Source organism: Deinococcus sp. Arct2-2 (assembly GCF_004801315.1).
GTDB lineage: Bacteria > Deinococcota > Deinococci > Deinococcales > Deinococcaceae > Deinococcus.
The window spans coordinates 1-53,121 of record NZ_SSNW01000034.1 but is presented as its reverse complement, the minus strand read 5'-3'; the positions used below and the strand labels follow the sequence as shown (position 1 = coordinate 53,121).

Genomic DNA, 53,121 nt, shown 5'->3' with positions numbered 1-53,121 from the left:
GCGAGGGAATGATTGCGGTCAGCGATGAACCGTCTTTCCCGGCCCGACAACGCCACCAAACGGCGGGTCGCGGAACGGGTGCCTTGACGCTGCAACGAGGACTTGACACGGGCGAAGCTGTCTTTGATCTGGTTGTTCTGCTTCCCGGAGAAAAACTGGGTGCGGTTGCGGGTATCGGTCACGACGGCATGAAAGCGCTGCCCGACATCCACACCGACGACGTTGGTGTGATCTCCCGGTTGGGGATCAGGCAGGTCGACTTCGACGCTCACCAGCAAGAAATACTGTTTCTTCGATTTCTGGTAGTACAGCTTGGCCGCGCCGACTTCGCTCCCCGAACGAATGAGATCAAGGTGTTTGGCGTAGCCCTCATAGGTCATGACCTGACGGCCTTTAAGGGTCAAGACGCTGACTCTGCCGTCTTTCTTCCAACTGTAATCCTTGCCGTACTGGTATTCCAGAGTGCGGGAGACGAATTTGGCAGGACGTTCGAATCCCCGAAAAGGACGTGGGGCGTAACCGGGCTTCACACCCTGAATGACCTTCTGACGGGCATGGTGATCTTTGCACTTCGTCCACAGCCCCTTGTAGGAGGCCGCGACAAGTCGCGGGGCGCTGCACGCCATCTGGGACGGCAGCCCGATGACCTCACGGAGGTGGGTATACACCTCGCTCTGAATCTTGGCTGCCCCAGAACACTTGTTCATCTCAAACGCCCGCACGGAGGTGTAGTTCAGCGCGTCACGAAACGCCAGCGTCGCTCCATCAAGGGCGGCTTTCTGCGCCCCCGTATGGTTCAGCTTGAGTTTGGCCGTGAGCGTCATCTTCACCAAAAGGAAAATATTATTATGTCTTTGAAAGAACAAGACGCTTTGGCTTCAATTTCGGCTTCAGCGCCCCGCCCTTCGGGCGGCTGGGCTCTCCCTCCCATGACTAAAGTCGCGTGCTTCCCGCCCAGACCCAGTGAATCGCCGCTTCTCTTCAGAAGCAATCGGCCCACCAGATTCTTCCTGTCCAAGCCCAAAAAGCGTCGAGCACGCAAAAATGGTCACTTGGCTTGCTGTCGCGCCGCTCGTCACAGGCCGAAACCGGCACCGACAGGGGAAAGCCAAGGTCTGGCGGACACAGACCTGAACTCCCTAGGTCGGGCAGGCGTCGCGATGGGGGGTCGGCCTTACCGGCACCAGACCTCTTTCAATACCCGCATAACGTTGCCTCCCACGGCTTTGGCGATATCGTCGTCGCTGTATCCGTGGGTGACCAACCAGCGCACGATATTCGGGAACGCCTCGGCGGGGCTCTCAAGTCCGTCCACAAACGGCACCTTCTCGTACTCCAGGTGACCGCGCGACGCACCTATGGACAAGGCGTCACTCAGGGCAGTATGCAGGCCCACATGGTCTCCAAACAACACGTCCGGCCCGAAGGCCACATGATCAATACCAACCAGATTCACGCAGTACTCGTAGTGCTCCATAAATGACTCAATGGTGTGGCGTGGGTTTTGCACGGAGATGGTCGTGTGTGGGGCCGCCTCGATCCCGATGACGCCGCCTTTCTCGGCACAGGCGCGGATCACGTCGTCGGGTTTCAGGCGGTTGGAGTTCCACAGTTGACGGGCACCGGCATGGGTAATGAAGATGGGATGATCACTGGCCTCGATGGTATCGAGAGAGGTCTGGTCGCCGGAGTGGCTCACGTCGATTGCCATGCCCAAGCGGTTCATCCTCCTGACAGCCTGCCGTCCGAAGGTGGTGAGCCCACCATCACGCGGTTCCTTAAGCCCGCCTCCCAGTTGGTTGCCCTCGCTGTAGGCGATGCCCAGGCACCGCACGCCCAAGCCGTAGAGGACATCGATGCGGTCGAGTTCGTTCTCGATCATTGCCGCACCTTCGAGCGAGACGATGAAGGCAATCTGCCCGTTGGCCTTGGCATTGACAATGTCTTCGGTGGTGCGGCACAGCACCACCATGTCTTGATGGTCGATGTCGGACAGCCGGATCCCGAGGTCGTGGATGATGTCCGTCCACTTCCATCCGCCGCGCGAGGTAATCATCGCCGTGCCGTTCATCAGGTTGTCGAAGACCGCGTCCAGCCCGGAGACACTCAGGCCCTCGTATCCGGTGAAATCACGCCCCCAGCGCCGGAATTCCATGAATTCGTCCAAGTTCTCAGGCGCGATGAAACAGTGATCGTGAAGCGAGATGATCAGCTGCTCCTGGAAGATCCGTTTGACTCGCCGCTCCTGTTCCTCAGTCACCGCCACCGGACGGCTGTCCACCCGCTGAAGCTCAGGGCTGAGCCGGAACTCTTTGTAATCTTCCCCAGGCTTGAGGTAGGAAAACGACTGATAACCGCTGTAGCGTTTCGGTTGCATAGGGCCTCCTTGAAAATTGTTCAGTCGGTCGGGTCGGTGGCGTCCCGGACGGCGTCGCCCAACAGGTTCGTGGCAAGCACTGTGATGAGGATCAGGACGCCGGGGTACAGGGCCAGGCGGGGCGCCGTGTAGAAGTAGTTTTGGGCGCCGCTGAGCATGTTGCCCCAACTGGCACTGGGCGGCTGGATGCCCAGGCCCAGGAACGACAGGGCCGACTCCGCCAGAATCGCGGTGCTGATCCCCACACTGGCATTGACGATCAGGGTGGGCAGGATCTGGGGAAGCACGTGCCGGAAGAGTACCCGGCTGTCATGACTGCCCAGGGCGCGGGCCGCCTCGACGTATTGTTCCTCACGAAACTTCAGCACTTCCCCGCGCACGAGCCGGGCCAGACCCATCCAAGACGTGAGGCCGATCACCAGCACCAAGGGGACGAGTCCAGGGCCAAAGAACGTGAGGGTCAAGACGCTCAGGAAGAAGGCGGGGAGGGCCAAAATGCCGTCTGTGACCCGCATCAGCAGGCCAGCCAGCCAGCCCCCATAAAAGCCTGCCAGCGCGCCCACCAGCGTCCCGACACTGACGGAGACGAGCACGGCGAACAGGCCGACCATCAAACTGATTCTCCCCCCCAGCATCAACCGCACCAAGACGTCCCGGCCGCTCTCATCGGTGCCGAGGGGCTGGGCCAAGGTGCTGGGTGCCAACTGGCGGGCGAGATCAAGAACGTCTGGGTCAACGGGCCGCACCACCGGTCCTAGAAAAGCGAAGACCACCACGAGGACCAGGGTGGCGGCCGAACCAAGGGCCACTGGATCGCGCCGCAGCCGCCGCCAGGAGCGCTGCGCAGGAGCCTGGGCCAGGTAAGCGCGCGTGGTCGCCAGCTCAGCCATCGGTGCGGATCCGGGGATCAATCAGGGGATAGACGAGGTCAATGAGCAGATTGAAGAGCACGACTGCGGCGGCGACCACCAGGGTCACGCCCAGGATCAGCGGGTAATCCCGCCCCAGCGCGGCCTCGACGCTTAGGCGGCCCATGCCGGGCCAGGCGAAGATCGTTTCCGTGACGGCCGCTCCCCCGACCAGACGCGGGAGTTGAAGGCCGATGACAGTGACAACAGGAATCAGGGCGTTTTTGAGGACGTGGCGCACATGAACAGTGCGCTGGGGAAGCCCCTTGGCCCGGGCCGTCCGGACGTGATCCAACTTGGCGGCGCTGCGGACGCTGGACCGGGTGTAGCGCAGCAGTTCTGCGATGGACGCGCTCGCCAGCACGACCGCTGGCAGCAGGAGATGCCGCAGCAGATCAACTAGGTTGCCCTCCATGCCCGTGGTGTACATGCCCCCCGCGGGCAGCACTGGGCGCAGGACAGCGAGGGCGATGATCAGGATCAGTCCCAACCAGAACACGGGAACGGCCAGCACGACCACACTGATGAAACTGACGAGTCGGTCGAGCCAGGAATGGGGCCGAAGACCGCTCAGCGTGCCGAGGGGAACGGCGACGAGCAGCGTGAGCGTCAGGGCAGCACCTGCCAGGATCAGCGTATTGCCGAGGCGCGAGGCGATGACTTGGGTGGTGGGGGTCCCGAACAAGAAGCTCTGGCCGAGGTCGCCGCGGACGGCGTTGCCCACGAATTTGAGGAACTGAACCGGTAGGGGGTCATTGAGGCCTAGCCGCGCTTCGATGACCGCCCGTTCGGCGTCCCGCAGGGCCGGGTCAGCCAGCGCCGCTGGCCCACCAGGAGCGAGCCGGACGATGAAAAACGTCACGACTGCCACCACCGCGAGAACGACCAGCGCGTGGAGGACGCGGCGGGCAACGTACCCGGGGCTGAGCATCAGCGCAGCTGGAAGCGCTCGGTGTACCGCAGGGCGTCGCGGATACCCAGATCTGGAACGCCGGTCAAGTCCTTGCTGATCGCCTGAAGTTCCTTGGGATAGTACAAGACGAGAACCGGCGGATCCTGCATGGTGAGGCGCTGGTAGGCGTTGTAGATGTTCTTGCGGGCCACCGGATCCACTGTTTCACGCCCGCGCTTGAGCAGCGAGTCGGCCCGCGCATTGCTCCAAGACGCTTCATTGTTGTCCTGTCCAGTGGCGTAGAACGAATATTGATCAGGATCGGGCGGCGTCGTCCACCAGATCAGGTTGGCGTCGTATTTGCCGGGAATCAGGTAATCGCGCACCAGGGTGCCGAATTCCAGGGTTTGCAGGGTCACGTCCATGCCGATCTTCTTGAGATCTTGCTGCACGGCCAGCGCGGATTGTTCCCGGGTCGCGTTGCCCTTGTCCACGATCAGGGTGAATTTGAAGGGTTCACCTTTGGCGTTCACCAGGGTGCCCCGCGCATTGGGCTTCCAGCCGGCCTGAGCGAGCAGCTTGAGGGCCTGCGCCGGATTGTAGGTGATGGGCTTGATGGATTTGTCGTAGTAGGTGCGCAGCGCGGTGGGAATGGTTCCCGTGGGGTAATCCGCGTACCCCTTCAAGATGCCGTCGATGATGGCCTTGCGGTTAACCGCGTACTGCATGGCCTCACGCACCTTGGGAGCCGTGAACAGGGGATTTTTCAGGTTGAAGAACACCAAGTAGTGCTGGACGGCGTTGGCCTGCTTGATGGCAATATTCGGAACGTTCTGGACGCTGGCCAGGTTGCTCGGCTCCAAGGTGACCCAGTCCAGCTGACCCGAGCGGAGCTGGGCCACCTGCGTGTTCAGATCCGGGACGACCTTGAAGGTGATGCCGGCGAGCTTCGGGGCGGCCCCGTAGTAGTCCTTGTTCGCCTCGAGCGTCACGCTGGCGCCCGGAACGACGCGCGAGACCTTGAACGGCCCGGTACCGATAGGCAACTGACGGTTGAAGGCCGTATTGGAACTGAGATCTTTGCCCTCCAGCAGGTGTTTCGGCAAAATCCCGGCATTGTGTCCCAGCAGGATCAGAAACGGCGCGAAGGGGCGGGAGAGGGTAAACCTGACAGTGTACTTGCCCCGGGCTTCCACAGATTTGATGCTGCTGAAGTCGGACGCCAGCCGTGAACCGCTCTTGGGATCGGCGGCCGTCTTGAAGGTGTAGACGACGTCATCGGCCGTGAACGGCTTGCCGTCGTGCCAGCGAACGTCGTCCCGCAGGGCGAAGGTATAGACCAAGCCGCCGTTCGTGACCGTCCAACTCTTGGCCAGATCCGGCACCGGTTGGAGGTTCTCGTCGGGCCGAACCAGTCCAGGGAAGAGCACCTTGTTGACCAGGATGCTGCCCAGATCCGGCGCGATCAACGGGTTCAGGATCGGGTCGTTGATCAGCGGCAGTTGCAAGATGTTGCTCTGCGCGCCGGCCAGCCCAGCGGCGAGGGCGAGGCCGAGCGTCATCAGCGTACGTTTCATGATGTTCCTCCTTTGACCGAAAGCTCAAGGTGGTTCAGGGCGTCCCGGACGGCGACCCGGGCGTCACCGAGGTGCGCGAGCAGCCGGTTGAGTCCCCGGGTGGCGTGGGTCAGGATGAAGCCGCGCTGAGAGACGTCTGCGCCCGGCAGGGTCTGGAGGACGGCAAGATCGGGCAGTGGGGGCACATGCTCAGCCGGGTCGTGGAAGAAGGCCGGTGACTGCGTGTAGTTGACCTGAACGAGGTGACGGGCCAGGGTGATCAGCGCAGCATTCACGCGGCGTACCTGCGGGGAGGTGAGAGACTCGCCCGTGAGGCTTCCTGCCGCCCGCATCAATTCACGCAGATCGGACCTCAGCGCCTCGACGGCGTCCTGCGCCCGGCTGAGGTTGAAGGCCGTCCCGGTCCCCTCACCGTACTCCGCGAGCGTCTGATCGAACTCGTCGAGAATCTGGACGTAATCGAAAGGAATGATGGTCTGGTTCGCCGTGCGGTAAGCCGACAGCAAGTAGATTTTGATGTCTTTGAGGAGGATGCCCCGGTCAGCGACGTCCAGGGTGTCGTCCTCGGTGTGCCAGGCGATGTTGCCGCCACAGCCACCGACCGCGTAGTAGCCCTTTTCAGCACGCAGGTCATCCGGCATGGTGGAGAGCAGCATGAAGAACCCGCTGAGGCCGATGTTGTTAAACGAATAGTCACCCGCCCGCACGGGCCGCTCGGCCTGCATCTCCTGGCCGGTCACGTCGCGGATGATATTGGCCGCCCAGGCGGTGGCCTCGGCCATCACGCTGACGTCCTTGTACTCGGTGGCCCAGCGGCAGCCCGGCGAGTCGCAGTTGATCTGGGCGACGCAGTTTCGGTACAGCTCCAGGGCGAAGTGATCGGCATACCAGGTGCTGCCGGCGTAGCGGCCGGTCGAGTGCCCAGGCCACCAGGCGATGCGTACAGATCGGCGCAGCCCGGCGCGGTTGTTCCACAGGTTCCGGGCCACCTCCAGCAGGGTGGCGTCGCCCACCGCGTTGTCTCCGACACCGTAATCCCAGGAGTCGTAGTGGCCATGCAGCAGCACGAAGGCCTCGGGATCCTCGCTTCCGGGAATGGTCACCACCGGCACCGGCGACGGGAACCAGCCCTCCTCAAGTTCGGTGACCATCACTGCCGGTGCGCCCGAGCGGGCCAACTCGATCAGTTGGTCGCCATCGGCCCGGTTGACATTGGCGACGGCTACCCGAGGTTTACGCGGCAGATCGTGCAGGTCAGGTGTGCCCCAAATGCTGGTGCAGATGCCCCAGTGCGCGCGGGCGCCGGGATTGATGGCGATCACCCCGAGCGCGCCGCGCCGTTCCAACTCCCGAATCTTACCAGGCATGCCAAAACCCTCGGTAACCACAATCTTGCCGGCGACATCGACCTCGCCGTCCAGCAGGGCGCTGGAAAACATGTCGTCGGCATTCGCCGCGTACTGGCTGGGCTGATACACCAGCGGGGCCGTCAATCCCTGCGGGAAGACCGCGCTCATGGCCATGGGTTTGGCCGCGAAGGTGAGGCCGCCGGCCGACACGCTGGCCTGACCCGGCAGGCTCAGGAACAATTCCGGGACATGCACCTCGACGGGAATGCCCAATTCACGCAGGTGACGTTCAATGTGCGCTGCGGCGCGCCGCACGTCGTTCGGATGTTCCCGCTTGAGCGTGGAGAACGTCGTGATCAGTTCCCAGGGTCGGTCGAGTGTGACGGCATCGAGCAGCTGACGTTCTTCAGCGAGCAGCATACCTTTCTCCCTATGATTCACCAGATGAATTATCGGTTCACTCAATGGAATTTAGTTAGCGTATAGTGTGAGGTCAGCGTATGGGAAAGTCAAGTCCAACACCCGATTCACCGCCCGAGTACACCATTTCCGCCTTGGAGGACGGCCTCCGGGTGCTGGAACTGGTCGGACAGGTTCCGGAACTTAAAATTCCGCAGCTCGCCGCCCAGGCTGGCATGACCAAAAGTAAGGTCTACCGTATTCTCCAGACACTGGTTCATCTGGGCTACGTCAGGCTCGACGACGACCACGCCGCCCACCTGGGCTCTGCCGCGTTGATCCTGGGCCAGCAGGCTCAGGAGCAGCACTCGCTGACCCAAACCGCGCGGCCGGTACTGGATGACTTGGCGCAACAGACGGGGGAGAACATCCACCTCGTGGTCCGCGAGGGGCAGCACTCCCTGGTGATCGATGTCCGCACCTCCCCTCATCCTGTGCGGATGTTCGCCCGGGTCGGCCGAATTGGACCCCTGCACGCTGGGGGCTCGTCCAAGGTGCTGCTGGCGTATGCACCAAGCGAGGTGCTCGCTGCCCTGCTCCGTACACCGCTGGAGCGGTTTACGGCCAGCACCATCACGGATCCAACGGCCCTGGAACAGGAACTGCGGCAGATCCGGGAGGACGGCGCCCACGTCGCCATCTCCGATCTCGAAGAGGAGACCTTCTCGATCGCCGCCCCGATCTTCGATTTCCAGGGCCAGGTGGTCGCCTCACTGAGCGTGGCTGGCCCCCTGATGCGGCTCAACACAGAAAAACAGAGGCGGTATCTGGACGGCGTGCAGGAGGCCAGCAGGCAGCTCTCCATGAAGCTGGGGATGACTCCAGACAAGCGTGACCGTTTCTAAGCCGGCGCCCACGTCGTGGGTCCTTCTTTCCACCACTGCTGGCGGTTGCGTTGCTTTCACCGGAGAGGGGGAGGCGGACTCGCCGTAGCCGAGCCGAAACCTTTTTCCCGTTTCCCGATGGTCATTCTCCAGCCGCCCAACAGACAGAGGAGGTTCGCGTTCTGTACCCAGAGAGTTCAGTTGCCGATCACGTGGGGCATCCCCATGGCCCAGCACCCTTATACCCCCGAACTCAAGCGAGATGCTGGGCTAACCCCCTTGAACAGGTTGCCTGTCCCTTCTGATGATTGCCTGCGAACCACTGCGCCGAGTCGATAGGCCTCTTGCAAAAGTCATGAGTGGCAGGCTTGGGTGAGGGTGCACAGCGCCGCGGTGCGCTGAACCCGGAGCGCGAAGCGACGCCGACGTCTCTCCACGTCCTTCAACCCGCGCAAGATCTTCAGGCGACGGATGATCGGCTCGGTGCCCTGCCGGGTCTGGTTCAGCACGCGACTCTCCTGACGCTGTTCGGCACAGCGCGGCGACGTCGACGTCGCCTGATAGGGGTACTGACGCCATGCCTTCTGGGCCCCGGCCTCCCCGCTCAGCGCCGTCGCGTTGAGCCACCGAAACCCAGCGTGACGCAACAACTTCAGATCGTGGACGGCATTCGCACGGATAACCGTGTCTAGGAGGCACGGCATCAGCATGCAGATCAGCCGCCGGAACGTCAAACTACGCCTCTTTTTCTTCCCGCTGTCGCAGCCGCGCCGCTTTTTTGGGCCGTTCGCACGGAACCTCCGAGGCATCAACCGCCACGAGGCTGTCAACCGTAGGCGCCTCCTGGAAGACGCGCTTTGGGGGCATCTGGAACGGCTGAGAGGCGGCGAGGGCGGCCTTGACACGTTCCACCATACGGTGCACGCCCTGGTCGTGAATCTCCAGTCGTCGCCCAAGTGCGCCAAGGTGTGGGACTCGCGCCAGACTTCCAGCCACATCTGCAGGTGTTGAGCCACGCTGGGCGGCCCCGTGTCGTCTGACGTTCTCCCCGGTGTGCCAGCACCGCGTCCATCTCGGCAAGCGGTTTACGAACAGGAAAATCAGTTTCATCACCCCCCATTGAGCGTTTAGGATTTTGGCCTGAGCACGGCTCCTTCTTGTTGAACACTGTAATCATCGCCGGCGTCGACCAACCCCTTTCTATCCAACACCATGGACTCTTGACCGGCGATCAACAAAGATGGGGCGCCGGCACTCTGAATTCACTGCACCTGAAGACGCGTCCCCAGAGAGAAGCCCATGAACCGCCGGTGGTATGAAAAGAGATGACGAAGCTCGGCAAGAGCGCCTGTTGTCATGACTGGCCTGGAGTTGATCCTGCCGCCGCTGTCCTAGGCCGTCCGCGCGGAGCGCATCGGCCGACTTGAGCCGGAAAACCTCCGTAAGCGGGCGATGGTGGCCCGCCGCAACCGGGATATCTCAGCCCTGCAGGAGATCGCCGAAGCGTTACACCCGCGGCCATTGAAGGGCAGGGCAGCCGCCCCGGCTCTCCTCACATCAGCGTCACCTCCGAACCAGCGTCCTTTAACCGGCCCAATTGACGGCTCTTCCAGTCGCTGACCGCTTTGCTCACCCGGCTGAGCCCGCACACTGAGGTCATGGCCCGTCAGCCAAACTTGCTGTGACCCGCGAACAAAAGGGTCTCGGCGCTTGCCTCGATCGCCAGCCGTTTGACCAGGGCTTCCTCAATCACTGCATTGCTGCGCACCCAGCCTCCCAGCACCAGCACCTCTGTCGCGCCGACCGCCACCGCTTGAGCGGCAGGCAGATCGAGCGTGATCGCCGTCAGGGATCGCCCGGTTAGGCAGGGGTATACGGAGACTGGACCAAAAGTTCTGATCGTGTTGCCTTGGAACACTCGTCGGACAAGCAGCGGCGGGTGGGTGTGCTTGAACCCGTCCCTATTTTCAGAGGAAATTGCGTCCAGAGCGGGCGCAATGTTACCAGCCAGGTGCTGAATGCTCACCACTGGGAGGCGGTAGGGTTTCGGGTCAGTCACGGCGGGTCAGCTGACCCCGATCCGGTTCAATCGACACGGCCTTAGCTCCCCCACCTCAGTCATCCCACCCTCAACCCGGTCTCAGCGGCGCTGCTGGGCGTCGGCAATGAAATCATGTGGATACGGCGCCGGCTGGGCACTGGCCGTGTTCAGACGGGCCAGTTGCTCCCCACTCAGCGTCCAGCCACTGGCTCCCAGATTATCTTCCAATTGCGCCATGGTTCGGACGCCCAAAATCGGCGCCGTCACACCGGGCTGGCCCAGCAGCCAGTTCAGCGCCACCTGCGACGGCGTTTTGCCGCTGTCCTCGGCCACCTCAAACAGGGCGTCCAGCACACCCCAAGTGTGTTCGTTGTTGTAGTTGCTCCACGACTCGCCCCAGCCTTCTTGCTCGGCTTTCTCGATGCGGGAACCGGACACCGGCTGATCCATGCCCCGGCGAAACTTGCCGCTCAGCCAGCCGCCCCGCAGCGGACTCCACGGAATCACGCCCAGCCCTTCGTTCTCGCACACCGGCAGCAGATCCCATTCGGTGCTGCGGCACAGCAAGTTGTACTGGGGTTGCAGGGAGCTGAAGACTTCCCAGCCATGCTGACGGCTCAGGTCGATGGCCTTTTGCAGCTGCCAGCCGGTAAAGTTGCTGACGCCCACATAGCGCACCACCCCGCGTTTCACTAAAGTGTCCAAGGTGGACAGCGTTTCTTCCAGAGGGGTCTTTGCGTCCCAGCAGTGCACCTGATACAAGTCGAGGTAGTCGGTCTGCAGGCGCTTGAGGCTGGCTTCCACCCCGGCAAGGATGTGCTTGCGCGACAGGCCGACCTCGTTGGCTCCCTCCCCCATCGGGAAACGCACTTTGGTGGCGATCACCAGATCGTCGCGCTGCTGGGTACTCAGCCAACGGCCAATGGTGGCTTCCGACGCGCCCGTGCTGTATACGTCTGCGGTGTCGATGAAGGTGCCGCCAGCCTCGACGAAGCGGTCAAGCATCGCGTGGCTGGTGGCTTCGTCGGCCTCCCGGGCAAAGGTCATGGTGCCCAAGCACAGTGCGCTGACCTTCAGGCCGGTCTTTCCCAAAAAGCGTTGTTCCATGGCCCGAGTCTCCCGGCAAGGCTGGCCGTCCGCGCTCCAGTTTGGTGACGCCTCCTTAAGATTCGAACGGCAGGTACGGAGATGACCAACAGTCAAGAGGGTGTGCGCGCCAGCAGCACCGGGAGGAGCTTTACTAACAGGTGCGGCAGATGGCGTTATTGCATCCGACCTCTGGCTACCGCTTGCTGTATCAGGAATTCAAAGCTCAAGGCCAAGCCATTGGCTTACACAAGATCCGAGTGGCGCTCGGTGAACTGCGGCTGCATCCCCCACAGCCTCGGAAAACAAGACACCCTTCTCCCAAAGTATCCAGTCCTCAGGACTGGCCCGAAGGACGCCGGGGACACATCGATGCCACACGCCTGTCCCTCCCGGATGGCGTTTGCTGGATTTACTTTGTGCTGGACGTCATTTCACGGGTGGTCTTAGCGAGCCGGGTGGTGCGGAGCCTGTCCATGCACCTCGCCAAGCTCACGCTTGACGAGGCCGTGGCCGTCCTGCGGGCCGAGGGCCACCCGGACACCATCCTCGTGCACAGTGACGGCGGCAGCGACTTCACGGGTGAGGTCTTTCAACAGAGCTGTTTGAAGTACGGCCTCTGGGTGCGCTCAACAGTATCCCAACCAGGCGGCACCGGAATCCTGGAAAGACTCAACAGAACTTACAAACCTCGGGTGCTAGGGGGTAGGCAGTGGGACATAAGAAAGCGGAAGCTCAGGTATGCCTACCAAAGAACTCCCGCTGGCTCAGGGTAGCGTCGAAGATCTGTTCACGCTCATCTCCGTGTATGTTGATGATGATCTGCAAGCCGCTGCACACATCGGCTTGTTTGTCTTGCCCCACGAGGTCAATCAGAAGGGCAGGTACAGCGAGCTGATGACCATTGCGCTGGTGGGCGAATTGCTCGGTGAGGTCTCTGAACACAAGTGGTTGGCTCAGGTACGTTGAACGTACCGGGCACTGTTTCCGTGCTTGCCAGATCGAACCCGGTCTCTCCGGATTCAGTCGAATGTGGAGACGATTTACGCCGACCTCGCTCTAAGACTGTCCCACTTCGACGACGACACCGTGGGCGTGATTGACAGCACACCGTTGGTGCTGTGCAAGGGGACGCGCTACGCGCGACCCCGAGCGATCACCGAGGCGGGCAGTGGACGCGGTGGGCACGGAGGCTACAGTGTCAAAGGCCGGTTTTACGGGTTCAAGCTGCACGCCATGATTGACGATCATGGCATGATCGTCCGCTGTGCCCTCGCTGCTGGGAATGAGAGTGATCCGCCGCTTGCACGCACGTTGTTGGACGAGGGTGAGGGGACGTTGGCCCTCGGTGATTGGGGCGACCAAGGCTGTGGGGTCTATGCACAGCCCAAGAGCACTATGAAGCAGTCGCGCCCCTGCTGGGGCGCGACGGCGGAGCCTCAGAAAGACGAGAGAAACGGTCTTTTCTCGTCTCGATCGCTCATTTCACCTCATGCTTCCACAGCTCAATTCTTTTCGATCCATTCGCGCCCAGGTGTGCCGCAAGATTGCTGCCCACAATCTGGCCTTGTTCTTTGGTGGCCTTTGACCCCCTAGCACTCGAGGTTACAAAGATCAATTCGCTTTCCGTCACAACTGGCAGACGATGGCCGAGGTTCGCGCGGCTATGCCTGGCTTTCACCGCTGGTACAACCATGAGCGCCGCCACTCGGCGCTCTACTACGCCACGCCTTGGTCGACACTCACCTCATCGGCGAACGCTCGCAACGCCGCTTGAAGACTTTCCTAGAGCACTCCCGCTGGAGTCAGTCACGGCAGATCCGTTTAGACTGGTGAAGGCCACACAACTTACACAGTAATCCTGTACCTTCTGAACTTACTCACGTTGGTGTTCACGTGCCAGAGCAGCAGCGGCATTGAAGTGTACAGTGAAGATTGTCCCTCTGTGCAGTTGAGTTTGCACGTCGATGCGTCCACCAAAATGTCCTTGAACGATGTCATGAATGATTGCCAACCCTAAGCCAGTGCCTTTGCCGACGGCTTTGGTTGTGAACATCGGATCAAAAATCTTAGGCAACACCTCTGCCGGAATGCCCGCACCGTTGTCTTCCACCTGGAGCCGAAGTTCACTCCCTTGAAGACCGAAGCGCATATCGACCCGGCGTTGTCTGGTTACCGTCTCACAGGCGTGAATGGCATTGATGACCAGATTGGTCAGGACCTGAGTGAAGCGGCCCGGTTCACCTTTAAGCATGAGGTGGCTCCGCGCCGATTCCAAGTGCAGTTCCACTTGTGCGGCGCGCGCTTCGTGAGCCAACATGGCCAGCGTATCTCCAGCCAGTTTCACTGGATCGAATTCACTAACGCCCTGCACAGTGTCACGGGTATGGCTGCGCATCTGCCGGATGAACTCCCCAATTCGCGCCGTGGTCTTACCCGCGTCGTCTAAGGCCGTGAGGGTTTCGGCAGCGATTTCTCGGTGATCATCGGCCGTGACCCGTGGGTTACTGATGGAATTTTGGTACTCCTGCACCAGATTGCGCGCCACATGCAGGTAATTCATGGTCGCGGCCAGTGGCGTATTGATCTCATGCGCCAAGCCGGCGGTCAAGCGCCCTAGACTGGCGAGCTTCTCACTGGACAGCAACTGCCGCTGACTGACCTTAAGGGCACTCTCGGCTTGCTGGCGGTCAGTGATGTCATGGGAGTTGATCACAATCCCGCCCACATGTGGGTCACCAAGCAGGTTGGTCATCAGCCCTTCCAGCGCGCGCCACTCACCGTTGGCATGCCGGAAGCGGAACGTCGGCCGGACGGTGGTGCCGGCGCCCCCCGTGACCAGTGCGGCCACTATTCTGAGCACTTCGTCATGGGTCTCTGCCGGAAGGTACTCAAGGACGCTGTGTCCGATCAGATCTTCAGGAGCGTACCCTAGAACGGCGTTCACCGAAGGGCTTTCGTACAGAATGACACCACGCTCATCAAGGACGGTGATGAGGTCCGAAGCGTTTTGAACCAAGGATCGGAAGCGGCCTTCGCTCCGCTCCAGGGCTTCTTCCGCATGTTTGCGGTCGGTGATGTCGCGGGCGTTGGTCACGATCCCCCGGACGTGTGGATCGCTCAGCATGTTGGTGATGGTGATTTCTGTCCAGCCCCAGCTGCCGTCTATTCGGCGTTGTCGGTACATACCGACGGTTTTGGTCTCCGGCGCGGCCAACACTTGCTGAAAGTCTGCCTGTGCTTGGCCAAGGTCGTCCCGGTGCATGTGGGCAGCGAAATGCCAACCGAGGACCTCGTCGGGTGCGACACCATGTTGCCTCTTGACAGCGGGGCTGACGTAAGTGAAGCGCCCTTCAGCATTGAGCACCGAAAAGACATCTGTACTGTGCTGAACCAGTGAGTACGCCCGCGCTTGCCGGAGTTTCACCTGCAAATCGGCATTTTTTTGGGCCGTGACGTCAATCGTCACGCCGCTGAGGGCCCTGAGCACTCCGCTTTCCACCACTGGTGTGGTGAAGTCGCGTAACCACACGACCATCCGCTCCGTGGTAATGGCGCGGTATTCAACGTGGTACGGCTTGCCACGCAGGTTGGCCGTTTCAGTTTCACTCAGCACCCGTTCTTGGTCGTCGGGGTGAATGCAGGCTTCCCAGAGGTGCGGGGTACTCATCCACTCTTCCGGCGTGTAACCAAGGAGCGTTTTGATTTTGTGGTTCACAAAAAGGGTGCGCTGCGAACGGGGATCGATTTCCCAGACTACGCCGTCAACGACCCCCAAGAGCGCCTCATAGCGCTGCACCGTCCGGCGCAGCGCTTCGTTCTCCGTGGCTAAGTCGTCCGTACGGCGTCTCATAGGGCTGGAGCACCCTCCGTATCCTGTACGGCACGGTTGCGGCCTTGACGCTTGGCCTCATACAGGGCCTGATCCGCCCGCGCGAAAACGTCTACGGCCAGTTCTTCTGGCGCGTGCACCGCGGTACTTGGTAAGCTGGCGACACCAATACTGACCGTGAGTGACAATGCGTGACCCTTCCAGCGCAGCGGCAAGCGTTCAATGGCGCCCCGGAGGCGCTCAGCAATGATCAGCGCCCCCGCCGCTGGCGTGTGCGGCAACAGCACCGCCAGTTCTTCGCCCCCATACCGCCCGGCCACATCCGAACGGCGCAGGTGCTGCTGGACACAGCCGCCCAACGTGGCCAGGACATGATCGCCTGCCAAGTGGCCATAGGTGTCGTTAACCGCTTTAAAATGATCGAGATCCAGCAGCAACACACTGGTCGGCACCGCGTGCCGGGCGGCCAGCTGAATCGTTTCTTCCAGCCGCATCAACCACGCCCGTTTGTTGACCAACCCCGTCAAATCATCGATCGTCGCCAAACTATACAAGCGGGTGTTCTCAATGGCGACCGCCGCCTGAGCCGCAAAAATTTCCAAGAGATGCAGGTCGCCGTTGCCCGGCCCGGGATTGTCGACCATCACCACCCCCAGCGTGCGCTCACCGGCTTTCAGCGGCAAGATGATTTGCGGGCCGAGATAGGCTTGGCCGCTCTTGACCGCTGTGCAGATCAGTGTTTGTTCCGCAGGTGTCAACACGGCCCACTCCGTGTGGTTGAAGCGGCCCGTTCCGATTCGAAGCGTGAACTCCTGCAACTCAGTGGTGAGCACCGCGCCGCTGGGGGCCAGTGCGGCCCGTTCCGGAGTCAAGGTGGCTAGCACCGCGCTGGGAAAGCCCAGTAGTCCCTGAATCTGCAGCAAAATGCCCAGCAGCAGGTCATCCAGGGGTTGCAGGCGGTGCAACTCTGGGGCGGCTTTCAGGATGTACTCCAAGCCGCTGCGCGACGCGTGCAGGGCCCGGACATGCTGAAAGGTCTTCAGGGCGGCGTCCACCCACACCAACAGCTTGTCCGGTCCTTCAGATTTGTCGTGGTAGCCCTGGATGTCCAGCTCACGCAACATTTGCCGGGGGGGCTTTTCCGAAGCGTAGCCGGTTTGCAAGACAATTTGGACTTGGGGGTCGAAGGTGCGCACGTGCTTGACGACCTCTTGACCGGTCATGCCCGGCATGAAGTAGTCAAGCAAGATCAGGTGGACGTCTTGCCCCCGACACAACCGAAGGGCTTCTTCACCACTGGCGGCTGACAGCACCTCATGCCCATCGACTTCGAGCAAACGGCAGAGGGTGATCCGCAGATCGTCGTCGTCGTCAACGACCAACACGGTGTATCCGGAAGATGGAGCGGTGGTGCGTAGTCTGGCCATGAGCGTCTCCGTAGACGGATACACTAGGGTGCCGATCCTGACAAAGACATGAACGCCCCAGCAACGTCAAACATTAACAGGCTCCCTGGGAGGCAGGGCGACACAGAAAAGTCTCTCATGAAAGAAGATCTGCCGACCAGGAAATCTTTTTAGAACTCGACACTTCAGCTGAAAATCCAAGCAATGCGTCTGAGATACCCCGTGTTTATCAGAGGCGGGCGTTTCCAGTTCAGCTCAACATTCGAAGACAAGAGAATTTCCAGCCCTGCCCAGCCTCGGGGTCCTGGCCAGGTGTCCCAGTAGGGTGGTCAGGTGGGGACCCCCCACAAGCTGCCCGGCTACCGATCTGCGTTCGCGGTCATCGGCCACACGGGCTGGCTCCACCAATTCACGCTGAAGCACCGCAATGTCGAGAAACGTTTTTTCGCGCAAGGCGTCGAGCTTTCCCGCGACGCTCCTTCTGGTCTCGGGTTCACCACAGCTGGAGGGATACAGCCGCTGATATCGGCGGCGCTGGAGAGATGACCAGAGGCTGACCCCGAGGCGCCCAGCGGCGCTTCAAGACGGGCTTATTGGTAGTCCGTTGAGTTGTCTTGGTGATCCCAGAAACACGTTGTTTTTCGCGGCGTGGTTTGGTCGACCTCAGCGACGGACACGGCCTCTGGCTCGTTCATCAGGCTCAGTCAACGGACTACCATTATTGACCTCGGCTGAGGTTGGCAACGCGCCGCGCTGTTCGCTCGTTGAACAAGAAGCCAAATTCCGCACTGAAACGACGCTCTTGCGCTCATCGTGTTGCCGACGTATGCGGAGATCCATAAGGCCAAATCGTCCCTCATCCTGCACCCACAGCTGCACCTGTTTTCCGCGAGAGGCCGCGCATGCCGTTCTAAAGACCGTTTGGACTTTTTGATCAAGCCCGCCTGTTGTGCGGCCGCCACGTAAACATGAACCGGACCCGGCACTTATCCTGTGCATCCGAGCTTTCTCAAGAAGCTTCCCGCAGAGGGAGACGTCCCCTCTCCCCCCATTTGCTCGTGCACGGAGGCTTGCATTGGTTGGCTTGTTCACAGGACCCTCGTTGCGGGCGGCCTCTAAAGCACTTAAACCAGCCGCTGCTCCGGGTTCAGGGCCGCAGCAGCTCTATTCCAGCGCCGTCGGTCTACGGCTGCCGCTGCTCCACCTTCGTTGTAGGCCCGAATCAACGTGCTGATCGTCGTGCGCAAAAAATCCGTTACCGCCTTGATCTCCGGAATCGATACCCTCTTGCTGTGAAGCCACAGGATCTGCCCGCGGGATCGCTGCACCGGACACTCGGCCTGTGGATCAGCGAGTTCCACCTCGTCGGCCGTGTGGGGCGGCCTCAGCGAAGCAGCTCTTGGAGTTGGAACTCATCTGAGTCCCGTATGAACCAGGAGGCGCTGAAAGATGTTTGACAGGGTCAGCCCAGTACATTGACTGGATGACCGCTGCTTCTCCCGTCCGGGCCACCCGGGTACTGCTGAACGTGCTGCTAGAAAACGGTGTTCCGGTAGATACTGTTATCGGTGGCAAGGCCGCCGCCTACTTGCGGCGTCAGCCAGGCGTCATCCGGGCCGACTCCAGTTCGTCGGGGAACATGGAACTTCACTATGACGCTGAGCAGGTGACACTGGTAGAGCTGGGCCGAGCGCTGGGGCGAGCCAGGTTGCGCATGGGCATTGTGTAATACAGACGGAAATGCGCTATGAAGGACTTTCAGGACCTGACCCCCTAGAAACGGGGAACGAGCTCACGGGGCAGCATCATGAGGAAGCAATAAAACACCTGAATGACCGACCTCAAGGAAGCCCTCGGCCTGAGCGTCTCACGTAGAGAGTCGGGCAGGACAGAAGCGGCCTGACAGCATGATGGTAACGAAAGTTTGATCCACCAGTGGAAAGCCCCGTTTCTGAAGACGGGCCGGGTCCGCTTGGCTGGAGAGCGTCCGGATCAGGGCGTCAGGCTGCTCAAACGCGAGCACGGCCATCTGAAGTGGATCCTGGCAAATAGCAGCTGAAGTTGGATGGTGCGCGAACAGTGCGGCAGCTCTTGGCAGAGCCATCCCCAGCTCAGCTTGCGGCGCTTTCATCAGTACACCGGCGCCGCGTCGTGGCGATTTTGAGACCCACTGCACAGCGCGTGGACGCAGCCACGAGATCGTCGGTACGAACGGCCGCGCCAGGCGACGTTGCGGCACCCCACCTCTGGCCAAGGGTGCTGGATCAGGAATGAAAAGCTCAAGGCAACGCCATTGGAGTGCACCGAATTCAAGCGGCACTGGGTAAACTGCAGTTGCGTCCCCAGAGCTTCAGAAGACCAGGACACCTTCACCATAGGGCTGCAGCCCTCAAGACTGGCCAGCAAGACGCCAGGTGCAGATTGAGGCCACACGCCTCCGACTTTTGGATGGCGCCCGCTAAGTGGACTTCGTGCCAGACGTGCTTTCACGCGTGGTCTTGGCCGGCCAGACTGAAGGTTGACGGTGGTGAGAACCAGCAGCACAAGCGTTCCGCACACAGCTGTGGTTCCCACCTGAGAGTGCACCGAGTGCGCGAATGTCAGGCGGGCAGCGGCGACGCCTGCCGGAGCAAGGAGGGTGCCGCCCACGTCCGTCGCCACACCCAAGTGAGTCCGTACCGCTGCGCATAGGCCAGATTTTGGGGACGGTCCATTCGGGGTGCCGAATGAGGAATGGGTGGTGACGCGTTCACTGCCTGTACTCACGCGGCAAGAAAAGCCGCTTTTGAGGGGGCAGCGCTTCTAAGGCAGGCAGAGGCCGGGCGATCAGGTAGCCTTGGCCTTGGTGGCAACCCAATTCCCGGAGGAGGTCGCACTCCTGCTGCGTTTCGATTCCTTCCGCAATGGTGGTGAGGCCCAAGTTGTGGGCCAGACTTATAATGGCCCGAACCACTGGCAAGGCGGACGAATCCTGATGAAGATGGGTCACAAAAGAACGGTCGATCTTCAAGACGTTGAGAGGAAGGCGCGAGAGGTAACTCAGGCTGGAATACCCCGTACCAAAATCATCGACGGCCAAGGAGACACCCAGGGACCGCAACTGCTTCATCCGCCGCGCCGATTCCTCTACGTTCCGCATGACGGCGCTTTCCGTCAGCTCTAGTTCGAGCGCTTGAGGGTACAGTCCAGTGTCCTCAAGCACTTGGGCGACCATCTGAACGAAGCCGTCCCGTTCGAACTGCAGCACGGAAACATTCACCGCCATGCGCAGAGTCTCGTACCCCTGACCTCTCCAAACGGCGGCTTGCCTACAGGCTTCCCGGAGCACCCATTCCCCTATGGGAACGATGAGCCCCGTTTCTTCCGCCACCGGAATGAAGCGGAGCGGTGCAACGGGACCCAACAGGGGATGCCGCCAGCGCAGCAGGGCTTCCATACCGCTTAACGTGCCGTCGACCAAATTGACCTGCGGCTGATAGTGAAGTTCGAGTTCACCGAGTTCAACCGCGCGGCGCAGGTACTGCGCGAGGTGCATACGCTCCGCCGCTTGACGGTTCATTTTTGGCTGATAGAACGCAATACCTGCCTTGTGGGTTTTGGCTGACTGCATCGCCAGATCCGCGTGACGTTGCAGGTGCGTCACGTCGCCTGCGCCATTCGTGAGCATAGAGATGCCGATTGAGGCACTGATCAGCAGTTCCTGTTCACCCACCAGGATCGGTGCCGTGATGCTCTGCAGCATCTGCCGCAAGATCGTTTCGGCTTCTTCCTGGTGGGTGTGGGGCAAGACGACCGTAAACTCGTCCCCCCCCACCCGCGCCAGGGTATCGCTCCAGCGGGTGAGCCGCAGGAGGCGGCGCGTGATCTCCTGCAAAACCTCGTCCCCCACTTGGTTCCCGTGGACGTCGTTGATGACTTTGAAGTCGTCGAGATCGATGAGCGCCAGAGCAGCGGGGATGTGGGTGTCCTCCGCCTGTTGTACGGCACGTTCGAGCCGCGTATTGAAGAGGATGCGGTTGGGCAGACCCGTGAGGGCGTCATGCTGCGCCTGGTACGCGAGGCTGTCCTTGAGGCGATGATGCTCAATGGCGACCGCCGCGAGGTGGCGGGCCTGCTGAAGCAGGTCGGCCGTCACCTCCGAAAATGCACCTGCGGCACGGCTGTACGCGCACAACGTTCCTAAAACTGGACTGACCCCATCTGACAGGACCACAGGCCAAGACACTTTGCCCCAGTCAGCGGGTACGCTGACTGCACCGCGAAGGAGATCAGATGCCCGGACGAAATCACAGCCGCGACTTCAAACTTGAGGTGGTCAGCCAGATCAACACCGGCCAGCACACCACGGCCCATCTCAGTCGCCTACATTCACTGGCTCCGAGCCTGATTCATCGCTGGCGCAAAGAGGTTGAGGCGCGTGGGGAAGCCGCTTTTACCGATGGTGCCACGACGGATCGTAGCGACGAACTTCGCATTGCCGAGTTAGAACGGTACTGCGGTCAACTGGCTCTGGAGAACACGATTTTGAAAAAATCGTTGGCGACGTACCGCTCGAAACACGGCACCAAATGATTACGGATGCGCGCAGCACGCATCCCACGGTGTCGGTACGTCGCTTGTGTGAGCTGCATGCGGTCAGCCGGTCGTGGTATCTGGGTCAGCAGACTCGGACACCGGTCAACCCGGATCTTGGGCTGGCCCAAGAGATTGAGGCTATCGCGCTGAAGTGGACTGGCTACGGGTATCGTCGCGTGACCCATGAACTGGCGCGTCGGGGGCGTCCAACCAACCACAAGCGCGTCTTACGCGTGATGCGAGCCGGGGGGTTGTTATGCCGTCCCAAACGGCGATTTCAGGCCACCACGGACTCAACGCACAGCGAACGTCGTTTTCCGAATCTGTTGCCCACGGTGGTGCCGACTCAACCCAACCAAGTCTGGCACGTCGATCTGACCTACGTCTGGGTCAAGAGTGGCTTTGTGTACCTCGCCTGCGTCCTCGACAGCTTCACCCGAGAAATCGTGGGCTGGGCCATGTCCAGGTGTATTGACGCGGTGCTGGCCTTGAAGGCACTCAACAACGCGCTTGCAGCACGTTGTCCGGGCCCAGGCTTGCTCCACCATTCTGACCAGGGGTCAGGGTACGCGAGTCACGTCTACGTCAATCGGCTTCGGGAGGCCGGTCTCATTCCCAGCATGTCCAGAAAAGGCAACCCCTACGACAACGCCCGCATGGAAAGCTTTTACAAGACCCTGAAAACGGAGGAGGTTGATCTACAGGACTATCTCGACTTCAACGACGCACAGCGCCATATCAACCACTTCATCGGTCAGCTGTATAACCAGGAACGGCTGCATTCCAGTTTGGGGTATGTCCCACCGGCCGAATTCGCCACCCAGTATCATTGCACCTAGAAGTGACTTGCTTGCTGGCCCGGTACTTTGGGTTCACTCTAAACGGGGGTGCGAACTACTCAGCGGTGCAAGATCAAGCGGGTGCGGGACTTCCCTCAACACTGAACCGTATGGGCAAAGACGAAGGCCTGCTTCACCCTGAGTGGTCTGGTTGGAACGTGAGGAGACGTCATTACCCACGGGCAGTCCTGCGGGTTCAGTGCTGCCTTCCACAACCAACAGTGCCAGGGGGACAGGGACTAACGGTGGTGGCGCGAAACAGTTTCCATCATGGACGGTTTGATGAAGCCGTGATCCACACTGTGCCGCCGCGCCTGAGGACGTTTGCCCAGTGAGAGTGGCCTGCTTGTCAGCGCTGCGGGCCCAGACAAGTTGAGCTCGCCGTTGCCGCTGAGCGGCATCGCTCCTGGCACCAGCATTCAGGCGGACTCCAAGACAGCGGTTCCACCGAAGCAGTCCGTGACTGGCCTCCTACGAACTTGGACGTCAGCCGCGACGTGTCTTCCACCGGGGGAGCAACGGATTCCCGATACACGCTCTGTGCACCCTGGGGGCGCAGGGGCAGATCTGGGAACAGGGCAGCAGGTTAAGACGCAGCAGGCGCGGGATTCAGGCGCGCCTCTGAAACGCGCAGCAGGCCTGCCAGTCCAGCCAAGGCCGGAAAACCCAGGTTCATAGCGGCGTATTTCCACTGTCCGTTGTAGCGGTAAAAGCGCCCAAACACCCCACAGGTGTTGCCGGACCCAAGTTCAGCGAGGTCAAACTGGACGGCGCCGATTTGTACGGTGCCCGACAAAACGCGTGGGCTGTGGGCAATCATCGTCAGGTCATCCACCACGGCTGGGATGTCTACCAGGTTGACGAGACACTGCAGCTCACCGGTGAGTCCACCACCGACGTCCTGACTGTTGTAGATGCTGAACAGTTCCTCGACAGTGCTGCCGACCCGAACCGCGATGATCAGGGCGGCACTGTCGCAGTACACCGGGATGGGCAGGGGCCCCAGATCTGCGAGGTTGGCGCGTTGGCCAGGGTGCAGCCTCATGGGCATCCTAAGGTCCACGGACAGCCCAACCCATATCCCTCAGTACAGGCGAGGCGTGCGCGTGGTTCATGTTGTTCGGGCGTATTGGTATTGACGCTGAGCGGGGGGTTCAAAGCAAAGTCTCCTCAGCGAAAAAATCGTCGCTGCCAAACAATTGTGGTGTGTTTTTTATTGTGAAGGAGGTCAGCTGGACGGGCTCCTATGCATCTCACGTACTTAGAATGAACTTGTCCGTTGTACAGCAGACGGTCTTTATAGCGGCTTACAAATTGGTGGATGGAGACCTGAAGGGCTCGTCGGCGCCGCCCGCTCAAGCGAGGCCAAGAGTGGCCCAAGTTCAGCCTCTGCCAGCGAATTCAGTGAACCTTCATCAGACAGTGAACCGCAGGTGGGACAAGGTGAGCTGAACCCTGTGGACAGGTGATACGTCACTGACGGACTTCAAGAACTGGGTATCAACGTGATACAGACAAGGAAAACCACTTTCACCGTCTCCCCTGCAGCGTTCAGGATGTTGCCTCCATCCCGTCTCTTGCAGACTCAAGACACCGGAAGGATCGTCAGCCTCGCCTGATTGGGCAGCCTGTGCTCAAGGCTGTTCTGACAGCCACCCTCAGCAGTGCCGCAGAGCCTGTCTGAGGGATTCAGTCCACACCGCTGAGCCACACTCTCCGGTACAGTCGGGTATGACCCTTCAAGTGTTCAACCTGCATCTGGCCGCCCCCGGCCTGTACCCTCCGCTGTGACCGAACCCCTGAGGGTGCTGCTGATTGATGACGATCCCCTCGATCGTCTGCTGGCTGATGAGGCTTTTTCGATGCTGGACGACGCCAGCATGTTGATCACCGCAGAGAGTGGCCAGGCGGCCTTGGCCCTGCTGGAGCGCCCAGACACCCCCTTGCCTGATGTCGTGTTGCTGGACATCAATATGCCCAGAATGAATGGGTTTGAGGTGTTGGCGGCTCTCAAACAGCATCCCCGGTTTTGTACCATTCCCGTGGTGATGCTGACCACGTCTGCGAACCCTGAGGACGTCGCTCAAGCCTATACGCTGCACGCCAGCGGCTACCTCATCAAATCTGTCCGGTTCCAAACATCGTTGAAACAAGTCGAGACATTTATCGATTTCTGGCTGAAACGCAGAAGGAGCAGGCTCGGTGTGGAGGACTAACCCAAGCGCCCAGCACCAGGCCGCCGCGCCAGTCACCTCAGTCTAGACTCAGCTCCCCTGGCCCCCGCCCGACAGCGGGGCCTGTTCCTCTTCGGATCACAGGCCCGGTTGCTCAGCCGCCAGCTGAACCGTGACCTGATCATGTTATTCGTCACTGCCGCGTGGTGAAGGGGACTTGTGATCCTCGGCGGTCACCAGCGGATACCACGGCGCGTAAGTCCGGCATCGTGCATTGACCATTCTGAGGGACACCTGGATCTTGCCGCTCTGGCGCATCTTCGATGACCACTGGTTGACTCCGGCGACCTGCGCCAGTCGGCGGGCAAATGGGGTCACGGGCGTCCCCGGACCCAGACCCCCGTACAAGTCATCAGTTGCTTGCAGCCTGTTCAGGGCAACAGCAGTCCACAGATGCTGTCAACGTGTTTTTTTCACCCCGCACTACCGTGACCGGCCTGCACCGGTCACCCACACACCGGTGGAAATCGTTCTTCTCCTCCCAGCGCGCTTCCTCCACCGCACTGCAAATTCCTTGGTCTGTGTCCAAGGCCGCCACTCCAGCATTGCCTCACGCCGCTCCCGCTCTTGAAGGATCCGCCGTTCGCCGCGATGCCGTGGTGCAGTTGGTCTTGACCGGGCATACCCCGCACTGGGTGACCGGGAGTCCCATCTTGATGACCGCCCACTGCTGGCGATCCACGGCCTCCGTCCAACTGACGCTGCTCTGCCTGCCCTACACAGCAGATCAGGACTTGCTCTACCCAGTTGACGTTGAAGTGCTCTGCCGCACATCCTTGTCCAGCCCAAGCTTGCCAGCGCTGGGCGTGGCGGCAGATCTGCAAGGGCACGACTCCCGTCCACTTCTATTGTGGAGAGAACGCTGTTCATGAAAGCTTTTGCACAATGTTAAAGACGGAAACTGGGGGAAGTGCAGCCAGGCCGTGCCCAGACGCGAACGGGGGGCTCCGAGTGGAGTGAGGTGCTCTAGATCCTAGATCCCGCTGTTATCACTCAGCCGTGGGCTACCGGGTCCCTGGTGGCCTTCGAGGAGCAGAAGCCCCCAACCCGAACTGCGCCTCCACCACACCTTTGATAGCTCAGCGTGTGCCTTTGTGCATCCCCTTTGTCAGGGGGATGTGAGAGTCGGTTGACACAATAAGGGGTGTCCAGAGATTTGTCCGCCGTTCGATTTTGCCTGTTGGGACGTTGCTCTGCCCTGTCAGGGATGACTCCACAGCGCAGGACGGCCTGCTGGTGAGCGTCCTCTGGCAACCGAGCGGCGGTAGCACTACCTCTTTCCAACGCGCGACGCCCGCAGTGTTGGGACTACCGCCGTACGGGAACCGCCAACCAATACGGCTAAAGGTGAAGAGATGACCTGGCGAGTCGAGGACTGGTTCGGAGCCAGGACCGTGGAGCTGAGCTCGGTGACGCTGAGCAGAGGGACGGCCAGTCGGGGACGGCGCGGTCTCCGGCGGCAGTTGCTGAGCTGGTGCATGCTTGCGGCCACCCTATGGGGACCAAGTCCAAGCGGCGCGGACGCGCAGGCCCGCTCCGCCTTGCCTCCAGCGATGCGGTTACAAGCCATGCCGTTTGCGTACCAGACCTTCAACAACTGCGGCCCTCAAGCGATTGCCAGCGTGCTGGGATACTACGGCCAGCAGGTCTCTCAGCAGCAAGTCGCCGCGGTTGCCAAAGCCACCCCCACAGGCTACATGACCGCTGACGCCATCGGCAGGTACGTGACCCGCTACGGGTTGGAAGCCCGGCGATTTGTGGGGGGGCGCCGGACCCATCTGCGTGCTTTGGTGGCGTTAGGGGTGCCGGTCATTGTCTTGCAGTGGCTGGGACCACGGTCCACGATCCCGCATTTCAGGGTGGTCACGGGCTTTGATGATGGCCAGCAGACCTTCCGGGTGTTGGACCCGTTGTACGGACCTCAGATCGCTATTCCATACACCTTGTTCGACCAACTGTGGACGGTCAATCATGCGGAATTTATTCCGGTGTATCCCCCGAAGACGGCCCCGGCCGTGCGGTCCGCCCTCGGCCTCTGAACGGGGTCCCCTTTCGGGGCGGTTGGAGGGCCTTGCTCGGTTGGCTGTGCACAGACGCACACCGGGCACTTCATGCGGCGTACTGTGGAAACATCGCTTAAGGTAAGCAGATCAACTCCGATGCCCCAAGCGGGGCAAGGAAAGAAGGGAAACTGCATGAAATTGCTGACCTGCGTCTTGTACTGCTCCACTTCTCTGGCAACCGTTACAGCCGCGCCTTTGCCCTACCAAAACCCCACCTTTCCCCTCACTACCCGCGTTCAGGATCTGTTGTCCCGGATGTCGCTGGAAGAAAAGGCCGGACAACTCGTCCAGACCAACTTGACCCGGCTGATGCCAGGGAACGGCTACACCCGTGGCCCCTTGGATCCGGTTCAGTTAAACGCAGTACTCGGACAGGCCCATGTCGGATCGGTGCTGTCTGGGGGCGGCTTTGCGCCGGTGCCCAATACGCCTGCCGCGTGGGCCGAGATGACCAATGCCCTTCAGCGGTACGCGCTTGACTCGACGCCGCTGCGGATTCCGCTGCTCTACGGTGCAGACGGCGTACACGGGCACAACAACGTGCTGGGAGCCACCCTGTTCCCCCACAATATCGGGCTGGCGGCCAGCTTTGACCCGGCGTTGGCCCAGCAAGTGGCCACCAGCACAGGCAAAGCGCTACGGGCCACCGGGGTCAACTGGAATTTTGCACCCGATGCAGATCTGGGCCTTGATCCGCGTTGGGGCCGCTTCTACGAGACGTTTGGTGAAGATCCCCAGTGGGTCTCGGCGCTGGTCGCCGCACAAGTGCGCGGGTTTCAGGCCTCGCCCCTGACTGGGGTGGCCGCCACCGTCAAGCACTTTATCGGCTATGGGCAGGCCGCCGACGGCCGCGACCGGGCGCCGGCAACTGTAGCTGAATCGGCCCTGAACAGCCTGCTGGTGCCCCCGTTCCGGGCAGCCTTCCAGGCAGGTGTAGCCTCGGTGATGGTCAACAGCGGCGCCCTCAACGGCCAGGCCGTCCACGCGTCGGGCGACCTGTTGATTGGGCTGCTCAGGCGCGACTTGGGATTTGATGGCGTCACCATTTCCGACTGGGATGACGTGGCCCGCCTACAGACGGTTCACAAGGCCGCGGCGAGTGAGGAGGACGCCGTCCGGCAGGCGGTGATGGCGGGCATTGACGTGATGATGGTGCCCACCGAGGCTGCTGCGTACAGCGCCACCGTGACCCAATTGGTTCGTTCCGGCAAACTGCCGATGGCCCGGCTTGATGAGGCAGCCAGCCGTGTGCTGGCACTGAAGTTTCGTCTGGGCCTGTTCGAACATCCGTTTGTGGACCCCGCACAGGCCGCCGCCAAGGTCGTTGACCGTGAACTGGCCTATCAGGCGGCCGGGGCCTCGATGACCCTGCTCAAAAACGCTGCTGTGGGTGGACTACCGCTTCTTCCGCTGACTGTGCGCACCCCCCGGGTGTTGATCGTGGGACCAGCGGCCAGCGATCCCCGCGCTCAGTTGGGCGGCTGGAGTGTGGACTGGCAAGGCGTGCCGCCAGACACTCAAGTGCAGGCTGTCACCGTCTTGGCGGGGCTCAAGGCGCAGGTACCTCCAGGGGTCACCCTCACCTATCAGGACGGCTCCAGCCCCGCTGACCTGCAACAAGCGGCCCGCGGCGCCGACGTGATCGTGTGGGTCTTGGGTGAGAAACCAGGGGCTGAAGGTCAAGCCGATGCCCCAACGTTGGCCCTGACCGACCAAGAGCTGGTGCGGGTGCAAGACCTTCGCCGCTTTGGGAAACCCATCCTCACCGTACTGCTGGCGGGTCGGCCGCTGGATCTGCGAACGGTGCTGCCTGCCTCAGACGCCCTGCTGATGGCCTATTTGCCGGGCAGTGAGGGCGGACGCGCCGTGGCAGACGCCGTGTGGGGGAACCGCAATCCGAGTGGCCGGTTGCCTTTTCGCTGGCCCACCCGGCCGGGGGCCCTGCCCGCCGTCCTGACTGCCGCCCCCGATCTGCCGGCCCTCTTTCCCTTCGGTGCGGGGCTCAGCTATACCCAGTTTGCCGAACAAGACCTTCACATCAATGCGGCGGCCCACACCGCGCGGATCACCATCAGGAACACGGGGAGCAGCGCTGGACAGCACCGCGTCTTGGCCTACGACGGTTCAGGCCCGAACCGCCAACTGGTCGCCGTGGGCCGGGTTCGGTTGGCCGCCGGAGAAAGCCAGACGATCAGCCTCACTTGGCTCAATCGCTGAGGGCGGGACCTCCGTGACCAGCTGTTCGCTGGGGCGGCCCCAACCATCCAAGCGGCGCCGCGTCCAAGTGTGAAGTTTAGAGCCGGAAGCGTACGCCGGGCCCCCTCTCCTCCCGCGTCCATGAGGTGGACTGTAGAAGTTCAGCCGGGCAACGGCAGCGGTCACCGCAGGCTGGATCTCTACGAGCTGACCAAACGCAGCACCCGTATCCCCGGAACCGACCGGTTGGATCCACCCACAGCAAGCGCCGAATCACCCGGCAGGTGACTGGGGAAAGCGGAGCCTGCGTGCCCTTGGGCGTGCGTTGCTCCGAGATCTGGCATGCACTGAAAGGCAGCGGCCAACCCTTGCACCTGACCTGCGGGGGCCTGATGCTCGGCCACCTCCAACCACCGCGGCGTCACCAGAAGACCGGCGTTGTGCAGCGCAGCATTGACGCCGCCCAACGCTCCGCGGTACTCCACACGAGTTTGGAAAGGGCCCGGGTTGGCCCACCACTTCTCTCAACTGGCATGATCACTGCGGCTCCTCCGGGCCGGGTGCAGGGGAGGTGAACCCGCAGGCGTGCGCGTACAGCTTGGGCAAGCACGGGCGTTGGAGACCCGCGTTTGCCACTAGGCTGTCTATGTGTCTTGGCCGGCGACGGCACGACTCCTGGCCTGACGGCGGGGGCGGGTACCGCGCCTTTTGAGCCTTCCCTGTAGCTGGTGACGCCGGCCAATAGCCAATACGGCGCGCCAGCAGTTGGGACTGTGGCAACGGCCGTGCTAAGCCGGCTGACGGCACTTGGCCTGGGTGGTCCCGAACCGTCTGACCTCACAGCACTGACCTCTGGACACCGCTGAGCCGGCGAGGACGTGCGTTTACGTTCCCTTTTAGGACAGTGGCCGCCAATGCCCAGTCCAGTTCACCTGCTCGCCCGCCTTGATGCGATCGCCTCCTCGCTGAGTGAACAGCTAGACGCGCTTGCCCTGCTGGCGCTTGGCTCTGTCGGCAGGGAGATCGGCCGCCTGGACGAACACTCTGACCTTGACTTCTTCGTGATCGTCGCGCCCGGCGCAACGCCGAATTACCTTGAAAGTCTGACCTGGCTGGAACAGGCACACCCGGTCACGTTCAGCTTTCCCAACACGCCGGATGGGCGAAAAATTCTGTTCGAGGACGGGATTTTCGCTGAATACGCCGTCTTTGAGCAGCGTGAGTTGCAGCACATCCCCTATGCGTCCGGACGTGTGGTATGGCAACGCGGGGACACTCTAGACGCACTGGCCGTCTCAGGGAACCTGCCCACACCTCAAACGCATTCGCAGGAATGGCATATCAATGAAGCCCTCACCAACCTCTTGGTGGGCCTGCGCCGGGAAGCTCGGGGGGAACGCCTCAGCGCCACCCGGTTCATCCAAACGTACGCGGTTGACTACGTCTTGGCGCCCGCAGCGCTGCGGTGGCGGGCCGAGCCTGGAGATCCTGACCTCTTTACGCCTGAAAGGCGTTTTGAGTGGCGCTTTCCCAGCGTGGCGGCCCGTCTGCTGGCAATGCTGCAGGGGGATGAGCACAACCGCGCTTCAGCCCTGTGCACCTTGGCCTGACTTGAAGAACACGCCACCGTCGATCCCCACTTGGCGCAGGACATCCGTCTTTTGTGTGCTCTGGGCAAGCCATAAGCGGCTTTCCCCCGCCCCGTTGGTCAGTGCGGTGCTTGTTCGCCTTCTCCTGGAGCGTCGTCTGCGGGAGCCTGCCCGTTGCTGGGCGCTCCGTCAACAGCTCTGGCGTCCCGGCGGGCGGCCTTGACAGCGTACATCGCCGCGTCGGCGGCACGCATCAGGCCGGGCGCGTCGGTGGCGGCGCCTGTTCCGGTGTAGACCCCCACACTCGCACCGACGCTCAGCAGCTGACCTTCGATGGAGAGCGGCGCGCTGAGCGTGTGAGTGATCAGCTCAGGAAGGTGGTGCCCACTGAGCTGCTGCTCCAAGAGAAACACAAACTCATCGCCGCCTAAGCGCCCGACCGTCCCCAGCGGCCCCAGTTTCTCCTGCAAACGCCCTGACAACTGACGGAGCACCTCATCGCCGACGTGATGACCGTACTGGTCATTGATGGGTTTAAAGCGGTCGAGGTCAATGTAAGCGACCGTGATCGCTTCTCCTGTGCGCCGGGAGCGGTCAACGATTTGAGCGAGCCTGTGGGCAAAAGTGGTTCGGTTGACCAGCCCGGTCAGGGCATCTGTGCGGGCCTGATGGGACAGGGTTTCTCGTAGGTCGTGCAGATGCCCCACAAGAGCGCCCATCAGCATGCCAACGGTCACACTTACCGCCCCAGCCGTGAACAGGTCAGGAACATCGATAACGCCGTTCACGCGGTAAAAGCCAGTCACGATGGCCGGCAAGCTCAGGAGGCCGTGCAGCAGGCCGATCTTCGCACCATTCACGCTAGCAGCCCCAGCGACGATCAGGTACGCCAACGCTGTGGCGGCCACGCCAAACGTGAGGTATAGGCTGGGGAACACGACGATATAGGCGCCCCAAGCCAGGAGCGGAAGAACGTGCCGGGCAACCCCGTGAATGCCGTCGCGCATGATGTGTCGTCAGTGTGACACGCCTTACCTCACAACGGTCTTGCGGCAAGGGAAGGCAATAAGCGGGCCACTGCTGGGCCTGAGCCCTCCTGTGTACCGCCCGCGCCCTAAACGCCGTGGGCAGCAAGATCGTCACAGACGGAAACGGCGTTCAGGACGAGTTGTATTGCGATCAGATCCGCTGTACCCGGCTGCACGTCCGGTCGATGGTGGGCTTCACGCCGCTCCTTGTTTCCAGACATCGCCTGGACCTGAAATGACTCTCTGCTGTGATGACGGTCAGCTCTATTTGGCAACAGCCGGAAAGTGTACTCTAAAGCCAGGGAATCGCTCCAGGTGCGGCTGACCGAAAACGGTATGAGGCCTCTCTTCAGGAACCCGGTAAAGCACCTGGGCAGCTACGTCCTTGCCCCACGCCGCCTGATTGGTAGCTCCTGTCCTGCCGGCCACCTGCACCCACCGCCCAGATGCGCAGGCCCGCAACTTCCGGGTTTTACCCAGCTACCGAGTTCGCCCAGCTTATCAGGAGGTTTCTTTTTGTCCGGTTCTGTCGGCTGCGGCCTTGACGTTCGCTGAACTCTTGTCTTGACTTTTGCTTGGTGTTTGGCACGTCCATACAGGCGGGAGGAGCATATGACGATCAGCAGCAAGTGGACCAGAGCGGGCCTGCTGTCTCTGGGGCTGACCACTCTGGCGTGGGCCGCCGGCACTTACAGCCTCATTGTGAATGGGCAGGTCATCAGCAAAAATGCAGTCGTCATCAACGGTGAGACGTATGTGCCACTCTCGGCGCTAAAACTGTTGGGCGTGACCGGAACGCTCAAAGGAAACACGGTAACACTGGCCCTGGGCAGTGCGCTCCCACCCGCCCGGAACGCCAGCGGCGGAGCCAATCAAATGGCTGCCCTCGAAGGATGCCTCAATCAGACGCTGTTCAACGGCATCTGGCGCGCCAAGGTGCTCTCTCTGACGCCTATTCAGACGCCAGATGCGGGCAGCTCAGACGTCCCCGGATGGGCTGTGAAACTGGAAATCAGAAATGGAATTCCCAAGACAGCCTCGCTGATGGGCACCGGCTTCGGCGCCAGCAGTGGAGGAAGTCAGCCGATGTTGCTGCTGGCAGACGGCACGTCCCTGACCCTCAATGACAATGATTTTCTAAAACCTTGGAGTCAAGACGTGTTGCAGGGGGGTGTCCTGACCTTTGCCCTGCGTTTTTCCTATCCCAGAGGAACGACCGAAGGGCAGGCCCGGGCGCAGCGGCCCACCAAATTTATTTTGCAGATCAATCCCCGCATTCCCGAATACATGGGCATGAAATACAGCGTGCCAGACCCCAGTTTACGCGTGCGTCTGGATTGCTGACCCTCGGAAGGGCACCGGAACCGCCCGGCCCACCGCCTGCAACCGGGCCGGAACTCCTCTGGACACCACAGGAAACCGTGATGAGGCATCCAGGACGGAAGCGCTGGCCTGCACCTTCCTGCTGGCCTGTGCTCCGGAGCGAACCAGAAGCATGTCGCCGGCCCCGTCTGCTGGGAAACGCTGAGCGACAGCCGGGCAATAGACGTCGTGCAGGCAGGAGTCTGCGGCCCGTGGCAGCGGTACACCAACGTCACTTTCAGCGGCTGGGAAACAGGTGGGTGGGGCCATTCGGCGGCCGCGTGCACGGGCAAGGTTCACTGCCCCTGTTCTTCGGCAGGAAGGCCACCCGCGCAGACCGGACTTCAGATGCCCAGGACAGGATGGGGCCGGTACGGTTCTTCCAGCGCCTGAAGATCGGCGGGGGTGAGCTTGAGGCTAAGGGCCGCCACCGCGTCTTCCAGGTGCGGCATCTTGCTCGCTCCTATGATGGGCGCCGTGACGCCCGGCTGGTGCAGGAGCCACGCGGTCGCCACCTGTGCGGGCGTGACTTCTAGGCGGCCTGCCACATCGGCCACACGCTGCTGGACAGCGTAATCGTCTTCGGTGCGGTACATCGCCTCACCGAATGTGTCGCTCCGCGCCCGGGTCGTCCTCGCCTCCCCAGCCTGCCGGTTTCCAGCCAGAAAGCCCCGGGCCAGTGGACTCCAGGGAATTACGCCGATGCCGTCTTCACGGCACAGCGGCAGCATCTCGCGCTCTTCTTCACGGTAGACCAGATTGTAATGATTTTGCATACTGACGAACCGGGTCAGGCCGTGCAGGTCCGCCACATGCTGCATCTTGGCGAACTGATAGGCCAGCATGCTGCTCGCGCCGAGATAGCGCACAGCCCCCATTTTCACCAGGTCGTGCAGGGCCGTCATGGTTTCGAGGATGGGCGTCTCGGGATCGAACCGGTGAATCTGGTAGAGGTCAATGTAGTCGGTGCCCAGGCGCCGCAGACTGGCCTGAGCCGCGTCCATGATGTGCTTGCGGGACAGCCCTGCCTCGTTGACGCCGGGCCCCATCCGATTAAAAACTTTGGTGGCGATGATGACCTGGTCGCGCCGGGCGTGCTGCGTCAGGGTCCGGCCCAACACCTCTTCACTTTTGCCCAGCGAATACATATCCGCCGTATCGAAAAAGTTGATCCCGAGTTCCAGCGCCCGCACGATGAACGGCAGGCTCTGGGCTTCGGGCAAGACCCAGTCCCGCCACGCCGGATCACCGTAAGTCATGGTGCCCAAAGAGATGCGGGATACTTTGAGGCCACTCTGGCCAAGCCGCGTGTATTCCATAGCGCACTGTAGACCAGTGGGGATCAGAGGAAAACAGGGCGCCGGCTTCAGGATTCCCCGGGTGTTGTTGAGGAACCGGTTTGTCGCGGAACCCGGAGGAGGTGGAGAGAGGCCCGCCGGATGACGCAGCCTGTCAGCAGGCTTCACCCGGGCCGCAGGAGCGCGGACTGAGGGCCTCAGCATTTGGGGTGGCCAGGCTCCAGGGAGTCGAGGCGGCTCAGAAGCAGTGGCTGATGTTCAGCGACCTCGAAGCCAACACCCGCGTAAACGTTTTTTACACTCATGGTGGCCGGGACAGAGGGTGCGCTGGACGCGCCCAGATCGCCCTTCAAGACAGCGCCGTACCAGAATTCCAGGCCGCTCTGAAGCCTGGCCCGGGAGGCGGCCGCCGTGTCCTTACCTTAGGCAGGGGCAGATGATTGACGAATAGTTGGCCTGACGCTCTCCAGACGCTGCGTCATGCGCCAATCACTCCCCCCCAACTCCCCTCGGGCCATGACACAGCACCGCCGAAACGACCCCCAGGCGCTGGGGCACGACGCCGCCTTCCTAACCCAGCTGCGCCGCCCGGGTCTGGTGCCCAGCGCCGTCGTGCGGCTGGCCCTCGACGCCCTGCCCGTACTGGAACTGCTGCCGCTGCCCGTGCTGGCTCAGGCACTTGAACCTGTGCTCGGCCGGGCAAGTCCCTGGGCGCCTGCCACCGCCACGCGCGTCTGGCTGGTATGACGCGCCGCCTCTCCCGCAGCAGCCAGGATCGGTTCGCCTTTATATGCGGCGCCCTCTGGATTACCCGTCGCTCCACCCCTCTCGTCCACTGACGGCACGCGCGCCATCATGACCAGCCCAGAGGGGGGAAAATCTCCATGCCCAGAGAGCTGCGCCCGTGGGGAGCTGGGAAGACGGCGGGCAGGGCAAGTGGGAGCGCAGGCAGGAAGCCGGCCAAGTCCCAAGAGCACCGAGCGGGGTGGGCCGCTGCCCATCCCACTCGGGTCGGTGCAGTCCCCGGCTAACGTGAGCGTTCTGCTTTTCAGCCCCCATGTTTGTCCCCGCCACTGGCCTCGGCACCTGATGGCGGCCCTGCAACACTCTCGGGGAACCTCGGCTCCCCGAGTTCAGGCAGGCGACGTGCGCTGGATGGTCACGTCGCTACAGGTGACGCGCGGCGGGCATCAGGTGCCGCTGCATGTCTTGGAGTGGCCTGGCGCCTTCAGGGCAGGGTGCTGAGGTCGTGCCCTCTCCCGGCGTCTTGGCTGGGCGGTGGCAGCAGAACCAGCACCTAAACCTGAACCTCACGTGTGGGTTCGGGTTGGTCTGAGGTCCCCATCTGATGTGGCTTGCTCCAAGTCACCTTCTGCAAGAGGTCATGCAGTCTTAGCTTAACGTGGAGCGATATGGTGCGGGGCGTGTTAATTGTTCCTGCCCTGCAAGCCGTCACTCAAGCCGCCGAGCAAGGCGAACCCACCTTACTGAAGTTGTCATTCTCCGATCCCAAACTGACCACCGCCTTGCAACTGTTCGACGGGCACGTGCTGGGCGTTCGCAGCCAGATGTTGCCGGCGTGGAGCGCGTCCTTGGTGCAGCACGGCGTTCCTCCTGTGGCCGTGACCGAGATTCAGCAGCAAACGTCCACGCTGTTTGGCGCCCTGTCTCAACTGATTGAACGCGGGTACGTGACCCGGGACAAGGTGGACGAAATCTACCGCGAACGGGTGGTTGCGGCCCTGCTTCCCCTTGCTTGGCGCACCGGTACAGCGAGTTCGACTCAGTTTCCAGGCGCGGCCCCTCCACACAGCTTGTACCGCTACAACGCCCTCGAAAGTGTCCAAGCCGCTCAGCAGTACGCGGCAGGCTTAGGGGAATCGGAGCGGGCGCTGCTGCCTTCCGACTGTTTCGTGGCTTCACCTCTGGCCTCCACTTGGCCGGGCTGGACGGAGTCGTCCCAACGGGTGTATCACGCGGCGCTGCGGGGGTTAACGCTGGGAGAAATGGCCGAGCGGTTGGGCCAACGCTGGGATGTCCTGACCCAAAATGTCATGCAGTTGGTGGGGGCCGGGACGCTGCGCCGTGAAGACGCGGCGGCGCTGAAGCTGGTGGCGCCCCGGCTCAGGGCAGGCCAGTTGGCCCCCGATTTTTGTTTGCCTGATCTGGCCGGGGGAGAAACGCGGCTCAGCGAATTGCGCGGCCAACCCGTGTGGCTGGTATTCAACCGCCAAAGCACCTGCGCGATGTGCAATCCCCACAATGCCCAAATCATCGCGGTGCATGAACAGCTCAAGCAGCGGGGCGTGCGGATCATCACCGTGTGGGGCAGCACGTTGAGCGATCTGAGCGTCGGGATCGGCCATCTTCATCCCCCTTACCCAGTCTTGGCGGACCCCCGCGACGAAACATATGACCGCTACGGCCTCAATATGAGTGTGGCGGGCACACTGGATCTGCGGAACCTGCCGACCATGCTGCAGGGCTTCAGGATGATGGGTACCAAAGCCCTGAAAAGCGACGGGGAACTGCTCCGCATGCCCGCAGAGTTTTTGATTGGAAGTGATGGGCGGATTGAAACTGCGCACTACAACAGCTACGGCACCGATTGGCTGCCGATGGAACATGTGCTGAACTGGTCGTCGCAGCGCCGCTGATCCGGCCAGGTTGATGCCAGCGGGAGGGAGAGCCTGCTCCTGAGCGCACGCCTGCCAGAACCTTGAATCACGTCTGAAACGCCTGTTTCTGATGTTTTCTTTTGGTCAGGGCACTCCCCGATGCCGGCGTAAAGGCACACAACTTCGCGCGCCCGTTTTCGCTGCTGGAAAGCGCCAGCTTACAGCGCTCCAAGCCAAGCGGAGCGAAGAGAGAACAAGGCAGGTTACGCGATTTGGAGCCGCATGCAGTGCTGTCCCGGCTGTACGGAAACCGTACGGCCTGCGTCTAAGGACAGCGTTTCAACAGGTGTGAGGGTTGAGCGCTGTCAGTGGGTCCTTCACCCGCCGCTCTCGCAACGCCTTCTCCCCTAACGGGCCAGGGGACAACAAGGACTTGAGCGCTGGAATGAGATCGCTGTCGCGTGAATACCACCTGCGCGGCCGGGAGCCGCGTGCTCGGGAAGGTGGATAAGAGGCAGAATAGCAGGCAAAGGACGCTCTGGCTGACTCGCCCGCCTTCCTGGACGCTTACCGCCTGCCTTTCTCATACCACCTCTGAAAACCCGCCATAAAGTGTGTTGAACTAGCCCGGCGCTCTTCGCTCGCCCTGACGCAAACGCCCAACTTGCCGAAGGCTGAGCTTGGCTTCACAGTGTGCAGGTAGACCGTGGTCTCGTCGTCATGCGGCGCGAAGGCAAAGGTCAAATTCCCCTGACCCTTCCAGACCGTGAACGGATTGGTGGTCACGGCCCGCGACCTGACGTCTTGGGCCGAAGCGGGCACCGCCGCCCACAGCGGCACGGGAAAACCGGCCAACATGCGCCCCTCAATGAAGTTCACCAGTTTCAGGCCGCCTCATCCGGAGCTGACCTTGGTCGGATCGCCACCCAGAGAGGCGACCCCAGCGCACAAGCTCGCCCTTCAGGACTGGCCGTCCTGACAAGCAATGTCGCTCACGGGATTGCCCTGCCGCCTCACCGCGCTACTGATGGGCAAGCCGCCAGGAGTACCAGCGCTGCCCCCCCACCCAGGTGCCGTCTCAGAGACCATATTCTCTGGGGACTTGTACTATGTGGAGACGTCGAAAACCGTTTAAGGACGCCACCGATGACCCGCGCCCGAGGGATTCATGCCCCACAGCTCTGCTGTGAATCGCCTTCCTCTGCGAAAAGCGTTGATCTTGCTGAGAGACAGACCAAGGGAAGACGGTTTTGATTATCATGAGAGAAATGAGCTACCGGCCACATGAATAGACAGCCGCGAGAGCCGAAGACGCCTCCCCACGTGTTAGGCGTGTACCGCTCCACGGTGCTCCTGATCCTCGCGATGGCCGCCGTGGCCACGCTGGTCGCCCTTGTGTTTGAGTCGGCTGCACAGCCTGAGCATTCCTTCGATCTGGTGATGTACCGGCTGATTCTCGTGAGCCTCCTCCTCCTGGCCCTCCTCCTGGTGTGGAACCCCCAATCATACGCGTTCGTCTCCTCGAGCATTCTGATCGGGTTCACCGTTTATTTCCTGGCCAAACTGAGCTATCTCCTGTTTTTTCTGTCGAATGCCGACGAGGTGCCCGTAGGATTAAGCGAAACGTTCTTCTGGACTCCAGCGGTTTTCATGTTCACCTTTATTACGACCAATCTCCGCGTGGGCCGAATAGTCAACGTAGTCTTTATGACCCTGATGGTGTTGCTGTCCTGCATCTACGCGATCACTTCAGAGGTTGGGCGTGACGGGCGGATTTTGAATGCCCTGGTCCAACTGAATCTGTCCAGTCTGACCTGTTTTGTGTTGGCCGGAATCATCTACCGCTTTGCCGGTCGCCACGCGACCACCCTGGAGCGCGCCAGAGTGTATCAACAGTTGGCGCACACAGATGCCCTCACGGGCCTCCCAAATCGCCGCTGGTTTGAACAGGAGTTGGCCCGCCGAATCGACGCCGCGTCCGACGACAGCCCACCCGTGCCCTTTTGCGTGCTGTACATCGACCTGGACGGTTTCAAACAAGTCAACGACACCTATGGTCACGAGAGGGGTGACCACGTCTTACAGCGGGTCGGTGAGCGGCTGACATCCGTTCTGCAGGGTGATGAAGTGGTGGCGCGCCTGGGCGGCGATGAATTTGCCGCCTTGGTGAACCTGACCCACATCGACATGATTCCGGCCATTCAGAGACGCGTCGCTCAGGTGGTGAGCGAGCCGATCACCCTGGCGGGTCAGGAGCTGTGCGTGACAGCGAGCGTAGGAACAAGCGTCTATCCAGAGGATGGCCGTACGGTTCAGTCGCTTCTCCATCACGCCGACACCGCCATGTACCGGAGAAAAAGTACATCCAGACCCAACACAGGATCCGGCTGAAGGCCCGAGATGGAAAAGCCCGGAAGGCCGGCGAGCTCTACGCGCAGCCCCAGATCTGAAGCTTCTCACGCTACCCCTCTTGGAGTCGGCGTTCCAGCAGCAGCAACTGGCAGTTGAGTTCGTTCAACTCAATTCGGATGGACCGCTGGCCTGGAGCGTCGCCTTGCCAGAGTGCTGCACTCAAGCGGGCTTCAGCAGCCACCAGCTGCCGCGCCAACCCAGTGTGGAGCTCTTGGAGTGAGGGGGAATCCGGCGGTAAGCTGTTCAGCCACGCCCGCCAATCGCTGTCTCTCATGGGGGGCAGGTATGGAGGGAGAACAAACGCGGGCGAGGAGGGCGGCTCATGGCACAGCTTAGAGAAACAGCTCTGACACGAATCTGGCCTCAATCAAGCCGGACGTGAAAAACCAGAACATTCCCTGCCCACAGCCGAAGCGGGGGCGGGGGCGGGCCTGTCGCCTTGATGACCCGGCCACACGGCCGCTGGAGTCTGGCCGCGGGGCTGAGGGTGGGGGCAGCTTGGGCTTATGTGCTGTGGGGATAGCCCAGCGCGCCTGATCCCATTTGAGAAATTGGAGTACGCCCCGAAATCTGAACAGCACGGAGCCCGTGCTTCCTTTTCCACGTGTAAGTGCGGCGCCAGAGTGCAACCACAGGCCTGGCAGCACTCCTCAACGAGCTTCGCCTTTCTTGGCCTCTTGGAGCAGCTTGACGGTCTGGTCTTCCGTGACCTGCTGTTGGTTCGTGACGTCTCCTCACCTTTGGGCCTGACCCATCACAGGTGAACTGGCGAGCCTTCGTCTTTAGGGCCACGCCGGCTTCACGGTGCGCGGAGGAACTTCAGCAGGGCCGTCCAGTATTGTCCAGCTGTACCCAGGATGTTGCGGTCGTCGCGCAAACTGCTGGCGCCGTGCAGGCCACCGCCCACCGGCTGGAAACGCGTGACCTTGGCCCTGCGGACTGCCCTCAACACGACGTCCATCTGCTCACGTTCGGCCGGGTCGCCCCGGCTGGTCGCGAAGACCGGCACCTTGAGGCTTGAGGCGGCCCGGACCGCCAGGCCGTCGCCGGTATAGTCAGCTGGGCTGAAGGCCAAGATCCCGGCCAGCTCGGGGTGCCGGGCGGCCAGGGGAAACAGCAGCATGGCGCTGTAACTGCTCCCCAGCGCAAAAATCTTGGTCTTCGGATAGGTGGTTTTCGCCCACCCGAGGGCCGCCTCCAGATCGGGCAGCGCCCCGGCATAGTCGGCGGGTGGGGCCGCCCTCGCGGTACGGTTTTCCGCGCCGAACATCCCGCCCCCCACGCGCTGATCGATGGCGAGGCTGGCGTAGCCCTCTGTGGCCAGCCGCGCGGCGACCGGGTCATATTCATGCAGGTTGCTGTCGGCCTGGTGAAACAGCAGCAGCACGCCCTTGGGCCTGGACACGGCGGTATGCTGGCCGTAAACAGTTACGCCGTCACTGGCCTTCAGCGTGATGGGCTGGGGAACAGCGAGCGCGGGGCTGGTCAGCACCAGAACGAACAAGGGACGCATCCGGTTCATAAGACCTCCAGGGGCGCATGAAGGGGCGCCCAGACTTCGGTATGGGGTGCGGCGCCTGGGCGCAGCCGGCAGAGATAGCGCTCGGCACTGGGGCCGGCCCGAAGGTGGGGCGACCGGGCCAGCCAGTCGCTCAGCGCCTGATAGGCGTGCAGCAGACGCGTCACGTCGCCGCAGAGGCGGGTAAAGGCAATCCTTCCTCCGAAGCCAGGTTCGCTGCCTGGCACAGCCAACCGCACTGGCAACGACAGCGCCACGGCGTAGTGATCCGGGTCGAAGCCGCCCTGAGGGGGGTGGTGCGCGTGGGGCGGCCCAGCAGCGCGCGTGCCCAGCTGCGCGGCACGCTGGCGCAGCGAGCAGTAGCCTTCACGCCGATCCGCTTCACAGCGGCTCAACGAGGTGTAATACCGCACGCTCAGCACGGGCCAGGCCCGCTGCTGACGCACCCGCACCTCGAAGTCTGGCCAGGGCGGAGTGGTCTGCGCCTCCCGCACCCGGCGCAGCGTCTGGAGACGCTCCTGAAGTTCGGCCTCTAGAGCGTCGCCGTGGCGTTCCAGGGCGGCGCCCAATTCCAACCCGCCGTGCAGGCAACGTGCAATGAGCTCCAGCGGCATCTCGAGCTCGCGCAGCGAGCGAATTCGCTCGGCCACCGTTCGCTGATGCCAGCGGTAGAAGCGGTACCCAGTTCGGAGGTCGACCGCCGCTGGAGCCAGCAGGCCCTGTTGCTCGTACAGCCGCAGCGCCCGGATACTCAGCCCGGTCATCTCGGAGAAGTGGCCAATGGACATCAGGGGACGCATAGGTTCAGGGTAAAACTCTGCCGCAGGGGTAGAGTCAAGTGACCGCTGGAGCTCGAAGCCGCGGCACGTGTGCGGATCAAGACCAACTGTCCGGTCAGTCCAGGTCAGCAAGCCAGTCGACCCTTGCCTCTGAGTCACGGCGGGTGTGGCAACTGCACTCTACAACTGATCGTGTGTGACTGACCGCCTGCCTTATCGCCACTGATTCAGAAGCGGCCCTCATCCACCACCCCGGGTGGCCCTATCACTGCTTTCCCGCTGCGCGAGCGGCGGACCGAGTTCGGCCCGCTGTTGGGCGAAGGACGGCGGTACCGGGACCCCCGCGCCTGTTCTGAGGGGTCTTTGTCACTGGCTCTAGCGGGTGTCGCGCAGGGTCTTCTCCTCCAAGACCCCAGGAGTCCTGCCGCACAAACTCCCTGGACTCCCTTCTTGGTTAAAGGTGACGTTCTAGGGATGCTTCATCCGGCTGGGCGGCGGCGTGAAGGGGCCGCGATCCAGGAGAGCCCGAGGCGACACGGCGTCGACTCCCCGCAGCGACGTTGTCACTCCGATCAGTAAAACGCATCAAAATCGGTGTTCCAGCCGTGGTGGGTGCTCTCAGGAGGCCTGGCCTGGGGATCAGCCCACACCACCCACTTGGGTGGTGTGAGTGTCGTGGCGGCGTCGGGAGTGTCGATGCGGTGCGCAGTGGGCTCTCCTGGCAAAAGTCCACCACGCTTTATTCCTTGATTTGTGCCACGCTGTGGCATGGCCCCGCGCTTCCCTGTCCGCGCCCTGCTGGCAGCGCTGCTCGCACTGACGCTGGGCACCTGCGCCCTCCGCTACCGGGCGTCCCTCCCTGACCCCGCTCCGCCACTCGCCGCGGACCGTGACACGCGCTGGCGTCAGGACATCGCTTACTTCACCCGCAACCTCGCGCGGCTCCACCTCAACGCCTTTCACACCTTGCCGCGTGAGGTCTTTGAGGTCCGCGCCGCCCAGCTCGCTGGGCGCGTGCCAGATCTCAGCGACGCGGCGATCGTCACTGAACTGACGCGCCTCGCCGCGGCGATCGGAGACGGACACACGGGGGTCTACGACCTGGAGGGCCGCTTCCTGAAGCGTCAGTTGCCGCTGCGTTTCGCCGCGTTTCCCGAGGGGCTGTTCATCACGGAGGCCGCCCCCCACTACGCCCACTTGCTGGGCGGCCAAGTGCTGGCCGTGAACGGCTCACCGACCGCGCAGGTGCGCGCCCGCCTCGCCCCACTTGTGCCTCAGGGCGAAGGATCCAGCTGGGTCAACCGAACCTGGCCCGCCCTGCTGACGCGCCCTGATCTCTTGGCCGGCGTAGGACTGGGCCCAGCCCAGACCGTTACCCTCACGCTGCAGGTGAACGGGCAAGACCTCCAAGCCAAGGTTGCTTCCCGGGTGGCCTCGGCTGACCGCGCAGGCTGGCGCTCTGCGGCGGCGGCTGCGCCCAGCTGGGCGCAGCCGGGGGACGTCTGGTTTACTCCGGTTGGCAAGGCCGTCTACCTGCGCCTTGCCGGGAGCCCCCCCGACCTCGCGCGGCGGAGCAGGGAACTGCTGCTGACCTTGGACCGCACCCGACCGGAGCGCTTGGTGGTGGACCTGCGGGATCACGGCGGGGGTGACTACACCCGCCTCGCGCCGCTGCTCACCGGACTACAGCGGCGTCCCTGGCTGAAGGTGCATGCGCTGATCGGCCCGCGCACCTTTTCGGCGGGCGTGATCAATGCGGCGCAGCTGCAGGCTCTGGGCGCCACGCTTGTGGGAGAGGTCAGCGGTGGACGTCCGAATGGCTACAGTGAACGGCGACGCTTCACCTTGCCTGCCTCGGGGCTCACCGTCGACTACTCGGTCCGCGTGTACCGCTTTGCTCCAGGTGATCCAGATGGTCTGCAACCCGACTGGCCGGTGGTACAAACGTTCGCCGATTTCACTGCGGGACGCGACCTGGCCCTTGACCGGGCGCTGAACGGTGAATCTGGGGCACGCTAAGAGACGTGCCCAGACGTCCCCGAGCAGCAGGCACATCACGTGGAGCTGACTGCAGGGAACCAGCGGGCGTTCAGGGAGTGCGGCCCCAGACGCCAGGGCCAAGAGCCCTTCGCGAGCCGACAAAGGGCCTGCCGTTGAGACCCTCTTGATCCACCGACTGACTGGACGCCACGAGCATTCTCGGAGAGAATATTTTTCATGTTTTTCTTCGTTCAGGTCTGGTGGGACAGCCGGTGCTGACGGCCCGCTCTCAGCCGACAACAACGTGGCGAACGCTGGTCATCGCTGTGGTCGGCCTCCTGCTTCCTTTCCTCTGGCCGGGCGTGTTAAAGCACCTGTTCGACACGCGCCCCTTCACGATGACCCATGCGGATGCCGGCTGGCCGCTCCCCTTGACCCTGCTTCATCTCTTCGCGGACGGCCTGATCGGTGTGGCGTATACCTTTATCGCTGGGATCCTCGCCTATATCGTGTACCAACACCGCCGCTTGCTTCCGTTCGACTGGGTGGTGCTGGCCTTCGGACTGTTTATCGTGGCCTGCGGCACCACCCACTTTATGCATGTACTCGTGATGTACGTTCCTGCCTACTGGCTCGACGGCTATCTGCGGGGCGTGACCGCGGTGGTGAGTGTGGCGACGGCCGTGGCCTTGCCGCCGCTCGTGCCGCGCATCGCGCAGTTGCTGACCGCCGAACAGGCCGTCGCCGCCAAACAGGCGGATCGTCACCCGGCACGGAGGTCAAGTCTTCGCCCGCAGCGAACCGGGGCAGGGGGCCACGTTCGGATTCACGCTGCCCAAACCGTCCACTTGAACGGGCGCGTGACCCTCCCCTGGCCAGTGTCCACCTCCAATTCAGTAGCCACGCTCCTCAGGGGGTCACCCAGATCGACCACGCGGCACATTGGATCTGCGGGCGATCTCACAGGGCGTCAAAAAGCGGGGTCATCCACCCAACCTCAACACGTGCTTCTGAATTCACCGGAGTCAGGCGGCCGGTGTTGCCTTCACTGGACTGGGGAGGCCGACGCGCCGTGACGGATCCCATACCCCATCGCCACCGCTTTCCCCCATCCCGATCATCCTGCCCGCCTCGGGGACTGTACCCCCAGTTGACCGGGGAGCCGAAATGTTCAGCTCCTGTTCCACGCGCGCGGCCCAACCGGTCGTACGGAGTGCCTATGATTTCCGTACAGCCTCCGCAGCGGTGCACGTCCGGGCATCCGTCTCTTCCCTGCCCGCTCTGCTCAGATGAAAAGCCCGAACGGTCTTCGCGGTGTGGGGAGTGCGGTGACGCGGGACCAGGTGAACCTGCACGGAGCCGTGCTCTCTGGCACCGGACGCACACCCCGCACTCACGTGCCCGCGGGAACCCCACTGGCAAACGTCTTGCGTGAACAGCGGACTTGACGTTCATGCACCCCTCGCGCAGCGTCTCCTGACGGCCTTGAATGGCTGGCGCAGCAAGTTCGAGACATTCCAGTCGCTTAAGGGAAAGCCGTGGGAGGGCCAAACCTGCGTTCGAAGTGATCGTCACCCTGAAGCGCTGGCGAGAGGGTTGGAGCGCGCGCACGGTGGGTCAGCTTTTTGGGCCCGGTGAAGGTGGCCTTCCTCTAAGCTCAGGGGGGCCGGTCAACGGAGGCAGACCCGCCGCTCTCTTCAGGCCACGGCGCCGCGCACCAGCAGCAAGCTCAGGGTGTATTCCGGCGCGCCGGGCGTTTCCCACTGGGCCGCCTCATTCAGCAGGGCCAGCAGGCGGCCTTTCAAGCGCCGGGCCTGCGGCCCGTCCAACCTCACTGTGGCAATCGTCAGCATCAGCGGCTCATCCCCTGCGAACACGTCCTGCGCTGGGCCAGTTTCATCGCCGATCTCCAGGTTGCTGTCTGCTGTGCCCTGTGACAGCCACAGCCCCCACACCGGTGCCCGCTCCTGCACCTGGCGGGCGGCTAGCACGGCCACCTGCGCCATACGCGGCCTGAGTTGCTCCCACCAAAAGGCGTCCAACGTCTCCGCAGCCGTCACCTCATAAGGAATAAACCACCGCGGCAACACCTGGTAGCGCTTGATCGGCCGTCCGGCACGCCTGTCCACCCGTTCCACCAACGCCACCTCCGCCTGCTGCAATTTCAACAGCAGATAAGAGGCGCGCGTTAAGGGCAGGTCAAGCTGGCGCGCCACCTCTGCGGCGCTGCGGGGCGCCTGCATCAAGTACTGCAGCAGTGGCCGCATCTCCGGGTCGAATAAGAGGCGGGTCTGCGGGGACGTCGCGACGGAGTAGGGGGTCACCGGGAGAGTGTAAAGGCTGCCAACCAGAACATTCGGCTGTTTTTTCCGGTAGCGGTGTTCCCACACTGACGGGATGTCCCCCTCTCTGTGGAACCGCAGTTTCGTCCTCTGGCTGCTCGGTACGGCTCAGTCTCACTTCGGGAGTGCCTTGGCCGGGATCGCCCTGAGCTTCCTGGTGCTTCATCAGACGGGGTCCGCGCAGTCCATGGCCCTGACCCTGGCCTGCACCGTGCTGCCCAACCTGCTGATGCCTTTGGCCGGAACCTTGGTAGACCGCTGGCCCCTGAAAGTGCCCCTCATTGGAGCCGATCTGGTCCGTGGAGTGCTGCAGCTGACCGTGGGCGGCCTCGCCGTGGTCTGGGGCGAGGTGCCGCTCTGGCTGGTGAACGCAGCAGCGGTGCTGACCGGCTTGGCCGGCCTTTTCGCCGGGCCCGCCACCAGTGCAGCGGTGGCGGCCCTGGTGGCTCCAGCCTATCTGGCTCAGGCCAATGGCCTGCTCGGCAGTGTGGGGAGGGGAGCCTGGCTGCTGGGCACCTTGGCCGGCGGCTGGATCGTCACCCGCTGGTCGCCTCCCGTAGCCATTGTGGCCGATGGCCTGAGTTTCTTGGGTATGGCGGTGCTGCTGACCTGGGTGACTCTTCCCGGCCGGCCTGCAGACCAGGAAACACCGTCAAAGTTCTGGGCCGAGGTGCGGGCCGGCGTTCAGGTGATGGGCCGTTCCCGCCTGCTGATGCTGGCTCCCCTCATCGCGTTGCTGCTCAACGCCAGTCTGGCCCCAGTCACGGCCATTCTGCCCAAGCTCTTTGACACCCTGGGGGCGTCGGCCACCGGATACGGCACCTTCCTTGCTTTGGAGAGTGCTGGCCTGCTGACCGCCGGACTGCTGATCGTGAAGTTTGGTGGGCGCGTTTCATCTGGCCGGCTGATTGGCGCAGGGTTGCTGCTCACCGCCGGCACCTATGCGGCCCTGTGGCACTGGCCCCTGACCAGCATGCTGCTGCCCGGTGCTGTGCTGCTGGGGTTCGGGTTCGGGTTGATCAACGTGCCCTTCCAGACACTGATTCATCAACGGGTGCCGCAGGCGTACCTGGGACGGGTCTTCAGTGTGCTGGGAATGGTTTCGAGCATTGGCATGCCGCTGAGCCTGCTGCTGGTCTCGCCCTGGCTGGATCTTCTCCCCATGGCGCTGTGGTTTGGCTTGGCCGCGCTGGCCCAAGGGCTGGGGGGGCTGGCTTGGCTCTGGGGCCTGCGAACAGAACGGGGGAAGCACACCGGGGTGATCCCCCGGAGCAGCGTCTAGCCATGCCCTCACCCCGGAGAGGACGTTGCGCCTGAGCCGGGCAGAGCGGCGGCTTGAACGTCAGGGGGTCAAGGCCCTGGTCCCCGCGGGGGACTCACCCAGGTCTGCGGCCGGTAAACCAAGATCCGTGCGTCTGCCTCGGTACAGGCCAACTGGCCGGGGGTCTGGAGGGCGTGATGGGCGCCCTCATCAGGTCGTTGAGGCCTCAGCCTCTTCAGTTACCGCACCCCGGGGCACTGAGCCGCCTATCGGCCTGCTGCCCATCGGCCTGCTCCAGCGCTGCCTCAGGCGGGGGCCCAATCACCAGGCCAGCGTCAAGCTGTGAACCCAAGACTTGCAAGTTTGTTTCCTAGGAAGCAGACCCGCGCCGCCGGGCTCTCGTCCTTTTGCGGTGGATCACCCACCATTCGATCAGCGCCCCTCCGCAAGATCCACCTCTCCCAGCTCAGTTCTGTGATTTCAGGCGTCCGCGGTCCGGCAATTCCACCAAGCCGCAATAGGACGCGCCTCTCCACTGGGGCCGCAGCTGACAGATGTTGCACGTCGCTCTCAGGAGAGGAGCGGCGTTTGTCCCACGGCCGCCCTGTGTCGTTCTCCAGCTGGGGATCAGTCAAGGGATGCCCAGCTCTAGGGCGGGGCAGCGTAACGTGCACGGACCCGACGAGCAAGGCGCCCATATGGGCAAGGACCTTGCCTGCCGCTTTTCTCGCACCCACAGCTCCGTATCTTTTGCCTCTGGACGCATGGTTCTGACCACACGCTCATAGGTAGAGATCAGCCTAGGGCAGGCAGGCTCTAGAGGCCGGACATGAGGCGCTTCTACGAGGGCGAGCAAGATGGACCTGTTCCCTTCAGTCCGTTCTTCGGGCACAAGTCCCAGAGGCCGGTGAGGGAGCCCAGGCGCCTGGGCGCGCGCTCCTGCGTCTTGGCCCGTCCACTGCACGGCGAGAGAAACAAGACCTTCGCCCTCTTCGAATCGCCACCCGTTGGAAGCAATGGATAGCGTCACGAGGCCATGACCCTCTTCTCACGGGGCTGAAGTGGGGCACGGGGAGTCCTCCTTTGGTGTGGCGTCCTCCCTCTGGCTGAGCCGGGCCTGTCATTCCGTCACTGTCCGCAGTGGGAGCGCGACGGGGCACGAGACGTCTGCCTCCCAGCACAACGGTGTAAACGTCGCCGGCAAAGGGCCTATGCCGAAGACGTCTTGCCCGGAAACCAGTTGGGCCATCAACGCCACGATGGATGGTGCCAGGGGCTGCATCTCGAAATCAATCAGCCGAACAACGGGAGCTTCGCTTCCGGTCCGTAAAGCGTCCAACGGCCAGCCACACAGATCGCCGTTGTCCGTCACCGCAAAGATCAAGACGTCGCCGCTTCCCTCCTCCTCCAGCCACTGCTCGACCTCCGCATCCAGAAAAGGCGCCAAGCGGTGGCGATGGGTGTGGACCTCCGTCACCGGCAGGAGGTGGAGAAACCCACCAAACGTGCCGGCACCCAACGCCCGGATGAGTTCCTGATAGGCCAGCGGGAGCGCGGCACCATACGTCTGAGCCACCTGCCGTTGACCCGCCGCGAGTCTGGGGTCGCTGGGAGGAGCGGAACACCTGATCTGAGCCTGCACGTCTTGGAGGGTCATGTCAGCCGCCACCTCCCCAGTCTACCGGTCTCCACTGGCACCGATGTCCACCAACCGAGCCGTGGGAAGCTGGGCTGGTCACGCCCGGGTGAGCCGGCAAGCCTGCGGGCCAGCCGGGTCGTTCAAGATCGGTTCACCCTTTCTGGCCGGTTCAAGGCAGATTCACTGAATTCTTGCGCGACGCGTTTGCCGCCGGTTCGCCGTGGGAGAGACGCTGAACAGCGGTGAGCCGGAGACGGGCCCTGAGTCTGAGCGCTCCAGTTCCCGCTTCACTGCGGGAAAGGCCGCGCCTGCCGCTGCGTGAACCGGGGCTCACCGGGGTGCGGCCTCCCCCGCCCGCTGCTGCGGTGGCCCAGCGTGCTGGAGCGTGACCACCCAGGCCCGCTGCCCTGTGCTTCAGCCCCGGGGGCCCCTCAGGGTCCCGCCCCCCAGTCTCCATCTCCGTGAGCGGGTTACCCCTGTCGTCGTATGCTTTGCTCAGAGTGACAGACAACATTCAACCTCAGTTTGACGCGGCGCGCGAAGTCTTTGTGGGAGGCGGGGAAATGGCGCGGCGCATGTTGGCCCACGACTGGACGGGGACCTCGTTGGGGGCGCCCCACCAGTGGCCTCCGAGCCTCAAAACTGCCGTGCGGATCATGCTCACGTCCCGCTTTGCCATGTGGATGGCGTGGGGCGACGACCTCACGTTTTTTTGCAACGATGCCTACGTGCCGACGCTCGGAGTCAAGCAGGTGTGGGCGCTCGGGACCCGGGCAGATCAGGTCTGGGCTGAAATTTGGAATGACATTGGACCCCGCATCCGGCAGGTGCTCCACGCAGGCGAGGCCACCTGGGATCAGGGCCTGCGGCTCCTGCTGGAGCGCAGCGGCTATCCGGAAGAGACCTACCACACCTTTTCCTACAGCCCCCTGGCCAACGACGCGGGCCACGTGACCGGCATGCTGTGCGTGGTGGCCGAAGAGAGCGAGCGGGTGGTCGGAGAACGCCGCCTGCGGGTGCTGCGCGACCTCGCTGCGCGCATGAGTGAAGCGCGAACCGCGGCCGACGTCTACCGGGCGGCCGAAGCCAGCCTGAACACCGAGTGCCACGACCTCCCCTTTGCGCTGGTGTACCAACCGGCCGAGCCAGGCCGGGCCCAGCGCACCTTTGTCTCCGGACTGAACCGGGAGCACGCCGCTGCGCCCCCCTGGGTGGCCCTTGAGGACCACGATCAGGCGGACGCGCTGTGGCCGGTCCAGGCCGTGCTGGCCGACGGCCGGGCGCAGCTGATCGCGGACCTCACGTCCTGTGCTGAGCTGCCCCGCGGCCCCTGGGACCGGGCGCCCACCCGGGCACTGGCACTGCCCATCGCCCGCTCAGGGGGGCCAGAACCCGTGGGGGTGTTTGTGGCTGGCCTCAATCCGTACCGGCCACTGGACGACTCGTACCGCGGGTTCCTGGATCTCTTCGTGGGGCAACTGGCCGCGGGCCTGGCCAACGCGGCGGTGTTTGAGAACGAGCGTCAGCGGGCAGAAGCGCTCACGGCGCTCGACCGGGCCAAAACGGCGTTCTTCGCCAACGCCAGCCATGAACTGCGCACCCCGCTGACCCTGATGCTGGGGCCGATTGAGGATCTCTTGACGGATGGAGCGGAACCGCTGACCCCGCCGCAGCGGACCACGCTAGACATGGCGCACCGCAACAGCCTGCGCCTGCTGCGCCTGGTCAACGGGTTACTCGATTTCTCACGCCTGGAGGCTGGAGAAGCGCGGACGAGCTACGCGCCCACTGATCTGGCCGCGTTCACCGCAGATTTGGCCGAGAGCTTCCGGGACGTGGTGGAGCGGGCCGGGCTGCGGTACGTCGTGGCGGCCCCTGACCTGCCCGAACCGGTGTACGTGGATCCAGACTTGTGGGAGAAGGTGGTGCTGAACTTGCTCTCCAATGCCTTCAAATTCACGCTGAGCGGCGAGGTGAACGTGAGCCTGGAGGCTGAGGGCCAGGCGGCGGTGCTGCGGGTGCAGGACAGCGGCGTGGGCGTACCGAGTTCAGACGTGCCGCGGCTGTTCGAGCGGTTTCACCAGGTGGAGGGTCAGGGCGGGCGGTCGTTTGAAGGCACCGGAATCGGCTTGGCCCTCGTGCAGGAAATCGTGGAGTTGCACGGCGGTCAGGTGGGTGTTCAGAGTCGGCCAGGGCACGGCACGACCTTTACCGTGCGGGTGCCGTTCGGCAGCGCCCACCTTCCACGGGAGCGCCTCGGGGCGCCGCGCGAGCGGACGTCGACGGCCACCGGAGCCTTGCCGTATGTTCAAGAAGCCCTGCGCTGGCTGCCACACACGGGCAGCGGTTTGGCACTGCCCGAACCTGACGCGGCGGTCACCCCCAGCCTGCGGGGGCGTGTCCTTGTGGCCGACGACAACGCGGACCTGCGGGACTATATCCAGCGCCTCCTGGCGCCGCACCATGAGGTGCAGGTGGTCGCGGACGGCGCGGCGGCCTTGGGCGCGGTCCAGGCGGCGGCGCCGGATCTGGTGATCACCGACGTGATGATGCCGCGTCTGGACGGCTTCGGTCTGCTGCGGGCCCTGAGGACGGGTGAGGCGACCCGCACGCTGCCGGTGATCATGCTCTCGGCCCGCGCGGGGGAGGAAGCGCGGGTGCAGGGCCTGGAGGCCGGGGCCGACGATTACCTCGTCAAGCCCTTCAGCGCCCGCGAACTGCTGGCCAAGGTGAATGCCAACCTCACCCTGTCGCGGGTTCGCGGCGAAGCCTTGGCGCGCGAGCAGGCCTACACGGCGGAGTTGGAAGCGCGCGTGCAGGCGCGGACGGCCGAGGTGCGCCGCGCCCTGGAGCACAGCGAAAGGCAGGCGCTGGAACTCTCCACCATTCTGGCCAGCTTGCCGGACGCCGTGTACGTGGGCGATCTCACGGGCATCAAACGGGCCAACCCACCTGCCTTGGCGCTGCTGGGCTTCACGGATCTGGCCCAGTTGGACCACCCGGTCCCTGACCTGGACGAACAACTGCTGCTGCGCGACGCGGCCACCCACGGCCGCCTGGCGGCCGCAGAGAGTCCCTTCGTGAAGGCGCTGACCGGAGAAGCCAACCAGCGTGACGTGCTGCTGCGCCATCCGACCAGTGGTGAAGACCGGGTGGTGCGCATCGCGGCCGCCCCCCTCTGGCGCGGTGGGGACGTGGTGGGCGCCGTCTCGGTCGTCTCGGATATGACCGAGCGCGCCCGGCTACAACACGTGCTGCAGCAGGCCAACGTGGAACTGAAGCGCAGCAACGCCGAACTTGAGCGCTTTGCCTACATCGCCAGCCATGACCTGCAAGAACCTATCCGGACGGTCGGCTCGTTTGCGGGTTTGCTGGGCCGCAAGTATGGTTCCTTGTTGGATGAGCGGGGGCAGCAGTACCTGCGCACCATCGAACAGGGCGCCGAGCGGATGAAAGCCCTGGTGGACGATCTGCTGGTGTTTTCCCGCCTAAACGCCGAAGGCCCGCCGCTGCGGAGCGTGAACACCCACGAACCGCTGCGTGAGGCGCTGGCCCGCCTGGACGCTTTGGCGCAGAGTGCCGGGGCGCGGGTGAACGTGGAAGCGTTGCCCACTGTGAAAGGCGACGCGCCACGCCTCGCGCAACTGTTTCAAAATCTGATCGGCAATGCCATCAAATTTCGCCGCTCAGAGGTGGTGCCCGAGATTCACATCGGTGCCCAGCGGCAGGGCGACTGGTGGACGTTTACGGTGGCCGATAACGGGATCGGCATCAACGAGGGGTATCAGGAGCGCATCTTCGAGATGTTTTCACGGCTGCACGGCCGCGACCGCTATGAAGGCACCGGACTGGGCCTGGCGATTTGTCAAAAGATCGTGGAGGGCCACGGGGGACGCTTATGGGTGTCCAGTCTGCCAGGGACAGGCAGCACCTTCCACTTCACCTTGCCGGCCCCGGACGCGTGAGCGGGGTGACCGACGTCTTGGTCGTAGAGGATAATCCGGCAGACATCGAGTTGATGCGCGTCACGCTGGAGGACTTGGCCCTGCCGCATCACCTGGACTGGGTGCCCGACGGCGAGGCGGCCCTCGCCTACCTGCGCAGCTTCACCCCCCGGCTGGTGCTGCTGGACCTGAACATGCCGCGTCTCGGCGGCCTCGAGGTACTGCATGCAGTGCGAGACGAGAGACTGGGTGAATTTGTGGTGGTGGTCTTCAGCAGTTCCGCAGCGGAGCAGGACCGGCAGGCCGCCCTGGCGTTGGGGGCCGCCGCTCACGTCGTCAAGCCGGCGTCGTTTGACGCCTTCTGCGAAGTGTTTGCCGAAGTGCTCCTGACCTACGCGCCCCTTCCAGCAAACGGACATGGGGAGAGGTCCATTGGCTCCTGAGTTGGCGCTGACGCTGATGCCTGAAGAGAACTTCTGGTCAGCCCAGAGTCTCCAGGCCAGCGGCACACTCCCGGCGGGCTGACCTCTGCTGTGAGCTTCTCCGAACCACCGTGGCCCAACCGACGTCTACCGCTGCCCGTGGGCTTGAGGAGGCCAAGTGCTTCGGACGGCGCCGTTTAGCACCTTGATCTGAACAAGAGTTTCCATCATTTTTTCGATTGCGTGTCACGCGGCGTCGAGGAATTGGGG

Annotated in this window: 43 protein-coding genes and 1 pseudogene; 22 read left to right on the top strand and 22 right to left on the bottom strand. The window is 62.7% G+C overall.

Features of this window, described 5'->3' with window-relative positions:
• The 6 genes from E7T06_RS14125 to E7T06_RS14100 form a co-directional block, all read right to left on the bottom strand.
• A partial coding sequence (locus E7T06_RS14125; protein ID WP_276605574.1) for a transposase occupies positions 1–830 on the bottom strand: 830 nt, incomplete at its 3' end.
• Positions 831–1,174: 344 nt separating this feature from the next.
• Entirely contained in the window at positions 1,175–2,377 is a 1,203-nt protein-coding gene (locus E7T06_RS14120; RefSeq protein WP_136366422.1) for a membrane dipeptidase, read from the bottom strand.
• Positions 2,378–2,397: 20 nt separating this feature from the next.
• Positions 2,398–3,267 (bottom strand): ABC transporter permease, encoded by an 870-nt coding sequence (locus E7T06_RS14115; protein WP_168733550.1) that lies wholly within the window; start codon positions 3,265–3,267, stop codon positions 2,398–2,400.
• Positions 3,260–4,216, bottom strand: coding sequence for an ABC transporter permease (locus E7T06_RS14110; protein ID WP_136366421.1), 957 nt, complete (start codon positions 4,214–4,216; stop codon positions 3,260–3,262). The genes E7T06_RS14115 and E7T06_RS14110 overlap by 8 nt, the downstream gene beginning before the upstream one ends.
• Positions 4,216–5,754: an ABC transporter substrate-binding protein gene (locus E7T06_RS14105; protein WP_136366420.1), complete on the bottom strand. Its 1,539-nt coding sequence runs from the start codon at positions 5,752–5,754 to the stop codon at positions 4,216–4,218. The genes E7T06_RS14110 and E7T06_RS14105 overlap by 1 nt, the downstream gene beginning before the upstream one ends.
• Positions 5,751–7,523, bottom strand: coding sequence for a M28 family peptidase (locus E7T06_RS14100; protein WP_136366419.1), 1,773 nt, complete (start codon positions 7,521–7,523; stop codon positions 5,751–5,753). The genes E7T06_RS14105 and E7T06_RS14100 overlap by 4 nt, the downstream gene beginning before the upstream one ends.
• 134 nt (positions 7,524–7,657) lie before the next feature.
• Here E7T06_RS14100 and E7T06_RS14095 point away from each other — a divergent pair, with 134 nt between their 5' ends.
• Positions 7,658–8,407 carry an IclR family transcriptional regulator gene (locus E7T06_RS14095; protein ID WP_240741068.1) on the top strand — a complete coding sequence of 250 codons (750 nt, stop codon included), beginning with the start codon at positions 7,658–7,660 and terminating at the stop codon, positions 8,405–8,407.
• 332 nt (positions 8,408–8,739) lie between these two features.
• Here the strand turns inward: E7T06_RS14095 and E7T06_RS14090 are convergent, their stop codons facing one another.
• The 3 genes from E7T06_RS14090 to E7T06_RS14080 all read right to left on the bottom strand — a co-directional run bounded on the left by E7T06_RS14090 (position 8,740) and on the right by E7T06_RS14080 (position 11,534).
• Complete coding sequence (locus E7T06_RS14090) at positions 8,740–9,120, bottom strand: hypothetical protein (RefSeq protein ID WP_240741067.1); 381 nt, start codon at positions 9,118–9,120, stop codon at positions 8,740–8,742.
• 932 nt (positions 9,121–10,052) lie between these two features.
• A complete protein-coding gene (locus tag E7T06_RS21505; RefSeq protein WP_205750933.1) occupies positions 10,053–10,445 on the bottom strand; it encodes a hypothetical protein in 393 nt (130 codons plus the stop codon).
• An 81-nt stretch (positions 10,446–10,526) separates the two neighbouring features.
• On the bottom strand, positions 10,527–11,534 hold the full coding sequence (locus E7T06_RS14080) for an aldo/keto reductase (RefSeq protein WP_136366417.1): 1,008 nt from the start codon (positions 11,532–11,534) through the stop codon (positions 10,527–10,529).
• 149 nt (positions 11,535–11,683) lie between these two features.
• Between E7T06_RS14080 and E7T06_RS21860 the strand changes: the two genes are divergently transcribed.
• The 4 genes and pseudogenes from E7T06_RS21860 to E7T06_RS14065 all read left to right on the top strand — a co-directional run.
• Positions 11,684–12,289 carry a DDE-type integrase/transposase/recombinase gene (locus tag E7T06_RS21860; protein WP_240741066.1) on the top strand — a complete coding sequence of 202 codons (606 nt, stop codon included), beginning with the start codon at positions 11,684–11,686 and terminating at the stop codon, positions 12,287–12,289.
• Positions 12,255–12,482 carry a hypothetical protein gene (locus tag E7T06_RS21855; protein ID WP_240741065.1) on the top strand — a complete coding sequence of 76 codons (228 nt, stop codon included), beginning with the start codon at positions 12,255–12,257 and terminating at the stop codon, positions 12,480–12,482. The genes E7T06_RS21860 and E7T06_RS21855 overlap by 35 nt, the downstream gene beginning before the upstream one ends.
• Before the next feature lie 63 nt (positions 12,483–12,545).
• Positions 12,546–13,109 carry a transposase gene (locus E7T06_RS21850; protein ID WP_346763210.1) on the top strand — a complete coding sequence of 188 codons (564 nt, stop codon included), beginning with the start codon at positions 12,546–12,548 and terminating at the stop codon, positions 13,107–13,109.
• A gap of 19 nt (positions 13,110–13,128) precedes the next feature.
• Positions 13,129–13,290, top strand: a pseudogene (locus tag E7T06_RS14065) (integrase core domain-containing protein); the annotation flags it as partial.
• A gap of 99 nt (positions 13,291–13,389) precedes the next feature.
• Here the strand turns inward: E7T06_RS14065 and E7T06_RS14060 are convergent.
• The 3 genes from E7T06_RS14060 to E7T06_RS14050 all read right to left on the bottom strand — a co-directional run bounded on the left by E7T06_RS14060 (position 13,390) and on the right by E7T06_RS14050 (position 18,079).
• On the bottom strand, positions 13,390–15,366 hold the full coding sequence (locus E7T06_RS14060) for a PAS domain-containing sensor histidine kinase (RefSeq protein WP_136366416.1): 1,977 nt from the start codon (positions 15,364–15,366) through the stop codon (positions 13,390–13,392).
• Positions 15,363–16,772, bottom strand: a complete 1,410-nt coding sequence (locus tag E7T06_RS14055) for a diguanylate cyclase (RefSeq protein ID WP_136366415.1) — start codon at positions 16,770–16,772, stop codon at positions 15,363–15,365. The genes E7T06_RS14060 and E7T06_RS14055 overlap by 4 nt, the downstream gene beginning before the upstream one ends.
• A 1,103-nt stretch (positions 16,773–17,875) precedes the next feature.
• Complete coding sequence (locus E7T06_RS14050) at positions 17,876–18,079, bottom strand: helix-turn-helix domain-containing protein (RefSeq protein WP_240741070.1); 204 nt, start codon at positions 18,077–18,079, stop codon at positions 17,876–17,878.
• 155 nt (positions 18,080–18,234) lie between these two features.
• Between E7T06_RS14050 and E7T06_RS14045 the strand changes: the two genes are divergently transcribed.
• Positions 18,235–18,480, top strand: a complete 246-nt coding sequence (locus tag E7T06_RS14045; protein WP_136366413.1) for a hypothetical protein — start codon at positions 18,235–18,237, stop codon at positions 18,478–18,480.
• A gap of 1,020 nt (positions 18,481–19,500) precedes the next feature.
• On the opposite strand, the gene E7T06_RS14035 is transcribed toward E7T06_RS14045, so the two are convergent.
• Positions 19,501–20,886, bottom strand: coding sequence for an EAL domain-containing protein (locus E7T06_RS14035; RefSeq protein WP_168733548.1), 1,386 nt, complete (start codon positions 20,884–20,886; stop codon positions 19,501–19,503).
• 137 nt (positions 20,887–21,023) lie between these two features.
• On the opposite strand from E7T06_RS14035, the gene E7T06_RS14030 reads away from it, so the two are divergent.
• A complete protein-coding gene (locus tag E7T06_RS14030) occupies positions 21,024–21,323 on the top strand; it encodes a transposase (protein ID WP_136366411.1) in 300 nt (99 codons plus the stop codon).
• Positions 21,320–22,165, top strand: coding sequence for an IS3 family transposase (locus tag E7T06_RS14025; protein ID WP_136366410.1), 846 nt, complete (start codon positions 21,320–21,322; stop codon positions 22,163–22,165). The genes E7T06_RS14030 and E7T06_RS14025 overlap by 4 nt, the downstream gene beginning before the upstream one ends.
• A gap of 586 nt (positions 22,166–22,751) precedes the next feature.
• On the opposite strand, the gene E7T06_RS14020 is transcribed toward E7T06_RS14025, so the two are convergent.
• Positions 22,752–23,210, bottom strand: a complete 459-nt coding sequence (locus E7T06_RS14020) for a TerD family protein (protein WP_168733547.1) — start codon at positions 23,208–23,210, stop codon at positions 22,752–22,754.
• Positions 23,211–23,952: 742 nt separating this feature from the next.
• Between E7T06_RS14020 and E7T06_RS14015 the strand changes: the two genes are divergently transcribed.
• Positions 23,953–24,381: a response regulator gene (locus E7T06_RS14015; protein ID WP_136366408.1), complete on the top strand. Its 429-nt coding sequence runs from the start codon at positions 23,953–23,955 to the stop codon at positions 24,379–24,381.
• A gap of 144 nt (positions 24,382–24,525) precedes the next feature.
• Here E7T06_RS14015 and E7T06_RS14010 read toward each other — a convergent pair whose 3' ends face one another.
• The gene (locus tag E7T06_RS14010) at positions 24,526–24,717 is read right to left on the bottom strand and encodes a hypothetical protein (RefSeq protein WP_136366407.1); all 192 of its coding nucleotides are present in this window, start codon (positions 24,715–24,717) and stop codon (positions 24,526–24,528) included.
• Between the two features lie 1,160 nt (positions 24,718–25,877).
• On the opposite strand from E7T06_RS14010, the gene E7T06_RS14005 reads away from it, so the two are divergent.
• The 4 genes from E7T06_RS14005 (at position 25,878) to E7T06_RS13995 (ending at position 30,268) form a co-directional block, all read left to right on the top strand.
• Entirely contained in the window at positions 25,878–26,438 is a 561-nt protein-coding gene (locus E7T06_RS14005; protein WP_168733546.1) for a C39 family peptidase, read from the top strand.
• Positions 26,439–26,594: 156 nt separating this feature from the next.
• Positions 26,595–28,679 (top strand): glycoside hydrolase family 3 N-terminal domain-containing protein, encoded by a 2,085-nt coding sequence (locus tag E7T06_RS14000; RefSeq protein ID WP_168733545.1) that lies wholly within the window; start codon positions 26,595–26,597, stop codon positions 28,677–28,679.
• Positions 28,680–28,799: 120 nt separating this feature from the next.
• Entirely contained in the window at positions 28,800–28,946 is a 147-nt protein-coding gene (locus tag E7T06_RS21270; RefSeq protein ID WP_168733544.1) for a hypothetical protein, read from the top strand.
• 626 nt (positions 28,947–29,572) lie between these two features.
• Complete coding sequence (locus tag E7T06_RS13995) at positions 29,573–30,268, top strand: hypothetical protein (RefSeq protein ID WP_136366404.1); 696 nt, start codon at positions 29,573–29,575, stop codon at positions 30,266–30,268.
• Between the two features lie 98 nt (positions 30,269–30,366).
• Here E7T06_RS13995 and E7T06_RS13990 read toward each other — a convergent pair whose 3' ends face one another.
• The gene (locus E7T06_RS13990) at positions 30,367–31,254 is read right to left on the bottom strand and encodes a GGDEF domain-containing protein (RefSeq protein ID WP_136366403.1); all 888 of its coding nucleotides are present in this window, start codon (positions 31,252–31,254) and stop codon (positions 30,367–30,369) included.
• A 633-nt stretch (positions 31,255–31,887) separates the two neighbouring features.
• On the opposite strand from E7T06_RS13990, the gene E7T06_RS13985 reads away from it, so the two are divergent.
• Positions 31,888–32,619, top strand: a complete 732-nt coding sequence (locus tag E7T06_RS13985; RefSeq protein WP_136366402.1) for a hypothetical protein — start codon at positions 31,888–31,890, stop codon at positions 32,617–32,619.
• A gap of 362 nt (positions 32,620–32,981) precedes the next feature.
• Here the strand turns inward: E7T06_RS13985 and E7T06_RS13980 are convergent, their stop codons facing one another.
• Positions 32,982–33,956 (bottom strand): aldo/keto reductase, encoded by a 975-nt coding sequence (locus tag E7T06_RS13980; RefSeq protein WP_136366401.1) that lies wholly within the window; start codon positions 33,954–33,956, stop codon positions 32,982–32,984.
• A gap of 495 nt (positions 33,957–34,451) precedes the next feature.
• Between E7T06_RS13980 and E7T06_RS13975 the strand changes: the two genes are divergently transcribed.
• Complete coding sequence (locus tag E7T06_RS13975) at positions 34,452–34,682, top strand: hypothetical protein (protein ID WP_136366400.1); 231 nt, start codon at positions 34,452–34,454, stop codon at positions 34,680–34,682.
• Between the two features lie 677 nt (positions 34,683–35,359).
• Positions 35,360–36,592, top strand: a complete 1,233-nt coding sequence (locus E7T06_RS13970; RefSeq protein WP_168733543.1) for a peroxiredoxin-like family protein — start codon at positions 35,360–35,362, stop codon at positions 36,590–36,592.
• Between the two features lie 528 nt (positions 36,593–37,120).
• Here E7T06_RS13970 and E7T06_RS13965 read toward each other — a convergent pair.
• The gene (locus E7T06_RS13965) at positions 37,121–37,432 is read right to left on the bottom strand and encodes a hypothetical protein (protein ID WP_168733542.1); all 312 of its coding nucleotides are present in this window, start codon (positions 37,430–37,432) and stop codon (positions 37,121–37,123) included.
• A 453-nt stretch (positions 37,433–37,885) separates the two neighbouring features.
• Between E7T06_RS13965 and E7T06_RS13960 the strand changes: the two genes are divergently transcribed.
• On the top strand, positions 37,886–38,944 hold the full coding sequence (locus E7T06_RS13960; protein ID WP_168733541.1) for a GGDEF domain-containing protein: 1,059 nt from the start codon (positions 37,886–37,888) through the stop codon (positions 38,942–38,944).
• 820 nt (positions 38,945–39,764) lie between these two features.
• Here E7T06_RS13960 and E7T06_RS13950 read toward each other — a convergent pair.
• Both E7T06_RS13950 and E7T06_RS13945 read right to left on the bottom strand, forming a co-directional pair.
• Positions 39,765–40,487, bottom strand: a complete 723-nt coding sequence (locus tag E7T06_RS13950; RefSeq protein ID WP_136366395.1) for an alpha/beta hydrolase — start codon at positions 40,485–40,487, stop codon at positions 39,765–39,767.
• The gene (locus E7T06_RS13945; protein WP_168733540.1) at positions 40,484–41,284 is read right to left on the bottom strand and encodes a MerR family transcriptional regulator; all 801 of its coding nucleotides are present in this window, start codon (positions 41,282–41,284) and stop codon (positions 40,484–40,486) included. Before E7T06_RS13945 ends, E7T06_RS13950 begins: the two co-directional genes overlap by 4 nt.
• 732 nt (positions 41,285–42,016) lie before the next feature.
• Here E7T06_RS13945 and E7T06_RS13940 point away from each other — a divergent pair.
• On the top strand, positions 42,017–43,282 hold the full coding sequence (locus tag E7T06_RS13940; protein WP_136366393.1) for a hypothetical protein: 1,266 nt from the start codon (positions 42,017–42,019) through the stop codon (positions 43,280–43,282).
• 221 nt (positions 43,283–43,503) lie between these two features.
• On the top strand, positions 43,504–44,319 hold the full coding sequence (locus tag E7T06_RS13935; protein WP_136366392.1) for a hypothetical protein: 816 nt from the start codon (positions 43,504–43,506) through the stop codon (positions 44,317–44,319).
• A gap of 621 nt (positions 44,320–44,940) precedes the next feature.
• Here E7T06_RS13935 and E7T06_RS13930 read toward each other — a convergent pair.
• A complete protein-coding gene (locus E7T06_RS13930) occupies positions 44,941–45,567 on the bottom strand; it encodes an ArsR family transcriptional regulator (RefSeq protein WP_240741063.1) in 627 nt (208 codons plus the stop codon).
• A 73-nt stretch (positions 45,568–45,640) separates the two neighbouring features.
• Between E7T06_RS13930 and E7T06_RS13925 the strand changes: the two genes are divergently transcribed.
• Positions 45,641–46,867, top strand: a complete 1,227-nt coding sequence (locus E7T06_RS13925) for an MFS transporter (protein WP_136366391.1) — start codon at positions 45,641–45,643, stop codon at positions 46,865–46,867.
• 1,099 nt (positions 46,868–47,966) lie between these two features.
• Here the strand turns inward: E7T06_RS13925 and E7T06_RS13920 are convergent.
• Positions 47,967–48,503, bottom strand: a complete 537-nt coding sequence (locus E7T06_RS13920; protein WP_136366390.1) for an SMI1/KNR4 family protein — start codon at positions 48,501–48,503, stop codon at positions 47,967–47,969.
• 482 nt (positions 48,504–48,985) lie between these two features.
• Here E7T06_RS13920 and E7T06_RS13915 point away from each other — a divergent pair, with 482 nt between their 5' ends.
• Both E7T06_RS13915 and E7T06_RS13910 read left to right on the top strand, forming a co-directional pair.
• Complete coding sequence (locus E7T06_RS13915; protein ID WP_276605573.1) at positions 48,986–52,450, top strand: ATP-binding protein; 3,465 nt, start codon at positions 48,986–48,988, stop codon at positions 52,448–52,450.
• 5 nt (positions 52,451–52,455) lie between these two features.
• Complete coding sequence (locus E7T06_RS13910; protein WP_240741062.1) at positions 52,456–52,872, top strand: response regulator; 417 nt, start codon at positions 52,456–52,458, stop codon at positions 52,870–52,872.
• Positions 52,873–53,121 lie beyond the last annotated feature (249 nt).

Excerpts from the sequence above, each read along its gene's own strand:
- E7T06_RS14120 (WP_136366422.1), bottom strand. The coding sequence starts at position 2,377 with ATGCAACCGAAACGCTACAGCGGTTATCAGTCGTTTTCCTACCTCAAG.
- E7T06_RS14115 (WP_168733550.1), bottom strand. The coding sequence starts at position 3,267 with ATGGCTGAGCTGGCGACCACGCGCGCTTACCTGGCCCAGGCTCCTGCG.
- E7T06_RS14110 (WP_136366421.1), bottom strand. The coding sequence starts at position 4,216 with ATGCTCAGCCCCGGGTACGTTGCCCGCCGCGTCCTCCACGCGCTGGTC.
- E7T06_RS14105 (WP_136366420.1), bottom strand. The coding sequence starts at position 5,754 with ATGAAACGTACGCTGATGACGCTCGGCCTCGCCCTCGCCGCTGGGCTG.
- E7T06_RS14100 (WP_136366419.1), bottom strand. The coding sequence starts at position 7,523 with ATGCTGCTCGCTGAAGAACGTCAGCTGCTCGATGCCGTCACACTCGAC.
- E7T06_RS14080 (WP_136366417.1), bottom strand. The coding sequence starts at position 11,534 with ATGGAACAACGCTTTTTGGGAAAGACCGGCCTGAAGGTCAGCGCACTG.
- E7T06_RS21860 (WP_240741066.1), top strand. The coding sequence starts at position 11,684 with ATGGCGTTATTGCATCCGACCTCTGGCTACCGCTTGCTGTATCAGGAA.
- E7T06_RS21855 (WP_240741065.1), top strand. The coding sequence starts at position 12,255 with ATGCCTACCAAAGAACTCCCGCTGGCTCAGGGTAGCGTCGAAGATCTG.
- E7T06_RS14060 (WP_136366416.1), bottom strand. The coding sequence starts at position 15,366 with ATGAGACGCCGTACGGACGACTTAGCCACGGAGAACGAAGCGCTGCGC.
- E7T06_RS14055 (WP_136366415.1), bottom strand. The coding sequence starts at position 16,772 with ATGGCCAGACTACGCACCACCGCTCCATCTTCCGGATACACCGTGTTG.
- E7T06_RS14045 (WP_136366413.1), top strand. The coding sequence starts at position 18,235 with ATGACCGCTGCTTCTCCCGTCCGGGCCACCCGGGTACTGCTGAACGTG.
- E7T06_RS14030 (WP_136366411.1), top strand. The coding sequence starts at position 21,024 with ATGCCCGGACGAAATCACAGCCGCGACTTCAAACTTGAGGTGGTCAGC.
- E7T06_RS14025 (WP_136366410.1), top strand. The coding sequence starts at position 21,320 with ATGATTACGGATGCGCGCAGCACGCATCCCACGGTGTCGGTACGTCGC.
- E7T06_RS14020 (WP_168733547.1), bottom strand. The coding sequence starts at position 23,210 with ATGAGGCTGCACCCTGGCCAACGCGCCAACCTCGCAGATCTGGGGCCC.
- E7T06_RS14005 (WP_168733546.1), top strand. The coding sequence starts at position 25,878 with ATGCTTGCGGCCACCCTATGGGGACCAAGTCCAAGCGGCGCGGACGCG.
- E7T06_RS14000 (WP_168733545.1), top strand. The coding sequence starts at position 26,595 with ATGAAATTGCTGACCTGCGTCTTGTACTGCTCCACTTCTCTGGCAACC.
- E7T06_RS21270 (WP_168733544.1), top strand. The coding sequence starts at position 28,800 with ATGAGGTGGACTGTAGAAGTTCAGCCGGGCAACGGCAGCGGTCACCGC.
- E7T06_RS13995 (WP_136366404.1), top strand. The coding sequence starts at position 29,573 with ATGCCCAGTCCAGTTCACCTGCTCGCCCGCCTTGATGCGATCGCCTCC.
- E7T06_RS13990 (WP_136366403.1), bottom strand. The coding sequence starts at position 31,254 with ATGCGCGACGGCATTCACGGGGTTGCCCGGCACGTTCTTCCGCTCCTG.
- E7T06_RS13985 (WP_136366402.1), top strand. The coding sequence starts at position 31,888 with ATGACGATCAGCAGCAAGTGGACCAGAGCGGGCCTGCTGTCTCTGGGG.
- E7T06_RS13980 (WP_136366401.1), bottom strand. The coding sequence starts at position 33,956 with ATGGAATACACGCGGCTTGGCCAGAGTGGCCTCAAAGTATCCCGCATC.
- E7T06_RS13975 (WP_136366400.1), top strand. The coding sequence starts at position 34,452 with ATGACACAGCACCGCCGAAACGACCCCCAGGCGCTGGGGCACGACGCC.
- E7T06_RS13950 (WP_136366395.1), bottom strand. The coding sequence starts at position 40,487 with ATGAACCGGATGCGTCCCTTGTTCGTTCTGGTGCTGACCAGCCCCGCG.
- E7T06_RS13945 (WP_168733540.1), bottom strand. The coding sequence starts at position 41,284 with ATGCGTCCCCTGATGTCCATTGGCCACTTCTCCGAGATGACCGGGCTG.
- E7T06_RS13925 (WP_136366391.1), top strand. The coding sequence starts at position 45,641 with ATGTCCCCCTCTCTGTGGAACCGCAGTTTCGTCCTCTGGCTGCTCGGT.
- E7T06_RS13920 (WP_136366390.1), bottom strand. The coding sequence starts at position 48,503 with ATGACCCTCCAAGACGTGCAGGCTCAGATCAGGTGTTCCGCTCCTCCC.